The organism is Kitasatospora sp. NPDC059577 (genome assembly GCF_042735475.1).
GTDB lineage: Bacteria > Actinomycetota > Actinomycetes > Streptomycetales > Streptomycetaceae > Kitasatospora.
Map to the genome: position 1 here is coordinate 1 of NZ_JBHWBZ010000047.1, position 56,867 is coordinate 56,867.

At 74.2% G+C, this 56,867-nt stretch carries 44 protein-coding genes, 1 rRNA gene and 1 pseudogene; 36 read left to right on the plus strand and 10 right to left on the minus strand.

The annotated features are described in order from the left end of the window. The 10 genes and pseudogenes from rrf to ACFV0O_RS29015 all read left to right on the plus strand — a co-directional run. A 5S ribosomal RNA gene (gene rrf, locus ACFV0O_RS28970) occupies window positions 1-87 on the plus strand; the annotation flags it as partial. Between the two features lie 239 nt (window positions 88-326). Further along, on the plus strand, window positions 327-1,733 hold the full coding sequence (locus ACFV0O_RS28975) for a sensor histidine kinase (protein ID WP_380346613.1): 1,407 nt from the start codon (window positions 327-329) through the stop codon (window positions 1,731-1,733). After that, complete coding sequence (locus tag ACFV0O_RS28980; protein WP_380346614.1) at window positions 1,685-2,350, plus strand: LuxR C-terminal-related transcriptional regulator; 666 nt, start codon at window positions 1,685-1,687, stop codon at window positions 2,348-2,350. The genes ACFV0O_RS28975 and ACFV0O_RS28980 overlap by 49 nt, the downstream gene beginning before the upstream one ends. Before the next feature lie 219 nt (window positions 2,351-2,569). Continuing rightward, on the plus strand, window positions 2,570-4,189 hold the full coding sequence (locus tag ACFV0O_RS28985) for a DUF2637 domain-containing protein (protein ID WP_380346615.1): 1,620 nt from the start codon (window positions 2,570-2,572) through the stop codon (window positions 4,187-4,189). A 111-nt stretch (window positions 4,190-4,300) separates the two neighbouring features. Further along, entirely contained in the window at window positions 4,301-5,590 is a 1,290-nt protein-coding gene (locus ACFV0O_RS28990; RefSeq protein WP_380346616.1) for a DUF6986 family protein, read from the plus strand. A gap of 183 nt (window positions 5,591-5,773) precedes the next feature. Continuing rightward, window positions 5,774-6,430, plus strand: coding sequence for a YigZ family protein (locus ACFV0O_RS28995; protein WP_380346617.1), 657 nt, complete (start codon window positions 5,774-5,776; stop codon window positions 6,428-6,430). 272 nt (window positions 6,431-6,702) lie between these two features. Continuing rightward, complete coding sequence (locus ACFV0O_RS29000; RefSeq protein ID WP_380346618.1) at window positions 6,703-7,017, plus strand: cupin domain-containing protein; 315 nt, start codon at window positions 6,703-6,705, stop codon at window positions 7,015-7,017. 374 nt (window positions 7,018-7,391) lie between these two features. Further along, window positions 7,392-9,239 carry a hypothetical protein gene (locus ACFV0O_RS29005; RefSeq protein ID WP_380346619.1) on the plus strand — a complete coding sequence of 616 codons (1,848 nt, stop codon included), beginning with the start codon at window positions 7,392-7,394 and terminating at the stop codon, window positions 9,237-9,239. 468 nt (window positions 9,240-9,707) lie between these two features. Next, window positions 9,708-10,991: pseudogene (locus tag ACFV0O_RS29010) on the plus strand (restriction endonuclease); the annotation flags it as partial. A 420-nt stretch (window positions 10,992-11,411) separates the two neighbouring features. Beyond that, on the plus strand, window positions 11,412-12,173 hold the full coding sequence (locus ACFV0O_RS29015; RefSeq protein WP_380346650.1) for a ZIP family metal transporter: 762 nt from the start codon (window positions 11,412-11,414) through the stop codon (window positions 12,171-12,173). A 24-nt stretch (window positions 12,174-12,197) separates the two neighbouring features. Here the strand turns inward: ACFV0O_RS29015 and ACFV0O_RS29020 are convergent, their stop codons facing one another. After that, a complete protein-coding gene (locus ACFV0O_RS29020; RefSeq protein WP_380346620.1) occupies window positions 12,198-13,187 on the minus strand; it encodes a LysR family transcriptional regulator in 990 nt (329 codons plus the stop codon). Between the two features lie 208 nt (window positions 13,188-13,395). Here ACFV0O_RS29020 and ACFV0O_RS29025 point away from each other — a divergent pair, with 208 nt between their 5' ends. Continuing rightward, a complete protein-coding gene (locus ACFV0O_RS29025; protein ID WP_380346651.1) occupies window positions 13,396-14,337 on the plus strand; it encodes an EamA family transporter in 942 nt (313 codons plus the stop codon). On the opposite strand, the gene ACFV0O_RS29030 is transcribed toward ACFV0O_RS29025, so the two are convergent. Further along, complete coding sequence (locus ACFV0O_RS29030; RefSeq protein ID WP_380346621.1) at window positions 14,228-14,872, minus strand: MarR family winged helix-turn-helix transcriptional regulator; 645 nt, start codon at window positions 14,870-14,872, stop codon at window positions 14,228-14,230. The genes ACFV0O_RS29025 and ACFV0O_RS29030 overlap by 110 nt on opposite strands. Before the next feature lie 166 nt (window positions 14,873-15,038). Between ACFV0O_RS29030 and ACFV0O_RS29035 the strand changes: the two genes are divergently transcribed. After that, entirely contained in the window at window positions 15,039-15,371 is a 333-nt protein-coding gene (locus ACFV0O_RS29035) for a DUF2218 domain-containing protein (RefSeq protein ID WP_380346622.1), read from the plus strand. Here the strand turns inward: ACFV0O_RS29035 and ACFV0O_RS29040 are convergent. Continuing rightward, window positions 15,344-16,018 carry a phosphatase PAP2 family protein gene (locus tag ACFV0O_RS29040; RefSeq protein WP_380346623.1) on the minus strand — a complete coding sequence of 225 codons (675 nt, stop codon included), beginning with the start codon at window positions 16,016-16,018 and terminating at the stop codon, window positions 15,344-15,346. The genes ACFV0O_RS29035 and ACFV0O_RS29040 overlap by 28 nt on opposite strands. Window positions 16,019-16,528: 510 nt before the next feature. Then, window positions 16,529-17,869 carry a 4-aminobutyrate--2-oxoglutarate transaminase gene (gene gabT, locus ACFV0O_RS29045; RefSeq protein WP_360263339.1) on the minus strand — a complete coding sequence of 447 codons (1,341 nt, stop codon included), beginning with the start codon at window positions 17,867-17,869 and terminating at the stop codon, window positions 16,529-16,531. Between the two features lie 245 nt (window positions 17,870-18,114). Here gabT and ACFV0O_RS29050 point away from each other — a divergent pair, with 245 nt between their 5' ends. The 3 genes from ACFV0O_RS29050 (at window position 18,115) to ACFV0O_RS29060 (ending at window position 23,582) form a co-directional block, all read left to right on the plus strand. Beyond that, complete coding sequence (locus ACFV0O_RS29050; RefSeq protein ID WP_380346624.1) at window positions 18,115-20,217, plus strand: ATP-binding protein; 2,103 nt, start codon at window positions 18,115-18,117, stop codon at window positions 20,215-20,217. A gap of 210 nt (window positions 20,218-20,427) precedes the next feature. After that, window positions 20,428-21,996, plus strand: a complete 1,569-nt coding sequence (locus tag ACFV0O_RS29055; protein ID WP_380346625.1) for a PucR family transcriptional regulator — start codon at window positions 20,428-20,430, stop codon at window positions 21,994-21,996. Between the two features lie 143 nt (window positions 21,997-22,139). Next, window positions 22,140-23,582: an aldehyde dehydrogenase family protein gene (locus ACFV0O_RS29060; RefSeq protein WP_380346626.1), complete on the plus strand. Its 1,443-nt coding sequence runs from the start codon at window positions 22,140-22,142 to the stop codon at window positions 23,580-23,582. Between the two features lie 56 nt (window positions 23,583-23,638). Here the strand turns inward: ACFV0O_RS29060 and ACFV0O_RS29065 are convergent, their stop codons facing one another. Beyond that, window positions 23,639-24,307 carry an NAD(P)-binding oxidoreductase gene (locus ACFV0O_RS29065; RefSeq protein WP_380346627.1) on the minus strand — a complete coding sequence of 223 codons (669 nt, stop codon included), beginning with the start codon at window positions 24,305-24,307 and terminating at the stop codon, window positions 23,639-23,641. An 84-nt stretch (window positions 24,308-24,391) separates the two neighbouring features. On the opposite strand from ACFV0O_RS29065, the gene dxr reads away from it, so the two are divergent. The 5 genes from dxr to ACFV0O_RS29090 all read left to right on the plus strand — a co-directional run bounded on the left by dxr (window position 24,392) and on the right by ACFV0O_RS29090 (window position 29,968). Continuing rightward, a complete protein-coding gene (gene dxr / locus ACFV0O_RS29070; RefSeq protein ID WP_380346628.1) occupies window positions 24,392-25,621 on the plus strand; it encodes a 1-deoxy-D-xylulose-5-phosphate reductoisomerase in 1,230 nt (409 codons plus the stop codon). A 58-nt stretch (window positions 25,622-25,679) separates the two neighbouring features. Continuing rightward, window positions 25,680-26,984 carry a M50 family metallopeptidase gene (locus tag ACFV0O_RS29075; RefSeq protein ID WP_380346629.1) on the plus strand — a complete coding sequence of 435 codons (1,305 nt, stop codon included), beginning with the start codon at window positions 25,680-25,682 and terminating at the stop codon, window positions 26,982-26,984. A gap of 143 nt (window positions 26,985-27,127) precedes the next feature. Continuing rightward, window positions 27,128-28,288 (plus strand): flavodoxin-dependent (E)-4-hydroxy-3-methylbut-2-enyl-diphosphate synthase, encoded by a 1,161-nt coding sequence (gene ispG, locus ACFV0O_RS29080; protein WP_380346630.1) that lies wholly within the window; start codon window positions 27,128-27,130, stop codon window positions 28,286-28,288. 170 nt (window positions 28,289-28,458) lie between these two features. After that, window positions 28,459-29,334: a GNAT family N-acetyltransferase gene (locus tag ACFV0O_RS29085; protein WP_360263384.1), complete on the plus strand. Its 876-nt coding sequence runs from the start codon at window positions 28,459-28,461 to the stop codon at window positions 29,332-29,334. 76 nt (window positions 29,335-29,410) lie between these two features. Continuing rightward, window positions 29,411-29,968, plus strand: coding sequence for a GNAT family N-acetyltransferase (locus tag ACFV0O_RS29090; protein WP_360263319.1), 558 nt, complete (start codon window positions 29,411-29,413; stop codon window positions 29,966-29,968). A 113-nt stretch (window positions 29,969-30,081) separates the two neighbouring features. Here ACFV0O_RS29090 and ACFV0O_RS29095 read toward each other — a convergent pair whose 3' ends face one another. Together ACFV0O_RS29095 and ACFV0O_RS29100 are read right to left on the minus strand one after the other, a co-directional pair. Beyond that, window positions 30,082-31,005, minus strand: coding sequence for an aminoglycoside phosphotransferase family protein (locus ACFV0O_RS29095; RefSeq protein WP_380346631.1), 924 nt, complete (start codon window positions 31,003-31,005; stop codon window positions 30,082-30,084). Between the two features lie 67 nt (window positions 31,006-31,072). After that, window positions 31,073-32,119, minus strand: a complete 1,047-nt coding sequence (locus tag ACFV0O_RS29100; RefSeq protein WP_380346652.1) for a ferritin-like domain-containing protein — start codon at window positions 32,117-32,119, stop codon at window positions 31,073-31,075. A 294-nt stretch (window positions 32,120-32,413) separates the two neighbouring features. Between ACFV0O_RS29100 and rimP the strand changes: the two genes are divergently transcribed. From rimP to ACFV0O_RS29150, 10 genes are all read left to right on the plus strand, one after another. After that, window positions 32,414-32,953: a ribosome maturation factor RimP gene (gene rimP / locus ACFV0O_RS29105; protein WP_360263314.1), complete on the plus strand. Its 540-nt coding sequence runs from the start codon at window positions 32,414-32,416 to the stop codon at window positions 32,951-32,953. 53 nt (window positions 32,954-33,006) lie between these two features. Continuing rightward, on the plus strand, window positions 33,007-34,011 hold the full coding sequence (nusA, locus tag ACFV0O_RS29110; RefSeq protein WP_360263312.1) for a transcription termination factor NusA: 1,005 nt from the start codon (window positions 33,007-33,009) through the stop codon (window positions 34,009-34,011). Window positions 34,012-34,136: 125 nt separating this feature from the next. After that, window positions 34,137-34,430 carry a YlxR family protein gene (locus tag ACFV0O_RS29115; protein ID WP_360263309.1) on the plus strand — a complete coding sequence of 98 codons (294 nt, stop codon included), beginning with the start codon at window positions 34,137-34,139 and terminating at the stop codon, window positions 34,428-34,430. 230 nt (window positions 34,431-34,660) lie between these two features. After that, window positions 34,661-37,810 (plus strand): translation initiation factor IF-2, encoded by a 3,150-nt coding sequence (gene infB / locus ACFV0O_RS29120; RefSeq protein WP_380346632.1) that lies wholly within the window; start codon window positions 34,661-34,663, stop codon window positions 37,808-37,810. Between the two features lie 151 nt (window positions 37,811-37,961). Beyond that, window positions 37,962-38,258, plus strand: a complete 297-nt coding sequence (locus tag ACFV0O_RS29125) for a DUF503 domain-containing protein (protein ID WP_360263303.1) — start codon at window positions 37,962-37,964, stop codon at window positions 38,256-38,258. A gap of 153 nt (window positions 38,259-38,411) precedes the next feature. Next, window positions 38,412-38,852 carry a 30S ribosome-binding factor RbfA gene (gene rbfA / locus ACFV0O_RS29130; protein ID WP_360263300.1) on the plus strand — a complete coding sequence of 147 codons (441 nt, stop codon included), beginning with the start codon at window positions 38,412-38,414 and terminating at the stop codon, window positions 38,850-38,852. A gap of 2 nt (window positions 38,853-38,854) precedes the next feature. Further along, entirely contained in the window at window positions 38,855-39,958 is a 1,104-nt protein-coding gene (locus tag ACFV0O_RS29135) for a bifunctional oligoribonuclease/PAP phosphatase NrnA (protein WP_380346633.1), read from the plus strand. Window positions 39,959-40,011: 53 nt separating this feature from the next. Further along, window positions 40,012-40,941 carry a tRNA pseudouridine(55) synthase TruB gene (truB, locus tag ACFV0O_RS29140; protein WP_380346634.1) on the plus strand — a complete coding sequence of 310 codons (930 nt, stop codon included), beginning with the start codon at window positions 40,012-40,014 and terminating at the stop codon, window positions 40,939-40,941. 223 nt (window positions 40,942-41,164) lie between these two features. After that, entirely contained in the window at window positions 41,165-44,806 is a 3,642-nt protein-coding gene (locus tag ACFV0O_RS29145) for a serine protease (RefSeq protein WP_380346635.1), read from the plus strand. A 65-nt stretch (window positions 44,807-44,871) separates the two neighbouring features. Further along, a complete protein-coding gene (locus ACFV0O_RS29150) occupies window positions 44,872-45,816 on the plus strand; it encodes a bifunctional riboflavin kinase/FAD synthetase (protein WP_380346636.1) in 945 nt (314 codons plus the stop codon). 52 nt (window positions 45,817-45,868) lie between these two features. Here the strand turns inward: ACFV0O_RS29150 and ACFV0O_RS29155 are convergent, their stop codons facing one another. The 3 genes from ACFV0O_RS29155 to eccE form a co-directional block, all read right to left on the minus strand. Beyond that, on the minus strand, window positions 45,869-48,115 hold the full coding sequence (locus ACFV0O_RS29155; RefSeq protein ID WP_380346637.1) for a MinD/ParA family protein: 2,247 nt from the start codon (window positions 48,113-48,115) through the stop codon (window positions 45,869-45,871). Window positions 48,116-48,246: 131 nt separating this feature from the next. After that, window positions 48,247-49,014, minus strand: a complete 768-nt coding sequence (locus ACFV0O_RS29160) for a hypothetical protein (RefSeq protein ID WP_360263285.1) — start codon at window positions 49,012-49,014, stop codon at window positions 48,247-48,249. After that, on the minus strand, window positions 49,014-50,234 hold the full coding sequence (gene eccE / locus ACFV0O_RS29165; protein ID WP_380346638.1) for a type VII secretion protein EccE: 1,221 nt from the start codon (window positions 50,232-50,234) through the stop codon (window positions 49,014-49,016). The genes ACFV0O_RS29160 and eccE overlap by 1 nt, the downstream gene beginning before the upstream one ends. A gap of 372 nt (window positions 50,235-50,606) precedes the next feature. On the opposite strand from eccE, the gene eccB reads away from it, so the two are divergent. The 6 genes from eccB to ACFV0O_RS29195 all read left to right on the plus strand — a co-directional run bounded on the left by eccB (window position 50,607) and on the right by ACFV0O_RS29195 (window position 56,753). Next, a complete protein-coding gene (gene eccB / locus ACFV0O_RS29170) occupies window positions 50,607-52,307 on the plus strand; it encodes a type VII secretion protein EccB (RefSeq protein WP_380346639.1) in 1,701 nt (566 codons plus the stop codon). Between the two features lie 183 nt (window positions 52,308-52,490). After that, complete coding sequence (locus tag ACFV0O_RS29175) at window positions 52,491-52,796, plus strand: WXG100 family type VII secretion target (RefSeq protein ID WP_380346640.1); 306 nt, start codon at window positions 52,491-52,493, stop codon at window positions 52,794-52,796. 102 nt (window positions 52,797-52,898) lie between these two features. Continuing rightward, window positions 52,899-53,192: a WXG100 family type VII secretion target gene (locus tag ACFV0O_RS29180; protein WP_360263274.1), complete on the plus strand. Its 294-nt coding sequence runs from the start codon at window positions 52,899-52,901 to the stop codon at window positions 53,190-53,192. A 100-nt stretch (window positions 53,193-53,292) separates the two neighbouring features. Then, on the plus strand, window positions 53,293-54,579 hold the full coding sequence (locus ACFV0O_RS29185) for a S8 family serine peptidase (protein ID WP_380346641.1): 1,287 nt from the start codon (window positions 53,293-53,295) through the stop codon (window positions 54,577-54,579). 221 nt (window positions 54,580-54,800) lie between these two features. After that, complete coding sequence (locus ACFV0O_RS29190) at window positions 54,801-55,343, plus strand: SigE family RNA polymerase sigma factor (RefSeq protein WP_380346642.1); 543 nt, start codon at window positions 54,801-54,803, stop codon at window positions 55,341-55,343. Between the two features lie 180 nt (window positions 55,344-55,523). Continuing rightward, complete coding sequence (locus ACFV0O_RS29195; protein ID WP_380346643.1) at window positions 55,524-56,753, plus strand: hypothetical protein; 1,230 nt, start codon at window positions 55,524-55,526, stop codon at window positions 56,751-56,753. The last annotated feature ends 114 nt before the right edge of the window (window positions 56,754-56,867 follow it).

The following is a 56,867-nucleotide window of genomic DNA, read 5'->3' on the forward strand; positions in this document are numbered from 1 at the left end:
GGTTACATTCCGAACCCGGAAGCTAAGCCTCACAGCGCCGATGGTACTGCAGGGGGGACCCTGTGGGAGAGTAGGACGCCGCCGAACAATCATTCAGAAAAGACCCCCTCCCTTTCGGGACGGGGTCTTTTCGCGTTTCCGGTCCGATCGGACCCGATCGGACCGGACCGGACAGGATCGGACCGGTTCCGTGCGCCGGAGTCACCCCACCTGCCCGCAGGTAGACCTAGGTCCACCCCGGGATTGGGGTGTCATGGCCAGTGTGGGTGGCGGACGCTTCGTGAAGACTGCTGGAGGACGATCGGTACCGGCATCAGGAGCTTCCCGTGACAACAGCGAGTCGTACGAGCGGCACGTCCGTACGTGCTCAGGCCCAGGCGGCTTTCGTGGCCGGCGGTGAGGGGCTGGCGCGGCTCGTCGTGGTGGTGCTGGCCGCGGTGCCGGGGTCCGTGCTGCCGTTGGGCGCCGCGATCCTGTCGGGGGCGGCGGCGGCCCAGTTCCTGGAGGCCTTCGACCTGCAGGTGTTCTTCGCCCTGCTGGTGGCGGCGGCGGTCGGCGCCGTGGTCGCCGCCGCGAGCATCCGCGGTACGGCGAACCGTACGCGCGGGCAGGTGGAGCGCTGGTTCGGCGTGCGTCTGCCGGCGGTGTACGAGCCGCTGCCGGCGCTGGAGCTGGACGCCCGCGGGCACTGGTGGACGGGGTACTCGTACCACCGCTCGCGGACGGTGGCGAAGTACGCGCAGCTGGTCCACTGGGGGCTGCGGGACCGGACCACCCGCTCCGAGCTGGCCTGGCTCGCCGTGAACCCGTTCCTGACGCTGGCCCTGGCCGGGCCGATAGTCGGCCTGTTCGTGCTCGGCGTCGCGTACGCGATGACGGGGCCGGTGCCCGCCTCCGGGGCCGGCCCGCTGAGCGGAGGGACGGAGTCGCTCCTGCTGGGCCTGGCGTTCGGGGGCGCCGCGATCGTGGTCGGGATACTCGTGGCGCCGTTCGCGGTGCGCGCGTACGCGGAGGTGGCCCGGCGGGTGCTGGACCACGGCCGTACCTCGCACGCCCAGCTGACCAGGCGGGTCGCGGAGTTGACCGAGACGCGGGCGGACGCGGTGGGCAACCAGGCGGCCGAGCTGCGGCGGATCGAGCGGGACCTGCACGACGGTGCGCAGGCACGGCTGGTGGCGATCGGGATGACCCTGGGCACCATCGAGCACCTGATGGACACCGACCAGGCGGCCGCGCGGGAGCTCCTCTCCGAGGCCCGGCAGTCCTCGGCCCGGGCCCTGCAGGAGCTGCGGGACCTGGTCCGCGGCATCCACCCGCCGGTGCTCGCCGAGCGTGGCCTGGGCGACGCGGTCCGGGCCCTGGCGCTGGACAGTGCGCTGCCGACCGAGGTGTTCGTCAGCCTGCCGGACCGGCCGGCGGCCCCGGTGGAGGCCGCGGTGTACTTCAGCATCTGCGAGCTGCTGGCCAACGCGGCCAAGCACTCGGGGGCGGAACAGGTCTGGGTGGACATCCTGTACCGGGCCGGCTTCCTGCGGGTCACGGTGACGGACGACGGCGTGGGCGTGGCCGATCCTTCGCGGGGGACCGGACTGCGCGGGATCGAGAGGCGATTGGGTACCTTCGACGGTGTCCTCGCCATCGACAGCACGTCGGGCGGTCCGACCACCATCACCTTGGAGTTGCCGTGCGAGTTGTCCTCGCCGAGGACCTCTACCTCCTTCGCGAAGGTCTGATCAGGCTGCTGGAAGCGCACGGGTTCACCGTCGTCGCGGCGGTGGAGACCGGGCCCGAGCTGCTGGAGGCGTTGCTGACCCACCGCCCGGACGTGGCGGTGGTCGACGTCCGGCTGCCCCCGACGCTCACCGACGAGGGTCTTCAGGCCGCACTCAAGGCCCGCCGGGAGATCCAGGGCCTGCCCGTCCTGGTGCTGTCGCAGCACGTCCAGCAGCTGTACGCACGGGAGTTGCTGGCGGACGGTACCGGTGGGATCGGTTACCTGCTGAAGGACCGGGTGTTCAACGCGGGGCAGTTCATCGACGCGGTCCGCCGGGTGGCGGCGGGCGGGACGGCGATGGACCCGGACGTGATCGCCAAGCTGATGCAGACGACCTCGCGCCGGCCGGGCCCGCTGCTGCGGCTGTCGCCGCGTGAGCGGGAGGTGCTGGAGCTGATGGCCGAGGGCTGTTCCAACTCGGCGATCGCCGCCCGTCTTTCGGTGAGCGACGGCGCGGTGGCCAAACACATTGCCAACATCTTCACCAAACTCGAACTCGCCCCTGCGGAGGACGCCAACCGCCGGGTGCTGGCCGTGCTGACCTATCTCAACGGCACGGCTGGGCAGGGCCTCTGACGGTCCGGGCGGTCCCGGGGGAAGGTCGCGCCGTACCTCGACCGCCGTCGTGCCCCGGGCTGTGACACTCCGGCCTGCGGGAACGCTTAAACAGGTGTACGAGTAAACTCCGGTGGGCCGAGCCCGGAGGTTGCTCAGCCGTCCGGCGGCCCGACCAGCGGGACCCGGCAGTCGAGGCAGCGTACGGCCGCAGCCGACATCCAGGGGTTGATAGACGTAATGGCACGCCCAACGCTCACCAAGGCCCACCGGGGCCTGCTCGGCCTGGTCGCGGCCGGCGCCTGCATCATCTCGGGCATCGGTTTCGCGGGTTCGTACAACGCGGTGCGTGAGCTGGCCATGGAGAAAGGTTTCGGCGCTTTCTCCTACGCCTTCCCGATCGGCGTCGACGCGGGCATCGTCGTGCTCCTCGCGCTGGACCTGGTGCTGACCTGGCTGCGGATCCCCTTCCCGATGCTGCGGCAGACCGCCTGGCTGCTGACCGTCGCCACCATCGCCTTCAACGCGGCCGCCTCCTGGGGCGACCCGCTTGGCATGGGCATGCACGCCGTCATCCCGGTGCTCTTCGTCGTCGTGGTCGAGGCCTCCCGCCACGCGGTCGGACGGATCGCGGCGATCACGGCGGACCGTCACATGGAATCGGTCCGGGTGATGCGCTGGCTCCTGTCCCCGGTGCCGACCTTCCGGCTCTGGCGGCGGATGAAGCTCTGGGAGCTCCGCTCGTACGACGAGGTCATCCGCCTGGAGCAGAACCGGCTCGTCTACCGGGCGCAGCTGCGCTTCCGCTACGGCCGCGGCTGGCGGCGCTCGGCGCCGATCCAGGCGCTGCTGCCGCTCAAGCTCGCCAAGTTCGGCGTGCCGCTCGACCCGGCACTGCTCGACCGGCTGGACGACGAGGCCCGCGATCGCGGGGGCGAGGAGGCCCCGGCGGGGCCGGAACATCGGGCGCTCGCACCCCAGGACGGCCGTGCCACCGCCATCGCCCCGACGGTGGCGACCGCGGCGGCGGCCGCCCCGGCCGGTCCCGCGCAGCAACTCCCGCAGCAGGCGCCGCAGGTCCAGCAGGCTCCCCAGCCTCAGCCTCAGCCTCAGCCTCAGCCTCAGCCGGAGCCGGCCCAGGCCGCGGCCCCGGAGCAGGCCGCCGCCCCCGCAGCCGTCGCGCCGATGCCCGCCGAGGTGGCCGCGCCCATGCTGGCGAAGCTGGCGGCCGTCCGGCTGCGCGCCGCGCAGGAGCCCGAGGAGGTACAGGACGCCGCCCCGCAGCCGCGTCGCGAGGAGCTGAACGTCTGGACCGAGCGTCCGGTGCGCACCACCGGCCATCCGGCCGACGCCGCCCCGGGCGGGCGGGTGCCCGGCCAGGCCTCGCCCTGGTTCAAGCCTCCGCGTCCGGTCGAGGAGTCCGCTCCGGCCGGCGCGGTCACCGCTCCCGCTTCAGGTCCCGCGGCCGCCGCCCCGGCGCCCCGGCCGCAGGGCCGGCGTCCGGCCGACGCGCAGCAGCCCGAGCCGTCGGCCGAGCCGCAGCAGCAGGCCCAGCAGGCCCAGCAGGCCGGGCAGCCCGCGCAGGCCGAGCAGCCGGTCCCGGCCGAGGAGCCCGTCCAAGCCGAGCAGTCCGACACCCGGCCGGCCCCCTCGCGCCTCGACCCGGACGTGGCCTACGAGGCCCTCGTCACGTACCTGGACAACCACGGCCACCAGCCCGACCCGCAGCGCCTCGCCGACTGGCTGACCAGGGAGTACGGCGTCTCCGGCAAGGGACCCGACGGTTCGGTCCACCCCAAGGAGGTCGCCGAGCTCTACCCGGAGCTGCGCGACCGTTACGCCGCCGCCGGGAGGGACTGACCGGGACGGCCCGTCGTCCGGGGGCCGGGCGGCCATTGACGCCCGACCCCGCCGGAGCTACCTTCGCCTCAACAAATTGTTGAAGCGCTGGTTCGGCATGGAGGAGTGCGGATGTCGCAGGTCGAGGTCGACGGTAACGGTCCGACGGGCGGGGCCTCCTTCTCCGACGCCGCCCGGGCCGCCGTGGAGACGCTGCTCGCCCCGGTCGACGCCGATCTGGCGCGCCGCTACCCGGGTGACTCCGGGACCAGGCAGCCGGTACACACCGTCTACGTCCCGGCCGACGCCTTCGCCGCCGACACCGTCCGGGATTGGGGCCGCCGGGCCCTGGAGGCCTTCGACACCCACGCCGCCACCCCCGCCGAGCTGGGCCGCGCCCTCGGCGTCGCCGACGACGGGCTGCTCGCCGACGTGCACGCCCGGGTCCGCGCCAAGCTGGAGCGCGAGCCGGTCGAGGACCTGCGGATCGACTTCGAGGACGGCTACGGCCCCCGCCCCGACGCGGAGGAGGACGCGGCGGCCGTCCGCGCCGCCGAACTGGTCTCCGCCGCCGTCGCCGAGGGCGAGGCCCCGCCGTACATCGGCATCCGGATCAAGTGCATGGAGGCGCCGGTCCGCGCCCGCGGCATCCGCACCCTGGAGCTGTTCCTGGCCACCCTGCTGGCCGGCGGCGGCCTGCCGGAGGGCCTGGTCCTGACCCTGCCCAAGGTCACCTACGCCGAGCAGGTCACCGCGCTGGTCCGGCTGCTGGAGGACTTCGAGCGCCGGGCCGGGCTGCCCGCCGGCCGGATCGGCTTCGAGATCCAGATCGAGACCACCCAGGCCATCCTCGGCCCGGACGGCCGGGCCACCGTGGTCCTGATGATCGAGGCCGCCGAGGGCCGGGCCACCGGCCTGCACTACGGCACCTTCGACTACAGCGCCTCCTGCGGCGTCGGCGCGGCGTACCAGAGCATGGACCACCCGGTCGCCGACCACGCGAAGGCGGTCATGCAGGTGGCCGCCGCCGGCACCGGGGTCCGGCTCTCCGACGGCTCGACCAACGTCGTCCCGACCGGCTCCACCGAGCAGGTGCACGCGGCCTGGAAGCTGCACCACGACCTGGTCCGCCGCTCGCTGGCCCGCGCCTACTACCAGGGCTGGGACATGCACCCGGCGCACCTGCCGACCCGCTACGTCGCGGTGTACTCGTTCTACCGCGAGGGACTGGCGGCCGCCGCCGCTCGGCTGGCCGCGTACGTCGCCAAGGCGGGCGGCGACGTGATGGACGAGCCGGCCACCGCCCGGGCGCTCAGCGGCTACCTGCTGCGCGGCCTGGACTGCGGCGCCGTCGACCTCGCCGAGGTCACCGCGCTGACCGGCCTCGACCGCGAGCGGCTGGACGCCCTGGCCGGTCGCTGAACCCCGGACCGAACGGCTTCCCGAGCGGCTCCCGGCCGGTCCGGCCGCCCCGGCCGCCGGCCGGACCGGCCCCGGCCACCGGTCCTCCGTCCGCGCGCCAACTAGGCTGGCGGTGCCGCCCCGGCGCGAACACCCGGGGCGCGCGCCGCCAGCCGTCGCCGTTCCCGGGAGAACCACCGCGCCATGCCCGCCACGCCGGAGCCCACCGCCAGGCCGTACCTCACCATCCGGCGGGCCGGCAGCCACGAGACCGAGATCAAGAAGTCCCGGTTCATCTGCCACCTCGCCCGGGTCGACGACGAGGACGCGGCGCAGGCCTTCATCGCGGGCATCCGCAAGCAGTACTGGGACGCCCGGCACAACTGCACCGCCTTCGTGGTCGGCGACGAGCAGCGCCGCGAGCGCTCCAGCGACGACGGCGAGCCCGGAGGCACGGCCGGGGTGCCGATGCTGGAGGTGCTGCGCCGCCGCGGCCTGACCGACACGGTCGCCGTGGTCACCAGGTACTTCGGCGGGATCAAGCTCGGCGCGGGCGGCCTGGTGCGGGCGTACGGGAACGCGGTGTCGGAGGCGCTGGACGGGATCGGTCTGCTGGAGCGGCGGCCGGTCGCGCTGCTCGCGGTGACGGTGGACCACGTCCGGGCCGGCCGGGTGGAGAACGACCTGCGGGCGGCCGGGTACACGGTGAGCGACCTGGCCTACGAGGCGGCCGGGGTGCGGATCGAGGTCGGCGTGCCGGAGCCCGGGACGGCGGCCTTCCACACCTGGCTGGCCGAGGCGACCGGGGGCACCGCGGTGGCGGTCCCGGCCGGTCGCACCTACGTCGAGGTGCCGGTCTGAGCGGGGGCGGCGGTCCGCGCTCCGGCAGGGACCCCGCGGCGGCCCCGGGACGGCCCCGGGACGCATTCCGGCGCCCGCTCCGGCGCACACTCCGGGGCGGGCGACAGAGTGGGCCGCGCTGCCCGGCCCGGCCGACGCGCCGGGTTTCGGCCACAGATTCGGCCACATCGCCACCTGCCCGTTTCGGTGGCCGGAGGGGCCTGCCTAGCCTGAACCGGCCGTCGGCCAGGCGCCGACCGGCAGCCTCAGGACGCCTCCAGGAAGCGGTCGCGATGCCCGTCGTCCAGACCATAACGCTGCCCCCGGGTGCCGAAACCGGCTGGCACTACCACCCGGGCCGGGTCGACGTGGTGGTGCTCTCCGGGACGCTGACCCGGACCCTGTACGACGGCCGGGTCGAGGTCAGCCGCGCCGGTGACTCCCTGGTCGAGCAGGCGGGACCGGTCCACGTCCACGTCGGCCGCAACCTCGGCGCCGAACCCGTGGTGCTGATCGCCAGCTACGCCGCCCCGCCGGGCCGTCCGCTGGCGGTGCCGGTCGCCGAGCCCGCCTGGAGCCGCAGCTCGACCGGGCCCGCAGGGTCCTGACCGGGGCCGGAGCGGCCGGGCGGGACGGCCCGCAGGAGGCGACCGCACCGATCCCGACGGGCCGTCCCTCGTAGCCCAGGCCCCGCGCCGCGCGGAAGACGGCTTGAACAGATTCACCCGAACGTAGGGTCGTGGCCCGGAGTTGGAACTTCCGCTCCGGGCCGTGGCGTTTCCTGGGCAAGGATCCGGCGGAACCGGACGAAACCCATCGATGGAGGACACAGGACCCCACCCCGTACCACGGAGGTATGCGCATGGCCTCAGACCGTTGGACTTCAGACCGTTCGACCTCGAATCGCCCGACCTCGAACCGCTCCCGCGCTCACACCGGTGTCGACGTCCCCGGCCCCCGCGGTCCCGCGACGCCCTACCGGATGACCGTCACCACGGCCCTTCCGCACGCCGAGGCGCTCGCCCTGGCCGACGAACAACTCGCCTCCTGGCTGAAGCAGGAGGGCTACGAGGAGCCCCCGCCCGCCGTCCGCACCCCCGCGGACCGGCCGGTCTCCGGGCGGCGCCCCACCGGCCCCGCCGCCGAGATCCCGCCCCCCGGCACGTCGGTGTTCGACGCACTGCCCCCGGGCACACTGCCCCCCGACACGCCGACGCCCGACACGCCGCCCCTCGACCCGCCGACGCCCGAAGCGCCGGGACTCGCCGAGCGCCTCCGCCTGGGCGAGCGCGTCCTGCTCGACCGCGACCACGGCCCGCTGCGCGGCGGCCCGGCCGCCGGCCGCTACGACCGCCGCCGCCTGCGCATCCCGGCCCCGCACGGCACCCGGCAACTCACCCTCACGGTGGCCACCGGCGCCGACGGCGTCACCTGGGTCCGGCTGGAGGCCGAGACGCACAGCACCGGCAGCGGTGTGCGCACCCCCTGCCGGGTGCCGGTGCCCGAACTCGCCCGCTCCCTCCTGCCGCTGCTCGACGCCGCCGACGGCCCGGCCGCCGTCCACTCCGCGCCCCGGGTGATCACGGCCGACGCGGTGGACGCCCTGATCGACGAACTGTGCGACCCGGAACGCCGACTGACCGTCGTGGTCGCCAGCGTCCCGGTGAACCTCCCGGTCGACCGCTGGGTCCAGGACGTGGTCGGCCCGCTCTGCCAGCAGCTCCCCGGCCTGGCCACCACCTACGTGCTGGATCCCGGCGCCCGCACCGCGTTCAACGTCGCGCTGGAGTACCACACCGTCTACGGCGGCGCGGTGCGCACCTACCTGCCCGAGGTCGATCCGGCCTCCCGGCAGGACGGCGCACGGCATCCGGTGCTCGCCCGGGGCCGAATAGAACAGGATCTGCGCCGCGCCGCCGGGCTGCTCGCCCGCGAGCCGCGCCGGCTCGCCGCCGAGCAGCCGCTCCCGGCGCCGCTGGCGGCCGTCCCCGTGCTGCGCGTCCCGCCGTCGCAGCTCCGCCGCGGCACCGGGCCGGGCGCCGACCGGGGCACGGCGGACCCGGACACCAGGGGGACCGTCGCCGTCGCCGAACTGGCCGCGCTCGCCCACGAGGAGCAGCAGGACAGGGCGGAGCAGCAGGCCAGGGCCGACGAGCTGGAGCACGTCCGGCACACCCTGCGCCTGGAGCGCCGCGACCACCGCGAGCGCGGCCAGGGCAGGGAGGGCCACGACGGCCGGGACGGTCGGGAGGGCCGCCTGCGCGCCGGTGCCCGCGCCCTGGCCGGTCGCCACTGCAGCACGTCCGGCACCGGTCCTGCCCTCGGTCGGCACCCCGTCGGCCGGCCCGAGAGCTTCACCGAACTCCTGGCCAGACTGGGCGAGTTCCCGCTGCTGTCCTTCACCGGGGACCAGAAGGCCGCACTCGCCCTCGACGAGCTCCAGCGCACCGGCGCCGGTTGGGCCCGGATCGCCTGGGACGGCCTGACCGCCCTTCAGGAGTACGCCGAGGCGGCGGTGCGCGGAACGGCCGGCGGGGACTTCAAACAGTGGTGCGAGCACACTCCGGAGGGCTGCCACCGCTTCCCGCCCCGCAAGGCCGTGCGTGGGGAGTCCAGGACGGTGTTCAGCCACACCAAGTGGAAGCGCGAACGGATGCTGCCGGTACCGGAATGCGTGGACGCCTCCCGGCGCGCGTTCATGGGTGCACACCTGCGGATCGGCGGCGGCCGCACCGCGCCCCGGCTGCACTACCTGGACGACTGCTCCGGCAGTGGCCGGATCTACGTCGGCTACATCGGTCTCCACCTCACCAACACCCGGACCAACTGACCGGCTTGGCTGACCGCCGGGCCCGTTCGGTGGACAATGTCCGGCAGGGGTGGGTCCGCGGGTTCGCCGACCGCCCCGGGCAGGCGCCGGACGAGCATGGGGGAACGACGACCGATGCAGCACTCAGCAGACGGCCGGTCCGACGGAACCACCACCGTCCGGGTCCCCCAACCGGGCTTCCTGGCCTCGGTCTTCCGCGACCTCGGGGTCGACGGGGCCCCGGAGCCGGACGGCACCGGCCGCCCGCCCGCGGGCGCGGCCGATGACGGCCCGTCCGTCCCGGGCCCCGCCGGCGCCGTCGACCCGGGCGGCGCCGACCGGGCCGACGGCGACCCCGGCGATCCGGAGGAGGCCGTCGCGGCGCACGCCCGGGCCGCCGCCCTGACCCACCACCGCACGCTCACCGTCCGGGCCGAGCACGACCGGCTGGCCGACCTGCTGCGGCGGGCGGCCCTGCCGGTCTCGGCCATGGACTTCGAGAGCCAGCTGCGCCACTACGAACCCCGTCCCTACCCGGCCGACGGCCCCGGCACCGCCGACGGGCCGGAACCCCGCTGGGCGGACTTCGAGCCCGCCGACCCGACCGCGGCCGACCCGGAGAGCGGCCCGTCCCGCCGACTGCTCGACTCCGGCTACCAGCGCGAACTCGCCCAGGCCAGGCTCACCCACCAGCGCGCCCTGCGGGAGTGGCGCACCCGCCGCGCCGAGGCCGGGAGCCCGGCCGCCGACGAGTCCCGGCGCACCCACGAGGCCGCCGAGGAGGCCCGCGCCCGCGCCGTGCGCGAGTACAACGAGAGCCTGGAGGAGTGCCGACGGGCCTACCGGCTGTCCGAGCCGGCCGCCGTCGAGTCGCTGCTGGAGCGGGCGCTGGCCGCCGCCGAGACCGCGACCCAGGACCTGCCCGCCCCCTGCCGGGCGGTGTTCCGCCCGCTCACCCGCACCGCCGTGCTGGACCTCGACCTGCCGCCGCTCGACCTGGTGCCCTCGCTCACCGGCTACCGCCTCGCCCCGGACGGCGACATCGTGCCGGTGCCGCGCCCGCCGGCCGACCGGGCCACCGACTACCTGCGCCTGGTCGCCCGGCTCGCCCTGCGCGCCCTGCAGGCCGCCGACGCCGTCGACACCGACGAGATACTCGCCGGCGTCGTCCTCAACGGCTGGCTGCGCGAGCCCGGTCCGGCCGAGCCGCTCTGCCTGGTCAGCGTGGACGCCGACCGCGACGCGCTGGCCCGCACCCGGCTGCTGCCTCCGGGGACCCCGTACGAGGAGCGCGACGACGAAGGCGTCTACGCCGACGCCGAGCAGGACGAGGCCCTCGTCCGGCTGCGCGGGCTCGGCGCCGCCGTCACCCCGGACCCGTACGACCGGGTCGGCGTCCGTCCGGCCGCCCAGGCCGGGGCCACCGTGCCGGCCGCGCCCGACCTGTCCGCCAACGAGTTCGCCCAGCTGGTGCGCGACCTTCTCACCCGGGGCGGGATCGCCGAGTGGAGCGTACGGCTGCGCGGCCCGGCCGGGCTGGTCGCCACCGGTGAGGGCGCCCCCGCCAGCGCACTGCCCGGCCGCTGGGTGGTCTGGGCCTCCCGGGACCCGGAGCCGGTCACCGCGGAGCAGATCACCACGCTCGCCGAGGCGGTCCGCGAGGAGTCCGCCGAGCGCGGCCTGCGGCTGACCACCGGCCGCTTCACCGACGAGGCCCTGGACCTCACCGCCGAGGAGAGTCACCGCCACATCCACCTGGTCGACGGCGACGGCGTGCGCGAACTCGCCCGTACCCACCTCGGCCTGCCGCTCGCCGCCGGCGCTGACGGCTCCACCCGGGGCCGACGGCATCCGCCCGGCCGCGCGCCGCCTCCCTCCCGCGGCCGGACGCGCCGCACCGCCGCCCGCCCGCGGCCGGCCGGCCGCGCCGCACCGCTGACCACCCGCCGCCCCACCTGCGGGATCACCCCGACAGCCCATCCGGCGGGCATCCCGCCGGGTCCGGCCCGACGCTGGGGAGCGGGCCCCGGCCACGCCCGGCACCCCGGTCGACAGAGGTCGAACGGCCGTCCGGTACGGTCAGCGGTCGGCCCGGCCACGGGCGGACCCCAGGGGGAGAGGAATGGGCAGAGCGCTCGGCACACCACACGGCGACACCGGCCGGCCGGCCGCACCCGCGGCGGAGGTGGCCCGATGACCGCCGTCCTGGTCGCCGCCGGGGCGTTCCTGATGACGCTGATCGGTGGTTTCGTCGCCCAGCGCACCGGCGACCGCCGCCACCTGGTGCTCGGCTTCGCGGCCGGACTGATGCTCGGCGTGGTGGCGTTCGACCTGCTGCCCGAGGCGATCCACCAGGCGCCGGGCGAGGTGCACGGCGTGCCGCAGGCGCTGCTGATGTTCGCGGCCGGCTTCCTCACCATCCACGTGGTCGAGCGCGCGGTCGCCATCCACCGCGGCCACGAGGGCGAGTACGCCGAGCACACCCACGGCGGCCACCACCACGGCCACTCCCACGGACACCAGGGCGTCGGGCTGACCGCCGCGCTGGCCCTGGTCGGCCACAGCGTGATGGACGGCTTCGCGATCGGCGCCGCCTTCCAGGCCGGCTCCACGGTCGGCACCGTGGTGGCCATCGCGGTGGTCGCGCACGACTTCGCCGACGGCTTCAACACGTACACGATCACCCGGCTGTACGGGAACAACCGGCGGCGGGCCCTGACCCTGCTCGCGGCGGACGCGCTGGCGCCGGTGTCCGGTGCCGCGATCACCCTGGCGTTCACCATCCCGGAGCACCTGCTCGGCCTCTACCTGGGCTTCTTCTCCGGGTTCCTGCTCTACCTGGCGACCTCCGACATCCTCCCCGAGGCCCACAGCCCGCACCCCTCGCGCACCACCCTGCTCTGCACTCTCGCCGGGGTCGGCTTCATGTGGCTGATGATCGGCTTCGCCGCGTAGGCCGCCGGGCCCGTGCGGCCCCGGTCACATCGACGGGCGGTGCCCCGCCTCCGCCTGTTCCCGGGCCCGAGCCTGAGCCTGCGCCTGGGCCGGGGTCTGGGCCTGCGCTTGCGCCTGGAGACGTCCCCAGCCCTCGCGCATCGAGGCCAGCGCCTCGGTGATGGCCGGCCGTCGGGATGCCTGGGTGCGCCAGAGCGCGAACACCCGGCGCCCCGGCTCCGGCGTCACCCGGCGGGCCGCGACCCCGGGCGGCAGCGGCCCCCGCCCGAGCCTCGGCACCAGGCCCATCCCGAGACCGGCCGCGACCAGCGCGATCTGGGTCTCGAACTCGCCGACCTGGTAGCGCACGTCCGGCTCCTCACCGGCCTCGCGCAGCGTGCGGACCAGCCAGTCGTGGCAGATGTTGCCCGGCGGCACGCTGATCCAGCGCTGCCCGCACAGCTGCTCCACCGGCACCGGGTCGAGCGCGGCCAGCTCGTCGTCGGCGGGCAGCAGCAGGTCCACCGGGTCCGTCCCGAGGTCCATCCGGGAGACGCCCTCCTGCACCGGCAGCGGCACCGTCGGCCAGTCTTGCACCAGCGCCAGGTCCACCTCGCCCCGGGCCACCAGATCGGTCGCCGGGTAGGGATCGCGCTCCAGCAGCCGTACGTCCAGCTCCGGGCAGCGCCGCCGCAGGTCGGCCAGCACCCCGGGCATCAGCCCGCGGGCCCCGGACGCGAACGCGGCCACCAGCAGCCGCCCGACCGCCTGGCCGCGCTGCTCCTCCAGCCGGACCTCGGCCCGCTCTACCAGCCCCAGCACGGTCTGCGCGGTGGCGGCCAGTTCGCGCGCCGCGTCGGTCAGCACGACGCCCCGGCCCTGTCGCTCCAGCAGTACCGTCCGGGTCTCCCGCTCCAACTTGGCGATCTGCTGCGAGACCGCCGAGGGCGTGAACCCGAGCGCCGCCGCGGCCCCGCCGACCGAGCCGTGCACCGCCACCGCGTGCAGCGCCCGCAGGCGCCCCAGATCCATCATGCAGTGATTCTAAAGTGTCACCTTCAGAATTCATCGCTGGTGCTACACGGTCCCGCGCCACCATGCTCGGTCCATGACCGCAACACCCGCCGCGAGCGGCACCGGCCTCCCCGGCAGCACCAGCAGGGTCGGCGGTGCCGGCAGGGCCGGCACCGTTACGAGCACCCCGAGCACCCCGAGCAGCACGAGCACCCCGAACACCTCGGGCATGAGCGCGCCCCACATCGCGCTGGCCGTCCTGGTGGCCGCCGTCTGGGGTTTTAACTTCGTCCTCATCCACGTCGGCCTCGACAACTTCCCGCCGCTGCTCTTCTGCGCCCTGCGGTTCGCGGTCGTCGCCGTGCCCGCGGTCTTCTTCGTCGGCCCGCCCAAGGTGGCCTGGCGCTGGGTGGTGGCGGTCGGCGTGGTCCTCGGGGTGGTCAAGTTCGGGCTGCTCTTCCTCGGCATGCACGCCGGGATGCCGGCCGGCCTCTCCTCCCTGGTGCTCCAGGGGCAGGCCGGCTTCACCGCGCTGTTCGCCGCCGTCGTGCTGCGCGAACGCCCCGGCGGGCAGCGACTGCTGGGCCTGGCGATCGCCTTCGCGGGCATCGCGCTGAGCGCGTACGACCAGGGCGCGGGCGGCCCGCTCGGCGCGTTCGTCCTGGTGGTGCTGGCCGCCGTCGCCTGGGGCCTGGCCAACGTGCTGACCCGCAAGGCGGCGCCGCCGGACGCGCTGCGTTGGATGGTCTGGGTCAGCGCCGTTCCGCCGCTGCCGCTGTTGGGCCTGTCCCTGCTGGTCGAGGGCCCGGAGGCGGACCTGCGCGCGCTGCGCGACATCACCCCCGCCGGACTCGGCGCGATCGCCTACGTCGGGCTGGTCTCCACCCTGCTGGGCTTCGTCGCCTGGAGCTTCCTGCTGCGTACGTACGACGCCACCGCCGTCGCGCCCTACTCGCTGCTGGTGCCGGTGTTCGGGATGTCCTCGGCCTGGCTGCTGCTCGGTGAGCGGGTCGCCCCGACGGCCGGTGCGGCCGCGCTGCTGGTGATCGCCGGGATCGGGATCACCGCGGTGCGTCCGGGGACGCCGCGCGCCGTGGTGGCCCGGCTGCGAGGAACCGGGCCTCGGCGGAGCGCAGCACCCGCAGCAGTACCTCCTCGTCCGCGGGGCTGACCTCGCCGAAGTACTCCCGCGCCACCTCGTCCCGGACCTGCCCGATCCGCTCCACCGCGGCGCGGCCGGCCTCGGTCAGCAGGATGCGCACGGCCCGCCGGTCGGCCGGGTCGGGGGTGCGCTCGACCAGCCCGGCCTCCTCCAGCGCGTCGACCACGGTGGTGGCCGAGCGCGGGGCGATGTGCAACTTGTCGGCGAGGTCGCTCAGCCGCATCGCGCGGTCCGGCGTCTCGCAGCCCGGCACGTGGGCGAGTGTGCGCAGCGCCCGGGCCTGGCCGGGGGTGATGCCGTACGGCTCCAGCCGCCAACCGGTCTGGCGGCGGATCCGCTTGATCGCCCTGGTCATCGCGTCCGCCAGTTCGGCCGTGGTCCCGGTGTCCTCGGGGGAGCCGGTGTCCTCGGGTGACCGGGTGCTCCCGGGGGAGCCGGTGGGAGCGGGGGAGCCGGCGGGGCCGGGGGAGCCGGGGGAGCCGGTGGCGGCGGTGCGGGGGTCGGAGGAGGGGTCCGCCGGGTCGTCGGTCGGCGTGGTGGTCATCGGCGGTCTCCTCGGCTGGTGTCCGGCCAAGCGTAGCGACCGGTCGGGTGCGTTCGGTGGTCGGCCGACGACGGTCACGGAAATATGTTGAGCTTAGCTCAGCATCTGGGTTAGCGTAGGTCCGAGTGAGGGGACCCTAAGTTCCCTCCCGGACCCTGGAGCACCCATGCCCGTTTCCACCGCCCGCGTCACCACCGACCGCCCCGGCCGCTACGCCAAGCAGCTCGCCGCCCACATGGGACGCAAGATCGAGACCTCCTACTCCGAGGAGACCGGCCGCGGCACGCTCGTCTTCGGCGCCGGCACCGCCACCCTGGAAGCGCAGCCCGACGCGCTGCTGCTCACCGTCGAGGGCGAGCGCGACAAGCTGCCCGGCCTGGAGGACGTCGTCGGCCGCCACCTCGTCCGCTTCGGCAGCCGCGACGAACTCGTCGTCGAGTGGCACCGCGACAACGGCGAGGCCGGCCTGGTTCACCGCAACGAGGACCCCGAGGCCTGACCCGTTCCCGCACCCGGCCGGGGCAGCCACCGGTCGAGCGGCCACAGCACCAGGACGGCCACGCACCAACTCGCCACCACGTCCAACAGCCAGTGGAAGTCGCTCCACACCAGCCCCGCGCCCACCCCCAGCGCCAGCAGCGCCGCGCCCGCCGTCAGCAGCCGGACGGCGCGCGGCCCCGACACCCGGGCCAGCAGCAGCGCCGCCACCCCGTACGAGATCGCCGCGGTCGCGGTGTGCCCGGACGGGTACCAGCCCCACTGCTCCGGCGTCAGCGGATCCCCGAGCGGACCCGGCCGGGCAAAGGCCGCCTTCGCCGGGACCACCAGCAGCGGGATCAGGCCCGCCGTCAGCGCCGCCACCGGCAGCGGCAGCCACCAGCGCCCCGCCCCCGCGCGGTGCCACCGCCGGGCCGCCCACGCGCCGGCCAGCACCAGCACCGGAACCGCCGGGACACCGCCACCCAGGTCCGACAGGACGTGGCCGAGGTGGTCCGGCAGCGCGCCCGGAACGCCGTGGCGCGCCGCGTGCACCGCCCGGCGGACCCAACGGTCCAGCCCCAGCAGCGGTCCGTCCACCGCCACCTGCCAGGACACCGCCAGCAGCACCGCCGTCGCCGCCACCGGCACGGCCACCGACCGAGCCACCCGGCTCGCCCCGCCCACCCGGGCCGGGACGGCGGACAGCCGCCCCGGAGCAGGGGGGAGAGCTCCGGGGCGGCTCTGATGATCGCCGTTCCGTGCGCCCCGGGGGGTGTGGGTCGGACGGTCGGTCGATCGGCCTTCGGTATGCGCCACCCCTCCCGGGGCGGCCTGGTTGTCCTCGCGGCGCACCTGCGGACCCGCCCCCGAGGGAGGCTCCGCGGACGGCTCCGCCAATGGCTGAGGCTCGCTGTCCATCTGCGATGACACTACGTCAACAGCCCTTCCGCGCCGAGCGCCTTCAGCGATTCCGCACATCATCTTCACCCCGCGCAGGGCAACCTCCGGGGCCGCCCGTCGATCATGCACCGGCCCCCGCCACGGCCCCTGCCACGGCCCCCGCACCGGGCCGCTGCACAACCGAACGGCCCGTGCGGACCAGAGGTCCCCACGGGCCGTTCAGCGCTGTCCGGACATCCCTCCGGCGGGGGTTCACGACCTGACGGGCGGCACCGCTCAGAGAGCGGCGAACGCGCCCTCCAGGATGTCCAGACCCTCGTTCAGCAGGTGCTCCGGCATCACCAGCGGCGGCAGGAAACGCAGCACGTTGCCGTACGTGCCGGCGGTCAGCACCACCAGGCCCTCGGCGTGGCAGGCCTTCGCGATGGCCGCGGTGACCTCCGCGTTCGGCTCCTTGCCACCCGGCTTCACCAGCTCGACGGCGATCATCGCGCCGCGGCCGCGGACCTCGCCGATGATGTCGTACTTCTCCTGCATCGCCCGCAGGCGGCCCAGCATGACCTCGCCGATCCGCTGCGCCTTGCCGTTGAGGTCCTGCTCCTTCATGGTCTCGATGGCACCCAGCGCGGCCGCGCAAGCCACCGGGTTGCCGCCGTAGGTGCCGCCCAGGCCACCCGCGTGCGCGGCGTCCATGATCTCGGCGCGGCCGGTCACCGCGGCCAGCGGCAGACCGCCGGCGATGCCCTTGGCAGTGGTGATCAGGTCCGGGACGACACCCTCGTCGTCACACGCGAACCACTCGCCGGTGCGGCAGAAACCGGTCTGGATCTCGTCCGCCACGAAGACGATGCCGTTCGCCTTCGCGTACTCCACGATCGCCGGCAGGAAACCCTTGGCCGGCTCGATGAAGCCGCCCTCGCCCTGGATCGGCTCGATGATGATCGCGGCGACGTTCTCGGCGCCGATCTGCTTGTTGATGATGTCGATCGCCTGCGCGGCGGCCTCGGCGGCACAGTTCTCCGCACCGGTCAGCCAGCGGTACGGGTAGGCCACCGGCACCCGGTAGATCTCCGGGGCGAACGGACCGAAGCCCTGCTTGTACGGCATGTTCTTCGCCGTCAGGCCCATGGTGAGGTTCGTGCGGCCGTGGTAACCGTGGTCGAACACCACGACGGCGGTGCGCTTGGTGTAGGCACGGGCGATCTTCACCGCGTTCTCGACCGCCTCGGCGCCCGAGTTGAACAGCGCGGTGCGCTTGTCGTGGTCACCCGGGGTCAGCTCGTTCAGCTGCTCGGCGACGGCCACGTAACCCTCGTACGGGGTCACCATGAAACACGTGTGGGTGAAGGCGGCCAGCTGCTCGCTCGCCTTGGCCACCACGGCCTCGGCACTGTTGCCGACATTGGTCACGGCGATGCCGGAGCCGAAGTCGATCAGCGAGTTGCCGTCCACGTCCTCCAGCACACCGCCGTTGGCACGGGACACGTACACCGGCAGGGTGGTGCCGACGCCGGCCGCCACCGCACCCAGCTTGCGGGCCTGCAGCTCCTGCGACTTCGGACCGGGGATCGCGGTGACCAGGCGGCGCTCCTGCGGGAGCGGCGTTGCGGCGCTCATGGGGTATCTCCAGACTTCTCGACTCGGTGCTTCGCAGGCTACGGCCGCCCTCTCCACCCGGGCATGCGCCACTCGGTAGCAGTGCGCCGTCCGACTTGTCCTGCACGGCCAGCACGGGCGCCACGACTACCCGCAGGCCCCGAACCACTACCCTGAGCGCGGGCGTGTCGCCGGTACGGCGGCATGGGTATGGCGGCACCGACGGCGGTCGGGCCGGGCGGGCGGGCGAGGGAGCGGGGCCGTACATGGCACAGGACGGGTCACACCACCACGGCGAGCGCACCACCACCAGACCCCCCACCCCCCTTCCCCACCAGCGGCCCGGCACGGCCGCGGACGGCTCCTTCGACCTCCCGGTGTGGGTCGCGGCGCCACGGCCGGAGGCGGCGCCGGGGATCTTTCGGCAGGGATACAAGTGGATCGATCCCACCGAAGCGGAAGAAATGAAGGTCCCCACCGGTCAGCTGTTGTGGCGTGCCGCGTTGAACCTCGTCGCGACCGTCGCGACGTACTACATCGGGACGCTCGTGCTGGTGTGGGCGACGGGGCTCCTCGGCTGGTACGACGGTACGTCGCCGGAACAGTTCAACACCCTGCAGATCCTCATCAACCTGGTCACCATCAGTTGTGCCGCTGCAGTTTTCTGGCGCACCGGCCGGTGGCGCGAGGTCGGCCGGCGTTTCCTCACCAGAGCCGGGTGGCGGAAGAACGTCGCTCCGGTCCTCGCACGCGCCATCACCCATGAGGGGCCGACCCCGAGCAGGCCCCCTGCGGATTCCGAGTCGGCGCCCGTGAGCGATCCGTGGCTCGCCCAACGCGTCGGAGGGGCTTCGGCAGCGGCGGAGAAACTGGATCGGTTGAAGGCGGGCGACGTCGACTACGTGCGGATCCAGCGGGCATGGGAGTCCGCCCAAGCGGATGCTGCGTTCCTCCCCGCATTCGTCGACCAGGTGCTCGCACGGGGAGCTTCGGCCTTCTCGCACCCGTCGGAGGCCCGAGACCTGGCCACCCGGAAGGCGTGGCACGACCTGCTGCTGCAACAGGTGCGCCTCGGTACGACACAGGACGTGGTGAAGAACCCGCACGGGCACAGGGCGACCGGATTCGCTCTGGACCCCTCGGTCCTGGGGACGTCGCTGCTCGCCGTCGGTCCGGCGGGAACCGGTAAGACGGCGCGGCTCGCTCGCCCGGTCACGGAGGCTCTGTGCCTGCAAACGTTGGCCGGAACGGCCTGCGTGGTTGTGGTCGGGGCCACGGACGCGGATCTCGGCCCGGACACCTGGTACGACGTGGTGATCGCACCGGGCGAACCGGGCTCGGCCTACGGATTGGACCTCTACGGAGCGACTCAGGATCCGGATGAGGCGGCCGCCAGACTCGCCGACGCACTGCTGCCGGACGAGCTGATCGCGCGTGCGGAGAGCGCCCGGACGACGCTTCAGCAGGTAGTCGGGCCATTCCACACCGCATACGGGCGCTATCCGGGAGTCCGTGAACTGAGGGCGCTGCTCTCCGGGGAGCCCGAGGTGATGGAGCCACTCGTCAAAGCCCTCCGAACAGCGGGCCAGCTGTCGGTCTACGAGCGGGACCTCGATCTCCGGCAGCGGCAGCAGGAACGGGCCGATGACCCGGGGGTCCTGCTTGCGGACCGCTTGGCACTGCTTGATCGGCCGGCCTTTGCGGGGGCGTTCGCCACGGACGGTACCGGTCGTCTGCCCTTCGCCATGCGTGTACTCGACCACCCGCTCCGAGTCCGCGTGAAGCTGCCCGAGCGGAGCCACCCGGAGGCCGCCCGGATCCTCTCTCGCCTGGTGGTGGGCCAGTTCGTGGTCGCGGCGGCTGCCCGCCAGGACCGCTCGCTGTTCGCCGGGTTGGTAGTGGACGACGCGTCTGCTGCCGTGGACGCGAACACCATCCGGGGTCTCCAGCGGATGCGTGGCGCCAACGCGGGCGCAGTGCTCCTGCTCCGCACCCTGATGGATCTGCCGGAAGCGCTGAGGACACCTCTCTTCGGCGCCGTGGGTTGTCGCATGGTCTTCCCCGGGATCGCTCCGTGGGACGGAAAATTCTTCTCTGAGGCATGGGGCACGCACGTCGTCCACGAAACCGAGGTCACCCACACCCCCGACACGTCGGGTGGGGTGATACGGCGGGCCGGGCGGGTGGGGCGGAAGGCGTTGTCGGGGACGACGGCGCAGACGGAGTCGGTGACGACGCGGGACGTGGAGCGGTTGCGGTGGTCGCCGTCGGACCTGGCGCACGCGTTGCCGGCGGGGCACGCGGTGGTGTCGTTGACGGCGGTGTCGGGGGAGCAGGTTCCGCCGCTGCTGGTGGATCTGCGGGGGTGAGGCGGGGCCGTCCGGGGGTGTGGAACGAGGTGTGGAACGGGGCGGGGCAGGGGGCGCGGCCGGGGCGGGGTGGAAGTCGCCTTCGAGGTGGATTCGGCAGTGCCGGTTGTCCGGGGCGTCCATAATGAAGGGGAGAGACCCTCACCAGTCCCACGTCCCTCTCCTCGCCCGGCCGCAATGGCGCGGTCAGGTCGATCCCCCGAAGGTGCCATGCCCCCCACACTCGCCTCCGTCGTCCGCAACAGTTCGCTCCACCTGACGGTTCTTGCCGGCGCGGATCACCTGGAGCGGCCGGTCCGCTGGGTGCACACCAGTGAGCTGGACGACCCGACGCCGTTCCTGGAGGGTGGCGAGCTGCTGCTCACCACCGGTATCAAGCTGGGCCGTACGGCGGCGCAGTTGCAGGCGTACGTGCACCGGCTGGCCGATGCCGGGGTGGTGGGGCTGGGGCTCGGGGTGGGGTTGTCGCACACCGAGGTGCCGCAGCCGCTGGTGGACGCGGCGGCGCAGCGCGGGTTGCCGTTGTTGCGGGTGCCGGAGCCGACGCCGTTCATCGCGATCAGCAAGGTGGTGTCGGCGGCGCTGGCCGCGGAGCAGTACGAGGCGGTGACGACGAGTTTCGAGGCGCAGGAGGAGCTGACCCGGGCGGCGCTGGGCAAGGACGGCACGACGGCGGTGGTGCGTCGGCTGGCGGCGCGGCTGGGGGGCTGGGCGGCGCTGTACGACGGGTCGGGTGCGCTGTCGGTGGTGGCGCCGGACTGGGCGGCTCGCCGGGCGGGGCGGCTGGCGGCCGAGGTGGATCGGCTTCGTCGGCGGCCGGCGCCGTCGAGTGCCGCGTTGCAGGGGCGGGCGCCGGGGATAGACACGGCGGACGAGGACTACGTGGTGGTCCAGTCGTTGGGGGCGGACCGGCGGGCCCGGGGTTTCCTGGCGGTCGGGACCGAGGACCGGATCACGCCGACCGAGCGGTACGTGCTGAACGCGGCGGTGGCGCTGCTGACCCTCACCCTGGAGCGCTCGCGGGAGCTGCGGCAGGCGGAGGAGCGGATGGGCGCGGCGCTGCTGCGGATGGTGCTGGCCGGTGAGGTGGCGACGGCCCGGCAGGTGGCGGTGGGGCTGTTCGGCGGTCTGCCGGAGGGGACGATACGGGTTCTGGTGGCCGGCGCCGGGGCGGCGAGCGCGGATGCCGCGGAGGCGTTGGGGGAGTTGGGGGACCGGGCCGAGCAGGCGGGTTCCCGGGTGGGCGAGAAGCTGTTGGTGGCGCGGGAGGACGGCGCGCACGGGCCGCGGTTGATGGTGCTGGCGTTGGACAACGGCGCGGTGCACCGGGCGTGCCTGGGTGCGGTGGAGGAGCACGAGGGCTTGTCGCTGGGCGTTTCGGCGCCGGCCGCGTTGGAGGAGGCGGGGACGGCGAACGCGCAGGCCGAGCGGGCGCTGGCGGTGGCGTTGCGGGGTGGTCGCCGGTCGGTGGACCACGAGGAGGTCGGTGCGGGTTCGCTGTTGCCGCTGCTCGGGGAGGACGCGGTGACGGCGTTCGCGGAGGGGTTGTTGCGGCCGTTGCGCGAGCACGACCGGACGGCGCGCGGTGACCTGGTGGCGTCGTTGCGGGCGTGGCTGTCCAGGCACGGTCAGTGGGACGCGGCGGCGGCGGACCTGGGTGTGCACCGGCACACGTTGCGCTACCGGATGCGGCGGGTCGAGGAGTTGCTGGGCCGTTCGCTGGACGACACGGACGTGCGCATGGAGTTGTGGCTGGCGCTGCGTTCCGGGGAGGAGTAGGACCCGGCTGGACGTGGTGGAGTGGCCTCGGTGTCGAACGCTCCTAGTCGGCCAATCCGGTCGGCGCGCCGACGCCCCTACCCTCGGATTCCGGTCCCACGTCCGTGCGGGCCGTACGAGACGAGGAGAGGGCCGGTACCACGGTGACCACCACGTACGATTTCTGGCTCGCCGGCCGCCGGGCGAGCGGTGACGCCGACTTCGAGGTGCACAACAGCTGGGACGGCCGTCTGGTCGGCAGGGTGAGCATCCCGACCGAGGCCCAGGTCGAGGAGGCGCTGGACGCGGCCGTCGCCGCGCTGCCGGTGTTCGCCGCGACTCCGGCGCACCAGCGTGCCGCTGCCCTGGACCACGTGGCCAAGCGGCTGGCCGAGCGCACCGAGGAGCTCGCCCAGCTGATCACGGCCGAGAACGGCAAGCCGATCAAGTGGGCCCGCGGTGAGGTCGGCCGCGCGGTGTCGGTCTTCCGCTGGGCCGCCGAGGAGGCGCGCCGCACCAACGGCGAGACGATGCGGCTGGACACCGACCCGGGCGGTGTGGGCCGGTTCGCGGTGGTGCGCCGTTTCCCGCGCGGTGTGGTGCTGGGCATCGCCCCGTTCAACTTCCCGCTGAACCTGGTCGCCCACAAGGTCGCCCCGGCGATCGCGGTCGGTGCCCCGATCATCCTGAAGCCGGCTCCGGCGACCCCGCTGTCGGCGATGGTGCTGGGCGAGATCCTGGCCGAGACGGACCTGCCGGCCGGTTCCTGGTCGATCCTGACCGTGCCGAACGAGCGGATGCCGGCGCTGGTGCAGGACGACCGCCTGCCGGTGATCTCGTTCACCGGTTCGGACAAGGTCGGCTACCAGATCATGGACTCGGTGCCGCGCAAGCACTGCACCCTGGAGCTGGGCGGCAACGCCGCGGCCGTGGTCCTCGCCGACTGGTCCTCGGAGGCCGACCTGGACTGGGCGGCGACCCGGATCGCGATGTTCGCGAACTACCAGGGCGGCCAGTCCTGCATCTCGGTGCAGCGGGTGATCGCCGACGCGTCGGTGTACGACGCGCTGGTGGAGAAGGTCGTGGCCAAGGTCAAGGCGCAGGTCACCGGTGACCCGAACGACTCGGCGACGGACGTCGGCCCGCTGGTCGACGAGAACGCCGCGAAGCGGGTGGAGTCCTGGGTGGAGGACGCGGTCGCCAAGGGTGCCAAGGTGCTGACCGGCGGTACCCGGGAGGGTGCGACCTACGCCCCGACCGTGCTGGCGGAGCTGCCCGGGGACGCGATCCTGGCCAAGGCCGAGGTGTTCGGCCCGGTCCTGTCGCTGCACAGGGTGGACGGCGTGGACGAGGCCTTCGCGGCCGTCAACGACTCGCTGTTCGGCCTGCAGGCGGGTGTGTTCACGCACGACCTGCAGACCGCCTTCCGCGCGCACCGGGAGCTGGAGGTCGGCGGTGTGATCATCGGCGACGCGCCGTCCTACCGTGCCGACCAGATGCCGTACGGCGGTGTGAAGGACTCCGGCGTCGGCCGCGAGGGCGTCAAGTACGCGATGGACGACTACACGGTCGAGAAGGTCCTGGTCCTGACCGGCCTCGACCTCTGACCGACGCGTCGACGTGTCGCCGCGGGGCCCGGTTCGTCGAACCGGCCCCCGCGCGTTCAGCGGTCGTGCCCGGCCGCGGCGGCGACCGACTCCTCGACGGTGGCGTTCCCGGCGACCAGTTCCAGGGTCAGTCCGGCGGTGCCGGGTTCGCGCAGCAGGGCGGCCAGGACGGCGGCCACGTCGGCCCGGTCCACCGCGCCGCGCGCGACCGTGGGGGCCAGCCGGACCAGTCCGGTGCCGGGGCCGTCGGTGAGCCGTCCGGGGCGCAGCACGGTCCAGTCCAGGGTGGTCCGGGCCCGGACCGCGTCGTCGGCGGCGCCCTTGGCGCGCAGGTAGGTCTCGAAGACCTCGTCGGCGGGGTGGCGGGCGTCGGCGTCGGCGCCCATCGAGGAGACGATCAGGTACCGGCGGACGCCGGCGAGTTCGGCGGCGTCGGCGAGCAGGACGGCGGCGTCGCGGTCGACGGTGTTCTTGCGGGCGGCGCCGCTGCCCGGTCCGGCTCCGGCGGCGAAGACCACCGCGTCGGCGCCGGCGAGCAGGTCGGCGAGCTGCGGGGCGGTGGTGGCCTCCAGGTCGAGCAGGAGCGGCTCGGCTCCGGCGTCGATCAGGTCCTGGGCTTGTTCGGGGCGGCGGATGATCCCGGCGGGGCGCTCGCCGCGTGCGGCGAGCAGCCGTTCCAGTTCCATCGCGATCTGTCCGTGGCCCCCGGCGATGACGGTGCGCATGGCTCCGACGGTAGCCCGGGGGTGCCGGGTCGTCCTGGGGAAGCCTCGGGAGTGGCGTGGTCGCGGACAGGACACAATGGGCGCATGACTTCGCTCGCCCACCCGCAGCTGCGCTTCACGCCCACCGTGGCGGACCCCTCCGGCCCCCGGGAGCTGGTGATCCTCGGTTCCACCGGTTCGATCGGCACCCAGGCCATCGACGTGGTGCTCCGCAACCCGGACCGCTTCCGCGTGGTCGCCCTGTCGGCCGCCGGCGGCCGGGTGGAGCTGCTGGCCGACCAGGCGCTGCGGCTGGGTGTGCACACCGTGGCGGTGGCCGATCCGGCGGCCGAGCCGGCGCTGCGCGAGGCCTTGGCCGCGAAGGCGGCGGGCCGTCCGCTGCCGGCGGTGCTGGTGGGTCCGGACGCGGCGACCGAGCTGGCCGCCGTGGAGTGCCACTCGGTGCTGAACGGCATCACCGGGTCGATCGGGCTGCGGCCGACGCTGGCCGCGCTGGCGGCGGGCCGGGTGCTGGTGCTGGCCAACAAGGAGTCGCTGATCGTCGGCGGCCCGCTGGTGAAGGCGGTGGCGAAGCCGGGCCAGATCGTGCCGGTGGACTCGGAGCACGCCGCGCTGTTCCAGGCGCTGGCGGGCGGGACCCGTGCCGAGGTGCGCAAGCTGGTGGTCACCGCCAGTGGCGGCCCGTTCCGCAACCGCACCCGCGAGCAGTTGGCGGGGGTGACCCCGCAGGACGCGCTGGCGCACCCGACCTGGGCGATGGGCCCGGTTGTGACGATCAACTCGGCGACCCTGGTGAACAAGGGCCTGGAGGTGATCGAGGCGCACCTGCTGTACGACGTGCCGTTCGACCGGATCGAGGTCGTGGTCCACCCGCAGTCGGTGGTGCACTCGATGGTGGAGTTCACGGACGGTTCGACGCTGGCGCAGGCCAGCCCGCCGGACATGCGGATGCCGATCGCGCTGGGCATGGGCTGGCCGGACCGGGTGCCGGATGCGGCCCCGGCCTGCGACTGGACGAAGGCCGCCACCTGGGAGTTCTTCCCGCTGGACGACGAGGCGTTCCCGGCGGTCGAGCTGGCCCGCGAGGTGGGCACCCTGGGCGGTACCGCCCCGGCGGTGTTCAACGCGGCCAACGAGGAATGTGTGGAGGCATTCCTGAAGGGGCGCCTCGCCTTCACCGGAATCGTGGACACTGTTGCCAAGGTCGTCGCCGAGCACGGCACGCCGGTGGCGGGAACTTCCCTGACGGTGGAGGACGTCCTGCACGCGGAGGACTGGGCGCGTGCCCGGGCTCGCGAGCTGGCGGCGGGCTGACGACCGGGATTGCGGTAGGACGAGACGATGAGCGGAGCGGCATGACGGAGGACCAGCGGTGGCAACGGTTTTGACGGTGGTCGGCATCCTGGTCTTCGTCATCGGGTTGCTCATCTCGATCGCCTGGCACGAACTCGGCCACCTCTCCACGGCCAAGCTGTTCGGCATCCGGGTGCCGCAGTACATGGTCGGCTTCGGCCCGACCCTGTGGTCGCGCCGCAAGGGCGAGACCGAGTACGGCATCAAGGCGATCCCGTTCGGTGGGTACATCCGGATGATCGGGATGTTCCCGCCGGGCGAGGACGGGCGGATCACCAAGCGCAGCAGCTCGCCCTGGCGGACCATGATCGAGGACGCCCGCGAGGCCTCCTACGAGGAGCTCCAGGAGGGTGACGAGCAGCGGCTGTTCTACACCCGCAAGCCGTGGAAGCGCGTCATCGTCATGTTCGCCGGGCCGTTCATGAACCTGGTGCTGGCGTTCGGGCTCTTCCTGACGGTGATGATGGGCTTCGGCGTCTCCATGAACGTGCCGACGGTCAGCACCGTCGCCCAGTGCGTGGTCAAGGCGGGTCAGCCGACCGACAACTGCCCGGCGGGCGCCCCGCAGACCCCGGCCGCCCAGGCCGGGCTGAAGGCCGGGGACAGGATCGTCTCCTTCGACGGTGACCGGATCCGGACCTACGACCAGCTCCAGGCGGACATCCGCAGGTCGTCCGGGAGGACCGTGCCGGTCGTGGTCGAGCGGGACGGGCAGCAGCTCACGCTCACGCCGACCATCGCCGTCAACGACGTCCAGAAGTACGACGGGAACAACGTCCCGATCAAGGGCCAGACCGTCCAGGCCGGGTTCCTCGGCTTCACTCCCGCGAGTGGTGTCGTCCGGCTGGGCTTCGGGCAGTCGCTCGACCGGATGTACGACATGACCGAGAACGGGGTGAAGTCGCTGGTCGCCCTGCCCGGCAAGATCCCCGGGCTGTGGAACGCCGTCGTCGGTGACGCCCCGCGCGACCCGGACTCGCCGATCGGCATGGTCGGCGCCGCCCGGGTGAGCGGCGAGGTCTTCTCGCTCGACATCCCCGGCACCCAGCGGATCGCGTTCTTCGTGAACCTGCTGGCGGGCATCAACCTGTCGCTCTTCCTCTTCAACATGCTGCCGCTGCTCCCGCTGGACGGCGGCCACATCGCGGGCGCGGTCTGGGAGGCGGTCCGGCGCCGCCTCGCACAGGTGTTCCGCCGGCCCGACCCGGGACCGTTCGACGTCGCCAAGCTGATGCCGGTGGCGTACGTCGTGGCCAGCATCTTCATCGGCTTCACGCTGCTCGTGATGGTCGCCGACCTGGTGAACCCGGTGAAGATCAGCTAGGGCGTTCGGGTACGGCGGGTGTGCTGGGGCCCGTCGCCGTGCCGTACCGTGGAGGCCGGGTGCGCGACGTCAGCGCGCCCGGCCCCGGTCGTTCCAACGGCCGGGCGGTCGATCACACCTCAACCCCGGGGAACCCTGCGCACATGACCGCGATCTCGCTCGGTATTCCGTCCCTGCCGCTCAAGCCGCTGGCCAAGCGCCGGTACTCCCGGCAGATCATGGTCGGCAACGTGCCGGTCGGCGGCGACGCCCCGGTCTCGGTGCAGTCGATGACCACCACCGTGACCGCGGACATCAACGCCACGCTGCAGCAGATCGCGGAGCTGACCGCGTCCGGCTGCCAGATCGTCCGGGTCGCCTGCCCGTCGCAGGACGACGCCGACGCGCTGCCGATCATCGCGAAGAAGTCGAAGATCCCGGTCATCGCGGACATCCACTTCCAGCCGAAGTACGTCTTCGCCGCGATCGACGCCGGCTGTGCGGCGGTGCGCGTGAACCCGGGCAACATCAAGGCCTTCGACGACAAGGTCGGCGAGATCGCCAAGGCGGCCAAGGGCGCGGGCGTGCCGATCCGGATCGGCGTCAACGCCGGCTCGCTCGACAAGCGCCTGCTGGAGAAGTACGGCCGGGCCACCCCGGAGGCGCTGGTCGAGTCCGCGCTGTGGGAGTGCTCGCTGTTCGAGGAGCACGACTTCCGCGACATCAAGATCTCGGTCAAGCACAACGACCCGGTCGTGATGATCAACGCCTACCGCCAGCTCGCCGCCGCCTGCGACTACCCGCTGCACCTCGGTGTGACCGAGGCCGGTCCGGCCTTCCAGGGCACCATCAAGTCGGCGGTCGCCTTCGGCGCGCTGCTGGCCGAGGGCATCGGCGACACCATCCGGGTCTCGCTCTCCGCCCCGCCGGCCGAGGAGATCAAGGTCGGCAACCAGATCCTGGAGTCGCTCGGGCTGCGCGAGCGCGGCCTGGAGATCGTCTCCTGCCCGTCCTGTGGCCGCGCCCAGGTGGACGTCTACAAGCTCGCCGAGGAGGTCACCGCCGGCCTGGAGGGCATGGAGGTGCCGCTGCGGGTGGCCGTCATGGGCTGCGTCGTGAACGGGCCGGGCGAGGCGCGCGAGGCCGACCTGGGCGTCGCCTCCGGCAACGGCAAGGGCCAGATCTTCGTCAAGGGCGAGGTCATCAAGACCGTTCCCGAGTCGAAGATCGTCGAGACCCTGATCGAGGAGGCGCTCAAGCTCGCCGAGCAGATGCAGGCGGCCGGCGTCGAGTCGGGGTCGCCGACCGTCGTCGCGGGGGAGTGAGCACCCCGTAGCTCGTCCTGATGGTGCGGGGATGCCCGCGTGAAGTATTTCCGGAAGCGGGGCCGTCCGTTCGTGGACGGCCCCGCAGCCGTAGCCGGGTGGGGCCACGGAGTAGGGTGCGGCCAGAGTCGTCTCAGTGAGGTGCTGTCTCGATGCTCGATCGAGGTGTGATGCTCCCGAGCTCCTTCCAGGCCGCCCGGGCCCTGGCCACCACCCGCGTGCTGGAGCCGCCCGACCTCGCGGACGCCCTGGAGATCCTCCACCGCGACCCGGTCGCCAACGCCTTCGTCGCGACCCGGGTCGAAGCGGTCGGGCTCGACCCGTGGCGGCTCGGCGGGGAGTTGTGGGGCTGGCACGACGGGGACGGTGTCCTGGACGCGCTCTGCTACGCCGGCGCGAACCTGGTCCTGGTGAACGCCGGGCCGGACGCGGTCGCGGCCTTCGCCGAGCGGGCCCGTCGGCAGGGGAGGCGCTGCTCCTCGATCGTCGGGCCGGCCGAGGCCACCGCGATGTTCTGGGCGCTGTTGGAGCGGAGCTGGGGGCCGGCCCGCGAAGTCCGGGGCCACCAGCCGCTGTTGGCCACCTCGGAGCCCTCGGCGGAGATCGCGCCGGACCCGCTGGTGCGGCGGGTGCGGCGCGGCGAGGTCGAGGCGCTGATGCCCGCGTGCGTGGCGATGTTCACCGAGGAGGTCGGGGTGTCGCCGCTGGCGGGCGACGGGGGACTCCTCTACCAGGCCCGGGTGGCCGAACTCGTCTCCACCGGGAGGTCGTTCGCGCGGTTCGGCGCCGACGGCGAGGTCGTCTTCAAGGCCGAGGTCGGGGCCGTGACCGAGGGCGCCTGCCAGATCCAGGGGGTCTGGGTCGCGCCGGAGCACCGCGGGCGCGGGCTGTCCGAGACGGGGATGGCGGCGGTCCTGGAGATCGCGCTGCGCGAGGTGGCGCCGGTGGTGTCGCTCTACGTCAACGACTTCAACCTGCGGGCCCGGGCGGCCTATCGACGGGTGGGGTTCCGGGAGGTCGGGGCCTTCATGAGCGTGCTGTTCTGACGGTGCCGTCCCCGTGGGAAGCCCGGGTTCGGATCTTCGGCCGCGTCGGGGGTCCGCTGGTAGTAACGTCCGGAGCATGGATCAGCTGACCGGGGTGACGATCGGGGCCATCGACCTTGCGGCCTGGGCGCCGCAGGCGCTGGAGGTCCAGGCGGTGGCGTTCGGGCTGACGCCCGAGGAGGTCGCGGTACGGCTGCACATCGTCGGGCGGCACGCCCAGCAGCCGGGGGTGATCGCGTACGGCGCGATGAGCGGGGGGCGGCTGGTCGGGTTCGGGTACGGGATGCCCAACCAGCGGGAGCACTGGTGGAGCTCGGTGATCGAGCCCTACCTGACCACCCGGGGGTACGGGGACTGGCTGGACGGGGTGTTCGCCGTCACCGAACTGCACGTACTGCCGGAGTTCCAGGGGCAGGGCGTCGGCTCGCAGCTGATCCGGACCCTGTGCGAGCGCTCGGGGCTGGACCGCAGCATCCTCTCGGCGATCGACGCGGAGACGCCGGCGCGGCGGCTGTACCGGGCGCTGGGGTACCAGGACCTGGCGCGGGCGGTGCGCTTCCCGGCGACGGACCGGTTGTACGCGGTGATGGGTGCCCGGTTGCCGCTGCGGCGGTCGGCGGTCCAGGGCCTCTAGACCGCTCGGAGGCGCCGGCGCCCGGAGCGGCCGGTGTTCCGAGCGGCCGGTGTTCCGACGGGCCGGTGTTCCGAGCGGCCGGTGTTCCGACGGGCCGGCTCAGAGCGGCTGGCTCAGAGGGAACCGGCGAGTTCGAAGTAGAGCTCGGCGTCCTCGTGGCGGTCCGCGGTGACGGCGCGGAGCGCCAGGTCGACGGAGCGGAAGAGGGCCCAGCCGCGCAGGCGGTCCCGGTCCACGTCGAGGGCGTCCGAGAGCTGGTGGAGGCGTCGGCGGACGGCGGCGGGTACACCGGGGGAGCCGAGCAGGGTGTCGGCCCGGTCCAGGACGAGGCGGGCCAGGTCGTAGGCACGCTCGCCGGCGACGGGGCGCGGGTCGATGGCCAGCCAGGGGGCGCGGTCGGCGGCGAGGACGTTGCCGTGGTGGAAGTCGCCGTGGAGCAGGAAGGACTCGTCGGCCGAGTCGGCCAGGCTCCGGGCGGTGTCCAGGGCCTCGGTGACCAGTGCCTGGGCCTCGGCGGCGGCGGGGTGGGAGCGGTGCTCCTCGACGCGGTCGGCGGTGGCGGCGACCCGCTCGGCGAGGGCGGGGAAGGGGTGGTCCCCGGGCAGTTCGGCCCAGAGGCGGTGCAGCAGGCTGGTGGCCTCCAGCATGGCCTTGGGCTCGGCGAGGGAGCGCAGCGGGATCTCGCCGTGGAGGCGTTCCAGGAGGAGGACGCCCTCGGCGGGGTCGGCGTCCAGGAGGAGGACGGCTCCCCGGCCCGCCCAGTGGGTGAGGGCGGCGTGCTCGTGGGCGGTCTCCGGGGTCAGCAGGCCGGTTTTGAGGACGGCGGGGGAGAGGTCGTCGCGGTGGACGTACGCGATCAGGCTGAGGCTGCCGCCGGGGTCGAGGACGCGTTCCAGGGTGAGGCGCCAGCCGGACAGGTGGGCGGCCGCCCTGGTGGGGAGGGCGGCGAGCCATTGCCGGCCGGCGTCGCCGTGGGCGGCGGTGACGCTGTGCGCCAGCCAGGTGGGGACGGTGATGGTGGGTGCGGCTCCCGACATGGGTCCATTGTCGGTGTTCGCGGGCGGTGCGGCCCGCTCGCCCGGCCGGGTTGCGGGGCGGGTGTTCTCAGCCGGTGGTGGCCGCGGGGGTGGCGGCCGGGTCGGGGACGCCCGGGAAGGGCTGGTCGGGGGCGCCCCAACGGCGGGCCCGCAGGGCGCAGTCGCGCAGGGCGAGGGCGGCGGTGAGGCGGTGCGGGGCGGGGACGGCGGCGACCAGGTCGGCGTAGACGCCGGTCAGCCGGGTTTCCAGGTGGGCGGCGAGCCGGGTGGCGTCCGCGGCCGAGGCGACCGGGAAGGGCAGCTGGTAGCCGGCGGCGGCCGGGGCGGGGGCGGCGCCGAGGGAGGTGATCAGGCGCTGCCAGGTGTCGCGCCGGGCCTGGTGGGCGGCGTAGGCGGTGCGGGCGTCGGTACGCGCGGGGTCGTCGGGGAGCCGGGCGCCGACGACGCCGTAGCCGTAGACGGCGGCGTGTTCGGCGCCGAGCGCGTTCTGGAGGGCGGTGACGGCGGCGGCGCCGACGCCGGGGGCCTCGCCGGGGGTGGCGGCGGGGTTCGCGGAGGCGGAGGCGGTCGGCGGAGCGGCGAGGGGCTGGGCGGGGGCGCCCAGCGCCGCGGCGTGGAGCGTGTGGGCGGCGGCGAGGGAGGCGAGCAGCCGGGCGAGCGAGGGCCCGGCGGCGTCGAGGTCGGCGAGGTGGGACTCGGCGGTCCGGAGTTCCAGCGCGGCCAGGCCGTCGGTGGCGGGGGTCGGTGCGGCGGCCGTGGCCGGTCCGGTGGTGGCGGTGGTGGGCGGGGCGCCGGTGGTCGGGCCGGTGGTCACGGGGGGTGACGGGACGGCCGTGGCGGGCAGGCCCTCGGCGAGGGCGGCGCGGTGCCGGGCGGTCTCGGCGCGGAGACCGGCGCCGTCGACGCCGGGGGGCGCGGGCAGGGTGTCGTACCCGGTGAGGAGGGCGTCGGTGGCGGTGACCGCGCGCAGGCGGACGGGGGCGTCCGGGTCGGGGCGGGGCCCGGTGGCGCCGGGGGCGGGGCCGGTGCGGTCGGTGGTGCAGGCGGCGACGGTGCAGGCGGTGAGGGTGAACAGTCCGAGGGACAGGAGGGTCCGTCGGCTGGGCGGCTGCATCGGGGTCACTCCGGGGCGTGTACGGGAGGACGGCCTCCAGGCCTGCCCTCGTTGGCGTGAATGATGACAGAATCCCCACGTTCCCGGGCCGGGTTCGGACGCACGGGTGCCCGGCCGGGCTGGTGTGAGCTTGCTCGCAGTGGGTGGCGTGCGAGCGGCCGGGGGTGGTCCGGAATCGGTGGTTGGGGGCTTCACCGGATAGGCTTTGGGCCGAGCTGCCGTGACCCGGTGTGGCACCGGGAGGCGCGGGGCGACCTTCTGACAACAGCAGACGCGGCCGAGGAGTCCACCCGGATGAGCACCACCCACACCGACCGGCTGCGCGAGTTGCTGGAGCCGCTGGCCGTGCAGGCCGGACTGGACCTGGAGGACGTCAGGGTCACCAAGGCGGGCAGCCGCCGGCAGGTGCAGATCGACGTCGACACCGACGGCGGCGTGGACATGGACACCATCGCCGAGTTCAGCCGGGTGGTCGGCGAGGCCCTGGACGAGTCGGACCTGATGGGCGACGAGGCCTACCTGCTGGAGGTCGGTTCGCCGGGTGCCGAGCGTCCGCTGGCGCTCCCGCGGCACTGGCAGCGGGCCGAGGGTCGGCTGGCCAAGATCCACCTGGTGGACGGCGGGGAGATCGTCGCCCGGGTGCTGGAGGCCGACGAGGACGGCGCGCTGGTCGAGGTGCAGCCGGTGAAGGGGCGCGGCCGTCCGAAGGAGCGCCGCCTGGAGTTCGCCGAGGTGGCCCGGGCACGGGTCCAGGTCGAGTTCAACCGCAAGGACGACGAGAAGCTCCTGGACGAGGCCGCCGACTTCGACGAGGGGGACGACGGCGCCGAGTGACCCGGGCGCCGTACGACCATGACGAACGTGACGAAAGACGAGGAGGCGTAGCCGTGGACATCGACATGAGTGCCCTGCGCACGCTGGTCAACGAGAAGAACATCCCCTTCGACCTGCTGGTCGAGTCCATCGAGTCAGCCCTCCTCACCGCGTACCACCGCACCGAGGGCTCGCGCCGCCGTGCCCGGGTGCACCTGGACCGCAAGAGCGGCCACGTCACCGTGTGGGCCACGGAGGACCCGACGGAGCTGGACGAGGGCGTCGAGCCGAAGGAGTTCGACGACACCCCGAACGGCTTCGGCCGGATCGCGTCCAGCATCGGCATCCAGGTGATGATGCAGCGCCTGCGCGACGCCGCCGACGACCAGACCTTCGGCGAGTACGCGGGCAAGGAGGGCGACATCGTCACCGGTGTCGTCCAGCAGGGCAACGACCCGAAGAGCGTGCTGGTCGACATCGGCAAGCTGGAGGCCATCCTGCCGCCGCAGGAGCAGGTCCCGGGCGAGGACTACCGGCACGGCACCCGTCTGAAGTGCTACGTGGTGGCGGTCCGCCGCGGGGTCCGCGGGGCCTCGGTGACGCTGTCGCGCACCCACCCGAACCTGGTCAGGAAGCTCTTCGCGCTGGAGGTCCCGGAGATCGCGGACGGCAGCGTGGAGATCGCCGCCATCGCCCGCGAGGCCGGCCACCGCACCAAGATCGCGGTCTGGTCGCGCCGGGCCGGGCTGAACGCCAAGGGCGCCTGCATCGGTCCGATGGGCTCCCGGGTGCGCGCCGTGATGGGCGAGCTGCACGGCGAGAAGATCGACATCGTCGACTGGTCGGAGGACCCCCGGGAGATGGTCGCCGCGGCGCTGTCCCCCGCGCGGGTGACCAGCGTGGAGATCGTGGACGCCGTCCAGCGCTCCGCCCGGGTGATCGTGCCGGACTACCAGCTGTCGCTGGCGATCGGCAAGGAGGGGCAGAACGCCCGCCTGGCCGCCCGTCTGACCGGCTGGCGGATCGACATCCGCCCGGACACCGAGGGTCAGCCGGAGGACGACGGCCGCCCCCAGTAGGAGGGAAACGGCCGCCCCGGGAGGAAAATGGGTGGCGGACGGCCACTGGTCGGTGTTGTCGTAGCCGTCCCCGCGGGTCCCCCGGGATCTGCGGGGCGGCGCCATGTCGCTTCGGAGGGGTAGACTTGCCTTCGTCTGGCCGGACGCACGTCCGAGCACGCCCGGAACGCACCTGCGTGGGCTGCCGCAAGCGCGCGGCCAAGCACCAGCTGTTGCGTGTCACGGCGGTCGAGGGCGAATGCGTCCCCGATCCCCGTGGCGCACTGCCGGGCCGGGGCGCTCACCTGCACCCCGATCCGGCCTGCCTCGACCTCGCGGTCCGCCGTCGAGCGTTCCCCCGGGCCTTCCGGCTCCAGGGCATGCTCGACACGGAGCGGCTCCGCGGGTTCATCGGGGAGCGGACGGGCGGAGCCTGCTAGACGGGCCGCCTCCCGCGACGGCCGCCGCTCCACGCGGCGGAGAACCACCGCAACAAGCACGGCGGGCGGGCAGCCGCGCGCCGTGCCACCAGTCAGGTACCTCGCGATGTGGAAGTAGGTCGAGATTGCGATGAGCACTCGATGAGTACGCGATGAGTACGCGATGGGTACGCCCATGAAGTAGCGACAGTCCGGCGGACGAGACCCCCGGACTCATAGACAGGAGTGAAGTGGCTAAGGTCCGGGTTTACGAACTCGCCAAGGAGCTCGGCTTGGAGAGCAAGGCCGTCATGGCCAAGCTCACCGAGCTCGGGGAGTTCGTCCGTTCGGCGTCCTCGACGATCGAGGCGCCGGTCGTGCGCAAGTTGACTGACGCGCTTGGTGTGGCCCCCACCGGTGGTGGTTCCGCTGCCAAGCCGGGACCGCGGAAGACCGCGGCGCCGTCCCCCTCCGGCTCGGGTGCCCCGAAGCCGGGTGCCCCGACCCCGGGTCCGCGCCCTGGCGCGACCCCTGGTCCCCGTCCCACCCCGGCCGCGAGCCAGGCCGCCGGATCGGCTCCGGCCGCCCCGGCCGCCGCTGCGCCGGCCGCCCCCGCCGCTCCGCGTCCGGGTGCGCCGACTCCGGGCCCGCGCCCGGCAGCGCGTCCCGCCGCTCCGGCGGCCCCGGCCGCGCCCGCGGCCGAGTTCTCCTCGCCGGCTCCGGCCGGTGCCGACGCCCCGCGTCCGGCCGCCCAGGCCCCGCGGCCGAGCGGCCAGGCCTCCGGCGGCGCCCGTCCGGGCCCGCGTCCGGCCGGCCCGCGTCCGGGTAACAACCCCTTCACCTCGGGCAGCGCCACCGGCATGGGTCGCCCCGGCGACCGTCGCCAGGGCGCCCCGGGTGGCGACCGTCCGCGTCCGGGTGGTGCCCAGGGTGCGGGTGCGCCGCGTCCGGGTGGCGACCGTCCGCGTCCGGGTGGTGCGCCGGGTGCCGGTGCGCCGCGTCCCGGTGGCGACCGTCCGCGTCCGGGTGGTGCGCCGGGTGCCGGTGCGCCGCGTCCCGGTGGCGACCGTCCGCGTCCGGCCGGTGCGCCGGGTGCCGGTGCCCCCCGTCCGGGTGGCGCCCCGCGTCCCGACGGCATGCCGCGTCCGGCTGCGCCGCGTCCCGGCGGGCCGACCCCGTCCGGCATGCCGCGTCCGAACCCGGGCATGATGCCGCAGCGTCCGGCCGGCCCGCGTCCGGGTCCGGGTGGCCGTGGTCCCGGTGGCCCCGGTGGCCGTCCGGGTGGTCCGGGTGCCGGTGGCGCCCGTCCGGGCTTCCAGGGTCGTCCGGCCGGTCCGGGCTCGCGCCCGGCGGGTGGCGGCGGCTTCGGCGGTCCGCGTCCCGGTGGCGGTGCCCCGGGTGGCGGCGGCGGCTTCGGTCCCCGTCCCGGTGGCTTCGGCGGTCGTCCCGGTGGCCCGGGTGCCCGTGGTGGCACGCAGGGTGCCTTCGGTCGTGGCCCGGGCGGTCGCCCGGCGCGCGGTCGCAAGTCGAAGCGGGCGAAGCGCCAGGAGTACGAGGCCATGCAGGCCCCGTCCGTCGGCGGTGTGATGCTCCCTCGCGGCAACGGCCAGACCGTTCGCCTGTCGAGCGGCGCCTCGCTGATGGACTTCGCGGAGAAGATCAACGCCAACCCGGCCGCGCTCGTCTCCGTCATGTTCAACCTCGGTGAGATGGTCACCGCGACCCAGTCGGTCTCCGACGCCACGCTGCAGCTGCTGGCGGACGAGATGGGCTTCGTCCTGGAGATCGTGAGCCGGGACGACGAGGACCGCGAGCTGCTGGAGTCGTTCGACATCGACTTCGGTGCCAACGAGGGCGACGAGGACCAGCTGGCCCCGCGCCCGCCGGTCGTCACCGTCATGGGTCACGTCGACCACGGTAAGACCCGCCTGCTGGACGCCATCCGCAAGTCCAACGTGGTGGCCGGCGAGGCCGGTGGCATCACCCAGCACATCGGTGCCTACCAGGTGGCGACGATGGTGAACGGCGAAGAGCGCCCGATCACCTTCCTCGACACCCCGGGTCACGAGGCGTTCTCCGCCATGCGTGCCCGTGGTGCCAAGTCCACCGACATCGCGATCCTGGTGGTCGCGGCCAACGACGGTGTCATGCCGCAGACGGTCGAGGCGCTGAACCACGCCAAGGCCGCGGGTGTGCCGATCGTGGTCGCCGTCAACAAGATCGACGTCGAGGGCGCCGACCCGACCAAGGTCCGCGGTCAGCTGACCGAGTTCGGTCTGGTGGCCGAGGAGTACGGCGGCGACACCATGTTCGTCGACATCTCCGCGCGCCAGGGTCTCAACATCGACCAGCTGCTGGAGGCCGTGGTCCTGACCGCGGACGCCTCGCTCGACCTGCGGGCCAACCCCGAGCAGGACGCGCAGGGTATCGCCATCGAGGCGCACCTGGACAAGGGCCGCGGCGCCATGGCGACCGTGCTCGTGCAGCGCGGTACCCTCCGCGTCGGCGACTCGATCGTCGTGGGCGACGCCTACGGCCGTGTCCGCGCGATGCTGGACGAGAACGGCAACAGCCTCGCCGAGGCCGGCCCGTCCCGCCCGGTGCTGCTGCTCGGTCTGACCTCGGTGCCCCGCGCCGGCGACAGCTTCATCGTCGTCGACGAGGACCGCACCGCCCGTCAGATCGCCGAGAAGCGCTCGGCCCGCGACCGCAACGCCGCCTTCGCGCAGCGTCGGGTCCGGGTGTCCCTGGAGGACCTGGACAAGGCCATCGCCGCCGGCTCCATCGAGCAGCTCAACCTCATCATCAAGGGTGACGTCTCCGGTTCGGTCGAGGCCCTCGAGGACGCCCTCGTCAAGCTGGACGTGGGCGAGGAGGTCGAGCTCCGGGTCCTGCACCGCGGTGTGGGTGCCATCACCGAGTCCGACGTGGACCTGGCGATGGGCTCGGACGCCATCATCATCGGCTTCAACGTGCGCGCGGAGGGTCGTGCGCGCGCCGCGGCCGACAAGGAAGGCGTGGACGTCCGGTACTACTCGGTCATCTACCAGGCGATCGAGGAGATCGAGAACGCCCTCAAGGGCATGCTCAAGCCGGAGTACGAGGAGGTTCGCCTCGGCTCCGCGGAGATCCGCGAGGTGTTCCGCTCCTCCAAGTTCGGCAACATCGCCGGTGTGCTGGTCCGCGAGGGCCTGCTGCGCCGCAACGCCAAGGCCCGCCTCATCCGCGACGGCAAGGTCGTGGCGGAGAGCCTCACCATCGAGGGTCTGCGCCGCTTCAAGGACGACGCGACCGAGGTCCGCGAGGGCTTCGAGGCCGGTGTCACGCTCGGGTCGTTCAACGACATCAAGGTCGACGACGTCATCGAGACCTACGAGATGCGCGAGAAGCCGCGCGCGTAAGCGGGTGGTGTCCGGGGCCGGTCGACGGGTGGTATTTCCGTCGACCGGCCCCGGTCTCGCTGTGTAGGGTCCGGGGTAGTCAGATGCAGCGGCGTCAGTCCGGTTGCGGGCTGCCCCCCGAGGCCTTCCAGGTCGGCGAGACCTGTCATACATGTTCGTGGGAACACTCACCTTCGACCTGCTCCTGGGCGACGTCCACTCGCTCAAGGAGAAACGGTCGGTCGTGCGGCCCATCGTGGCCGAACTGCAGCGCAAGTACAGCGTGTGCGCTGCCGAGACCGGGAACCAGGACCTGCACCGCCGGGCCGAGATCGGTCTGGCGGTGGTGTCCGGCGAGGCCGGGTACATCACCGAGGTCCTGGACAGCTGTGAGCGGTTGGTCGCCGGCCGCCCCGAGGTACAGCTCCTCTCCGCGAGGCGGCGGTACCACAACGACGACGACGAATGAGAGCCGTGGAGCCGGTCGACGGAAGTCGCCGTTCTCACACGGATCAGGACCGAGAGCGCCCGCAAGGCCGGGCGCGGGCCGGTACTTTGGGGCGTGGGCCCCGACGGGTGCGCAGCTCACCCGGGTACCGGGCCCAATGCACGAGGAGGCAACGTGACCGACACCGCAAGGGCGCGCAAGCTCGCCGACCGCATCCAGGTGGTCGTCGCCCAGACCCTGGAACGGCGGATCAAGGACCCGCGACTGGGGTTCGTGACCATCACCGACACCCGGGTGACCGGCGACCTGCGCGAGGCCACCGTCTTCTACACCGTCTTCGGTGACGAGACCGAGCGCGAGGCCACGGCCGCCGCGCTGGAGAGCGCCAAGGGCGTGATCCGCTCCGAGGTCGGCAAGATCGGGGTGCGCTTCACCCCGACGCTGACCTTCGTCGCGGACGCGCTGCCGGACAACGCCCGGAACATCGACGACCTGCTCGACCGGGCCCGGCACTCCGACGCCGAGGTGCGCACGCAGGCCGCCGGGGCGACCTACGCCGGCGACGCGGACCCGTACCGGGTCCCGGCGTCCGAGCGTGACGACGAGGACGAGTAGTCATGGCGGGTGAGCCGGCGCAGGCCGCCTCGCGAGCCGGAACGACCACGGGGGCGTCCTCCACCAGCACGGTGGAGGGTGCCCTCGCGGCGCTCCCGGGGCCGCGCGCCGAGGAGAGCGGGTTCGAGCTGGTCTGGCAGCAGGCGGTGGCGGAGATCGGGCGGGCCCGTTCGATCGACCTGATCTGCCACATCTGCCCGGACGGCGACGCACTGGGTTCCTCGCTGGCGGCCGCGCTGGCGCTGCGCGCGCTCGGCAAGCAGGTGCGGGTCTCCTTCGGCGACGATCCGCAGATCGTGCCCGAGTCGCTGACGTTCCTGCCCGGGCAGGAGCTGATCGTGCCGGCCGACGAGGTGCCGGACGTGCCCGAGCTGGTGCTCTGCTTCGACGTGGCCGCGGAGAGCCGGCTCGGCCTGCTGCACGCCAAGGCCTTCGCCGCGCCCGTCCTGGTGGTCTTCGACCACCACGCCTCCAACCCGGGCTTCGGCACCCACCAGCTGATCGACCCGACCGCGCCGGCCACCGCCGTGCTGGTCGACGAACTGCTGCGTCGGCTCGGCGTCGAGCTCGACCGGGACCTGGCCACCTGCCTCTACACGGGCGTCGCGACCGACACCGGCTCGTTCAAGTACCGGGCCACCACGCCCGCCACCCACGAACTCGCCGGCCGACTGCTGGCCACCGGCATCCGGCACGACCTGATCTCCCGGCAGCTCTGGGACACCTCCTCCTTCGGCTACCTGAAGGTGCTCGCGGGCGCGCTCGACCGGGCCGTCTACGAGCCGGAGGCGGCCGGCGGCCTCGGCCTGGTGTGGACCTGGGTGCCGTACCAGGACCTGGCGCTGTTCAGCGTCACGGTCGAGGAGATCGAGGGGCTGATCGACGTCCTGCGCCGCCCGGCCGAGGCCGAGGTGGCGCTGGTGCTCAAGCAGGACCCGGACGGCACGCTGCGCGGCTCCTCGCGTTCGAAGGGCGCGGTGGACGTCGCCGCGGCCTGCGCCGAACTGGGCGGCGGGGGCCACGTGTTCGCGGCCGGATTCAGCGTCCGGGAGGACGTGGCCGCGGTGGTCGAACGGTTCCGGGAAGCGCTGCGGCCGGTACGTTGATCATCTCCTGACGTTGTTCCGACGTCATTCGACGTCTTCAGAGAAAGAACCCGATGAAGCGCAAAGGCACCGGCCCCGACGGCCTGGTGATCGTCGACAAGCCCGAGGGCATCACCTCCCACGGGGTCGTCGCCAAACTGCGGTGGCTGGCCGGGACCCGGAAGGTCGGGCACGCCGGCACGCTCGACCCGATGGCCACCGGCGTGCTGGTGATCGGGATCGAGCGGGCCACCCGGCTGCTCGGCCACCTGATGCTCACCGCCAAGACGTACGAGGCGACCGTCCGGCTCGGCCAGACCACCGTCACCGACGACCGGGAGGGCGAGGTCACCGCCTCGACCCCGGCCGACGCCGTCACCCGGGAGGCGATCGACGCCGGGATCGCGGCGCTCACCGGCGAGATCATGCAGGTGCCGTCCAAGGTCAGCGCGATCAAGATCGACGGCAAGCGCTCGTACGCGCGGGTGCGCGAGGGCGAGGACTTCGAGCTCGCGGCGCGGCCGACCACCATCCACTCCTTCACGGTGCACGCGCAGCGCGCGGCGGTCGCCGAGGACGGCACGCCGGTGATCGACCTGGACGTGACCGTCGAGTGCTCCTCCGGCACCTACATCCGGGCGCTGGCCCGCGACCTGGGCGCCGGGCTGGGCGTCGGCGGGCACCTGACCGCGCTGCGGCGCACCAAGGTCGGGCCGTACTCGGTGGAGTCGGCGCACACCCTGGAGCAGCTGGAGGCGGCGGTCACCGGCGAGCCCGCCGAAGGGCTGCAGGTGCTGCCGATCGCGGAGGCCGCGGCGGCCGCCTTCCCGCGCTGGGACCTGGACGAGGCCTCGGCGCAGAAGCTGTCGCACGGCTCCCGGCTCAAGGCGCCCGGGCTGGGCGTCGACGGGCCGATCGCGGTCTTCGGACCGGACGGGCGCTTCCTCGCCCTGGTCGAGGAGAAGGCCGGGCAGGCGAAGCCGGTCGCGGTCTTCGTCGGCTGACGGCTCCCACCGCCGGGCCTCCCACGGCTGCCCGGAACCCCCGTCGGGAATCCCGACGGGGGTTCCGCCGTTCCCGGGGCCGCTTCACCCGAGCAGCGGGGGATCACCCGCACGAGGGAGCGCACGAGGCGAACGCCCGTGGTGAGCGGCGTGGGCGCGGTCGGGGCGCCGCCCCGGCGGGCAGGCTCCCGACGGTGAGCGGGCGACGGTCGAGGGGGCAGTCATGTCGGGGTTTCCGGAGGGCGATCCGGAGCGGTACCTGCTGCGGATCCGCGATCTCAACGGGCGGCTGCACGGCTTAGGGTTCGTCGCCGACCCGCAGGGCGGGGTGGTGCTCACCGCCCACGAGAGCGTGGCCGGACTGGACCGGGTCGTCCTGCACACCCCCGGTGGGCAGACCCGGGTGCTCGGCCCGGACGCCGTCCTGGCACTGCCCGAGCACGGGCTGGCGCTGCTGCGCACCGACGCGGTCGGCGGACTGCCCGTGCCGCCGCTGCCGGTGACCGCCGTCGGGGGCGGACACGAGGTGCTGCTGCCCGCGCTGGCCGGGGAGGACGGCCGGGCCGTCGCGCTGCGCTGCGGACTGCTCGGGGTCACCGGCGCCGGGTACGGCGGACACCGGCTGGGCGGGGTGCTGCTGCTGGACGTGCCGGTGGTCGGCGGCGTCACGGTGCCGGCCGGCTCGCCGGTGCTGGACGCCCGCAGCGGTGCGGTGGTCGCGCTGGCCACCCCCGCCGTCCGGGGGCCACGGCACGGCGGGGCGCTGCCGGCCGTGGGGGTCGGCGGAGGCCGGGTGGAGGTCGCCGAGGCGCTGGCCGGGCTGCTGGCCCGCAACGCGGCGGCCGTGCCCGCGTACGGGCCGGCGCTCAACCTGGCCGGGGTGCTGCGACTGACCGCGGCCCAGCTGGCGGCCGCCGGGGCCGGACCGGGACGGGTGGCCGGGCTGGCCGCCGACCGGGTGGACCGGCCGGACGGGCTGACCGGGGACGACCCGGCCGCGACCGTCACCGCGCTGGTCGGTGCCCCCGGCAGCGGCCGCTCCACCGAACTGGCGGCACTGGCCGTGCGCCGCTCCGGCGGCGCCCACCCGCAGCCCACCCTCTGGCTGCGCGGCGCCGACCTGCGCGCCGGGGACCGCTCGCTCGCCGAACCGGTGGAGCGGGCGCTGGCCGCGGCGGCGGCCGAGCTGGGCACGCCGGCGCCCGCGCCGGAGCCGGTGGCGGCGCTGTGCGCGGCCGCGGGGCGGCCGCTGCTGGTCGTCCTGGACGGCCCGGAGGAGGCCCCGGCACGGCTGGACGCGCACTGGCTGCGCGGCGCCGGGCAGTGGCTGACCGGCTGCGGGGCGAGGCTGCTGACCGCCTGCGGCGAGGAACTCTGGGAGCGGCTGCCGACCGAGACCTGGGGGAACGGCACCGCGGGTGCGGGCCGCCCCGAGCAGCCGCACCCGGACGGCGACCTGAGCAGCGCCCCGACCGTCCGGATGGACGGCCGCGGCCCGGACGGGCCGAGCCTGGCCGGGCACCGGCTCGGCCCGCTGCCGGCCGAGGCCGCGGAACGGGCGCGCCGCCGGTACGGGCTGCCGCCCGGCCACCCGGCCGCCGCCGAGGACGCCCGGCACCCGCTGGCCGTACGGCTGGCCGGGGAGCTGTGGGCCGAGGGGCTGCGCGACGGGCCGGTGCGGCGCGGCGAGCTGTTCGGCGCCTTCCTGGACCTGCGCTGCCTGCGCGTGGCCCAGCGGCTGACCGAGGACGACCGGCCGCGTCGCCCGGGCGCGCACCGCCGGGGCACCGCCCGGCCCGGGGGACCGCGCCGGCGGCGGGTGCGCCGCCTGGCGGCGGCGGTGGCCGGCCGGGTCCACGAGGCGGCGCGGCGGATGCTCGGCAGCGAGCCGGGCGGGCTGGACCGGGCCGCCTTCGAGGAGCTGTTCCCGGTCGACGGAGGCTGGGCCGGGGCGGTGCTCGCCGAGGGCCTGTTCGTCCCCGCCGGGCCCGGGTACCGCTTCGCCCACGGGGAGTTCGCCGACTGGCTGCAGGGCCTGCACCTGGACCTGGACGCGGCGCTGCGGCTGCTGCTCGGGGAGGCCGCGGACACGCCCCCCGGGCCCGTGGACGCACCGGCCGGGCCCGGCCGTTCCGGCGGGGCGAAACCCGTCCCCCGGCACCGGATCGGCCCGGTCGCCGCCGCGCTGCGCCGGGTGGCCGAGACCTGGGGAGCGCCCGCCCTCGACCCGTGGCTGCACCGGATCTGGCGAGCGCTGGACCTGCGTCCGCCCGGCAGCGAACCCTCCTGGTGGGCGGGCCGGCTGCTCACCGTGGGGCTGGCCGCCAGCCCCGACCCGGTCGAACACCGGGCACTGCTGCACCAGTTGGCCGCTCGGATCGCCGAACGGGCCGCGGCGCAGGGCGGTGCGGCCGACGGGGAGGCGGTGCTCCCGGGCACCGGGCTCGAACGTTTCGGACCGGCGTTCTGGACCGGCCTCGGCCTGCCGATCGAGGACGAACTCGCCCTGCTGCGCCGCCTGGTGACCGCCGACGGCCCCGGCCGGCGCTTCCTCGCCGCGGTGGTCGAACGGCTGCGCAGCGATCCGGTTGCCGTGTTCCCGCTGCTCTGCGCCTGGTTCGACGACCCACGCGGCCTGCCGGGCCGCCCCGGCCCCGGCGGCTGCCGCACCGTCGCCGACCTCGCGCACGACCTGCTGCGCGCCCACCGGTGGCTCGCCCTCGACGAGTTGGCGGACGCGCTGGCCGACGCCGCACACCCGAGGGCCGACGCGCTGCTCACGGTGCTCGCCGTCGAGGAGCCGTCCGCGCTCTGCCGCGCGGTGGACCGCTGGAGCCACGACCGGCGGCCCGAGCGGCACGTCGCGGCCGCCGCGCACGCGCTGCGGACCGCCCCGTACGCGACCGGCGCCGGGGCCGACCTGCTGCGCTTCACCGCGCTGACCCTGCTCGCCCGCGAGGACGAGCCCGGCCTGCACGGCGCGGCGCTGGCCCTGCTGGTCGCCGACCCGCGGACCCGGGCCGAGCACCTTCCGGCCGCGCTCGCCCTGTACCGGGCCGGCGGTGACGCGTTCCTCGGCCCGAGCGCGCTCGCCCCGGCGCTGGAGAGTGACCCTGAGCCCGTCCTGGCCGCGCTCGCCGACCGGCTGGCGGCGCCCGGGGCGGCCACCGCCGAGACGCTGCGGGTGCTCGCCGACGCCACCGCCCCGGCGGCCGTCCGGCGGGGTGCCGAACTGGCCGCCCGGCTGCTGCGGGCGCACCCGGCGGCGGCCGGTCCGGTCGCGGTCGACTACCTCGGCCGCCGCCTGGCGCGGGCCGCGGCCGCCGGCCCGGCCGACCGGCTGGAGCTGCGGGGGCTGCTCGGGGTCGCGCTGGCCGTCCGTACGGCGGCGGTGCGGCGGCCGTTCGCCGAGGCGCTGTCCGTCCCGGTGCCCGACCCGGCGGCGGACGCGCTGCGCTGCGAGCTGCTGGACGTCCTGCTCGCCACCGAGACCGATCCGGCGGTGCTGACCGCCGTCGTGGAGCGGCTGGCCGAGCACTGCGCCGCCGAGAATCCCGCCCGGGCCCGCGCGGTGCTGGCCAGGACGACGCCCGGGCTGCCGGGCGCCGACGACCTGCTGGTGCGCTGCGCCGGACGCTCCGCGGCCTTCGCCCGGCTGCTCGTCCGGTGGCCGCGGGACGCCGCCCCGGCCGCGCCGGACGGTCCCCGGCTGGCCCGGATGCGGGCCCTGGCGGCGGCCGGGCGGGATCCGCAGTACGCCGCCGCCGAGGCCGAGCGGACCGCGTCCGAGCGGGCCGAGCGGCCGCCGGTGCGCTCAACCCGCATTCCGGTGCCTGAGCCGGGGCAGGCGCATGGCACGCTATAGGGGTTCGGGTTTTGAGCGTTTGAGCGTACAGAGGGTACGCGCCGTACGGAACAAGGAGCGGTCAGGTGCAGCGCTGGCGTGGCCTGGAGGAGATCCCCGGTGACTGGGGACGCAGCGTCGTCACCATCGGCTCGTTCGACGGGGTGCACCGCGGGCATCAGCTGATCATCGGGCAGGCGGTCGAGCGCGCCCGCGAACTCGGCCTCTCCGCGGTCGTGGTGACCTTCGACCCGCACCCGCGCGAGGTGATCCGCCCGGGCAGCCACCCGCCGCTGCTCGCGCCGCACCCGCGGCGGGCCGAGCTGATCGCGGAGCTCGGCGTGGACGCGGTACTGGTGCTGCCGTTCACCACCGAGTTCTCGAAAGAGTCCCCGGAGACCTTCGTCCGGCAGGTCCTGGTTGACGCGCTGCGCGCGCGGGTCGTCATCGAGGGCCCCAACTTCCGCTTCGGGCACCGGGCCGCCGGGGACGTCGCGCTGCTCACCGAGCTGGGCGGGGCGGACGACTTCGAGGTCGAGGTGGTCGACCTGCAGGTGTGCGGCGCGGCCGGGGACGGCGAGCCGTTCTCGTCCAGCCTGACCCGCCGGCTGGTCGAGTCCGGGGACATGGCCGGGGCGGGCGAGGTGCTGGGCCGCCCGCACCGGGTCGAGGGCGAGGTGGTGCGCGGCGCGCAGCGCGGCCGCGAGCTGGGCTTCCCGACCGCCAACGTCGAGACCGTGCCGCACAGCGCGATCCCGGCCGACGGCGTGTACGCGGGCTGGCTGACCGCCGACGGCGAGCGGATGCCGGCGGCGATCTCGGTCGGCACCAACCCGACCTTCGACGGCACCGCCCGCACCGTCGAGGCGTACGCCATCGACCGGGTCGGCCTGGACCTGTACGGGCTGCACGTCGCGGTGGACTTCCTGGCCTACCTGCGCGGGATGGAGAAGTTCGACTCCATCGAGGCGCTGCTCGACCGGATGGCCGACGACGTCAAGCGCGCCCGCGAGCTGACCGACGGGGCCTGATCCCCACGGACGCCGGAAGGGCCCGCCGTATCGGCGGGCCCTTCCCGTGTCGTCACTGCTGGGGTGCCTGCGGCGGGTAGCCGTAGCCCGGCGGCGGGGGCTGGTAGCCGTCCGGCTCGGCGGGCGGGGCGGGCACCGGCGGCTGGCCCGACGGGTAGCCGTAGCCGGGGCCCGGCTGCGGGGCGCCCTGCTGCGGCGGCCAGGGCTGCGGCTGCTGCGGGTAGCCGTACCCGGGCGGGGGCGGCGGTGCCTGGCCGGGCTGCGGTGCCCACGGCGCACCGGGGGCGGGCTGCGGGGCCGGTGCGGCCTGGCCCTGGTGGGGCTGCGGCTGCGGGGCCTGCGGCTGCTGCCAGGCGGACTGCTGGGCGGCGGCCTGCTGGGCGCGCACGATGTCCTCGCCGACCAGGGTGGCCAGCTCGAAGTAGGCCTCGCGGACCTTGGGCCGCATCATGTCGAGGTTGACCTCGGCGCCGGCCGCCAGGCTCTCGTCGAACGGCACCACGACCACGCCGCGGCAGCGGGTCTGGAAGTGCGCGACGATGTCCTCGACCTTGATCATCTTGCTGGTCTCGCGCACCCCGGAGACCACCGTGATGCTGCGCTGCACCAGGTCCGCGTAGCCGTGCGCGGAGAGCCAGTCCAGGGTGGTCGAGGCGCTGGAGGCGCCGTCCACGCTGGGGGTGGAGACGATGATCAGCTGGTCGGCGAGGTCCAGCACCCCGCGCATCGCGCTGTACAGCAGGCCGGTGCCGGAGTCGGTCAGGATGATCGGGTACTGGCGGCCCAGCACGTCGATGACCTGGCGGTAGTCCGAGTCGTTGAAGGTGGTGGAGACCGCCGGGTCGACGTCGTTCGCCAGGATCTCCAGGCCCGAGTTCAGGTCCTGCGAGGTGAACTGACGGATGTCCATGTAGCTGCGCAGGTGCGGGATGGCCGTCACCAGGTCGCGGATGGTCGCACCGGTCTGGCGCTTCACCCGGCGGCCCAGGGTGCCGGCGTCCGGGTTGGCATCGATCGCGATCACCTTGTCCTGGCGCTCGCTGGCCAGGGTCGCACCGAGGGCGGTGGTGGTCGTGGTCTTGCCGACCCCGCCCTTGAGGCTGATCACGGCGATCCGGTAGCAGCTCATCACCGGGGTGCGGATGATCTCCAGCTTGCGGGACTTCTCGGCCGCCGCGGCCTTTCCGCCGAACTGGAACCGGGGCTGCTGGCGCTGCTGCTTGGGCTGGCTGCGCAGCAGCCGGTCCGAGGACAGCTCGACGGCGGCGGTGTAGCCGAGCGGTGCGCCGTGCGCGGTCTGCTGCGGGGCGGCGGCCTGCTGGAACGCGGCGGGCTGCGGGGCCTGCGGCTGCTGCCAGGGCTGCGCGGAGGCCGGCTGCTGGGCCTGCTGCGGCGGGACGGGCTGACCGGGCTGGGACTGACCGGGCTGGGGCTGGGCCGCCTGCGACTGGGCCGGCGGCGGGTACGCGGCGGGCTGCGGCCAGCCGCCCTGGCGCGGGTCCACCGGACCGGGCTGCGGGGCGGGCAGCGGCTGCTGCTGGACGGCCGGGGCCTGCTGGGCCGGGGCCGCCGCCTGCTGGGTCGCCCACACGGCCTGCGGGTCCCAGGGGGCCTGCTGGTCCTGCGGGCCGAGCGGAGGCTGCGGGTGCTGCGCGTGCTGCGGCGGGGCCGGCTGCACAGGGGGCTGCGGGTAGGACTGCGGCGGGACGGGCTGCGCCGGCTGCGCGGTCGCGGCGGGCGCCGGGGCCACCGGTGCCGGGTACGGCTGGGGCGCGGGCTGCTGCGCCAGGGCCTCCGCCGTCGGCCAGGCCGGGGCGGCGGCCTGCGGCTGCTCGGGGGCGGGCGCCGGGGCCGGGACGGGGGTGGCCGCCGGGAACGGGACGTGCCGGGCCTCGGCCTGCACGGGCGGCGCCGGGGGCACCGGTGCGACGGGTGCGGGCGCCGGGGCGGCGGGCGGCACGGCGGCGGGCGGCACGGCCGACGGGGCCTCCACCACGGGAGCCGGAGCCGGGGCCGGGGCCGGAGCCGGCGCGGCCAGCGGTGCCTGGGCCTGGTGCGGGACCGGGACCGGGGCCCCGGCCGGAGCCTGTTCCGCCACCGAGGCGGTCGGGTGCGCCGCCGTCCCCGGGCCGGGCGCGGGCACGACGGCCGGGGCAGCGGCGGCCGGGGCCGTCGGAGCCGCCGGGGCCTCCGTCTGCACGTACCAGGACGGGGGAGTGTAATCAGGCGCGTCCGACCAGTCGTCGTCGTCCTCCGCCGCGTTGTCGCCGACGTAGACGCCGTCCCGATCGCTGCTCACTCTGGCTCCCTCGTGTTCGCCGCCGCTTGTTCAGCGGTGCCGTTGCCGCATCAAAGACTAGGCCGTACGGCAACCCCCGTAGAAGGCGGCTTCGGTTCCGCGGTGGCCCGCCGGGTGCGGCGAGCCGCCGCTCAGTCCATCCGGCGCGGACCCCCGAGCACCTGCTGCTCGGCCTGTCCGGCCACGGCCCGCACGTACTGACGCCGCATCCGCGTCGCCCACAGGGTGAGGTCGTCGCCGAGGGTGGGCAGCGTGGCCACGTCCTCCGGCGGGAGCGACAGCACCCGGCCGGTCAGTTCCGCCTCCTGCGGGGAGATCCGCTGCACACCGACCAGGTCGGCCGCGTTGAGTACCCGGGCGGCGTTCGGGCCCAGGTACGGCAGCAGCGTCAGGGTGGTCTGCCAGGGCGCGGCGGAGAGCCGGCTGCGCGGCGGACGGGCACCGAGGTCGCGCACCACCAGCACCGGCGAGGCCACCGAGGCGCCCTGCGGGCCGAGCCGGCCGACCTGGTGGACCGTCACGCACGGCTGGCCGCCGCCGGCGGCCTGCGCCATCGGCCCCCACAGCTGTCCGCGGGCGGTCTCCACCACGACCCGGGCGCCGATCGCGGCCGCGCGCAGCGCGATGACCTGAGCCGTCCACATGCCGCCGACCAGCACCAGGTCGTACGCGCTGGGGCGGAAGAGGCCGAGTACGGCGGGCAGCCCCTGCGGGTCGACGCCGATGACCACGCCGTCGTCGCCGACCGGGAAGGCCAGCGCGCCGAGGTCGGCCGGTTCGAGCACGTGCTTCTCCCGGCGCGGGCCGCGCAGCCCGAAGCCGGGCAGGATCCGCGGCCGGACCCGGCGCTGCTCGGCGCCGGGCTGCTGGCCGAGGGCCGGGTAGCTCTGGTACGCCATCAGGACGCTCCTCCCAGCGGCAGGGTGGCGAGCATGCCGGGGGCCTGCTCCAGGTCGAGCCGGACGAGGCCGAGGCCGGCGCTCTGCGCCCTGGTCTCCACCTGGCGGCCGACCTGGCCGACCTCGCTCTCGCTGCGTCCGGTCACCCGCAGGTGTCCGCTGACGGTCACCGAGCCGCCGGTGCCGTGCCCCGCGGTCAGGCTGAAGGTGCTGGCCAGGGCCGGGGAGCCGGTGATCAGGTTGACCAGGTCCGGCGCGGCGATCCGGCCGGGGGAGCCGCCGGGGCGGCTGAGCTGCGGCCAGCGGGAGATCCAGTAGGTGGTGTGCCAGCGGTCGTCGATCCGCCAGAACCGGTTGCCCTCCTGGGTGCGGCGGGTGGTGCCGCCGCCGCTTCCGGTGCCCTGCCGGCCGGCCACCGCGATCGGGTTGGCGCACGCGGAGATGGACAGGGCGGCGATCAGCTCCCGCTCGTCCAGCACGGTCGCGTTGAAGCCGGCGCTGTTGAGCCGGCCGGCCAGCTGGTCGGTGACCCGCTGCAGTGCCTTGCGGGCCCCCTCCTCGCCGCCGCCGCGGGCGCGCACGGCGGTCGCGGTGCGTTCCGGGTCGAGCTTGAGGGCGATCCAGGTCAGCCGCAGCCCGGGGGTGGAGGTGCCGTCCGGCAGCTCGCGGTAGGCACGGGCGGCCAGCGACTGCTCGGGCAGGTGCGGGGCCGGGGCGGGCTGGGTGTGCTGGACCAGTTGCACCGACTCCAGCGTGATGTCGTCCACCGTGAGCGCCGAGCAGACGACGTCCAGCGGCAGCGGCAGCGCGGTGCGCACCGGGCGCAGCGGCTGGTCCTTGGCCTGGACGAGCAGCACCGAGCTGAGGAAGGTGCCGTCACCGACCATGCCGGTCTCCCGGCGCACCGGGCGGCCGCCGAACTCGGCCTCGGTGGCGTGGGTGCAGGTGCGCAGTCCCGGTTCGAGTTCCAGTGCCGGCGCCAGCGCCGGGTCGGTGCCGGCCGGCGGCAGCACCGTACGGGCCTGCCTGCGGCGGGACTTGAGGGCGGATCGCACCCGCAGCAGCTCCGGGACGGTCCGGCCGCGCACCGGAACGGCGGCGAGGACGAGCAGCACCAGCGCGACCGCGCCGAAGCCGGCCGCGACCGGGCGGCTGATCGTCCAGCCGACCGCGACCAGCGCCGCCGCGACCTCGACCAGGACGAGCTGCTGGAGCTTCAACCGGCCGCCGAGCAGGCCCGGTCGGGGATTGACCCGGACCTGGACGGAACCACCGCCGCCCGGGCCCGGCTGCGACCGGGCGGGTCCCGCCTCGGCAGCCGGACCGCCCTGCTGCGCCCGGCCGGACCGGCGCGGTCTCCCGCCGCCCGCGGTGCGGCGGCGTCCTGGAGCGGTCTGGCTTGGCATCCCCCGGTGGCCCTCTCTGATCCGTTGTCACGGCCCGGCTGGCTGGTTCGCGGACCGTACCCGTACCGTACTCACCGTCTGCTGCCGCATCGTAGAGGGTTCGCACCGGTTCGCGCCCGGCGGGTGGACCACGGGGCAGGTCGGTCCGACAACGTCCGACAACGTCTGACCAGGGGGACGACGAGGATGGCATCGCGCCGGGACGAGCTGAACGCGTACACCTTCGCCCGCAAGCGAACGGTGGGCGCATTCCTGCTGCCCGCCGGCGGCGGGAGCGACGAGGACGCGCCGCGTCCGGTGAAGGCGGTGTTGCCGAGCATCCTGGTCGGCGCGGTGGCCGTGGCCGGGTTCGGGCTCTGGGGGGTGTTCAAGCCCAGTGCCCCGCTGAAGTGGGACGACGGCAAGAACATCATCCAGGGCAAGCAGTCGACGACCCGGTACGTGGTGCTGACCGATCCGGACGGCAGGACCAAGCGGCTGCACCAGGTGCTCAACATGTCCTCGGCGCGGCTGGTGCTGCCGGCCGAGGCCAAGGTCGTGGTGGTCGACGACGGGGTGCTCGACCGGTACCCCAACCACGGCCCGACCATCGGCATCCCGTACGCGCCGGACAAGTTGCCGACCAAGGACAACGCGAGCCAGTCGATGAAGTGGGCGGTCTGCGACCGGCCGGGCTCGGACGAGAAGCAGGAGACCGTCAACCAGGCGGTGTTCGTGGCGTCCGGCCAGGACGCGGCGGCGCTGACGGCCAAGGACCGGATGCTCGGCCCGGACCAGCTGATGCTGGTGCAGCAGGCGGACGAGCAGCAGGTGTCCGCGGCCCCGGCGCCGGGTCAGCAGGCGGCCTCGGGCGCGAAGGTCTACCTGGTCGACGCGCAGGGCCGCAAGCACGAGATCGGCTCGCCGCAGTCGGACGACAAGGAGCGCAAGGCGCTGATCACCGCGGTCTTCGGGCCCAACGCGGTGCCGCAGCGGGTGAAGCGCGACTGGCTGGACACCCTGGTGAACGGCACCCCGGTCACCTTCCCCGAGATCAAGGGTGCGGCCGACACCGCGAACCCCAACTCCAGTGTGGCGCTGGGGAACGCGGCCGACCGCCGGATCGGCCGGCTGGTGCACTACCAGGACCGCCACTACGTGGTCGGCAAGGACCAGCTCTACCTGGTCACCCCGTTCCAGGCGGAGTTGATCCGGCAGAACCCGGCCAACCAGATGCTCTACAAGTACGACCAGGACAAGAACCCGCGCAGTGACGAGATGACCCCGCTGGACCACTCCTCGCTGCGCAGCGAGACCCCGCTGCCCGGCACGGCGGCCGACTGGCCGGTGAAGTCCGGTGCGCCGGTGAACAACTGGCAGGACCGGCAGGACGCGCGCCTGGTCGTGTGCAGCACCTTCGACGGCGTCGCCGAGGACGGGCGGACGCCCAGGCGCAGCGTCTGGGCCGGGACTTCGTACCCCGCGCAGTACAACAACGGCGCCGGCGCGGCCTACGTGACCCCGGGTCACGGCCTGTTCTACCGGTCGCTGAACAACACCACCGGCGGCTCGGGTACCGATTTCCTGATCACCGAGACCGGTCTGCGCTACGCCGTTCCGGCGAATGCCGACGGCGGCCGCGGCGCCACTCCGACACCGGGCGCGCAGCCCGGCCGGAGCGGCGCCCCGAAGGTGCCGACCCCGCAGCCGGGCACCCCGACCCCGGGGGCGCCGGACCAGCAGTCCGGTCAGCAGCCGGGGCCGCAGCAGGACGAAACCGGCGGCAACCAGGCGCGGTTGGGTTACCAGGGGATCCAGCCGTTGCCGGTTCCGCACGAGTGGTCGGACCTGGTCCCGGCCGGCCCGCGGCTGACCGCGAAGAGCGCCGCGCAGCCGCAGAACGCCTGATCGGTCAAGCGCGGCAACGGAATTGGCCGCAGCGTCATGGTCTGGCTAACTACCCAGTGTTCGGTGTTGGGTGAGCTGCGTGTGCCGACTACAGTGCTGCTGGGCATCACACGGGTGATGTGGCGGGCGGGCCTTCCACGGCCCTCCGTGTACGTAATGTTGTCTCATGGGGGACGGTGGAGCATGGCTCAGGGTCAGTTCATGATGACGGCTCAGGAGATGCTGGCTTTCGCCGACAAGATCGAGCAGGCCATCGGCAGGATCGAGGCGGAGAAGGTCAAGCTGAACGGCACGGTCACGGGGATCGTCGGCGGCTGGCAGGGGCAGGCGGCGACCGCCTACACGAACCTGCAGAACCGGGTCAACGGGGACATCGCGTCGCTCAAGGAAGCGCTGGCCGCGATCAAGCACGCGATCGAGCAGACCACCAAGCACTACGCGAGCACCGAGGAAGAGCAGAAGGCGATGTTCGCCGACACCCAGGGCTGATCGCCGTACCCGCGCTGATCACCGGTCTGTTCCGAACCGCCGCTCGGCGGGGTGCCCGTCACTGATCGCGGGCCGCTCCGCACCCTCGTCAAGGGAGACAACGTGTCCGACCACATCCTCGTCAACTTCGAGACCGTCCACAACGCCGCCGAGGAGGTCAAGGCCTCGGCCGGCCGGATCGAGCAGCTGCTCAGCGATCTGAAGACGGACGTCACCCGTATCGCCCAGAGCTGGCAGGGCAAGGCCCAGGAGGGCTACAACATCCAGCAGGCCAAGTGGGACTCGTCCGCCAACGACCTGCACACGGCCTGCATGCAGATCGCCGCCTCGCTGGAGAACGCCGCGCAGAGCTACCGGACCACCGAGGACAGCAACGCCAAGCTCTGGCAGCACTGACCGGGCGTTCCCGAACGGGAACGACAGGGGGCGGGTACCCGGACTCCGGGCACCCGCCCTTCGGCGCGCGGCAGGGGTGGACGACATGAGGGGTGGCAGGGTGTCCGGACGCGGGTACCGGAAGACGGCCGCGGCACTGGCCGCGCTCGCGGTGCTGGGCGGCCCGCTCGCCGCCCCGGCGTACGCCGACGGGGGGCCCGGACTGGCCGCCGCGGGCGACTGCCCCAAGAACGCGCCCGACGTGCAGACCGTGCCGTGGTCGCTGCAGCGCCTGCTGCTGGACGAGCTGTGGCAGGGCGGACGGACCACGGGCAAGGGCGTGAAGGTCGCGGTCATCGACACCGGGGTCGACCGGACCAACCAGCAGCTGGCCGGCCAGGTCCCGGCCACCGACCCCGCGTTCGACAAGAACCCCCCGACGGCGGTCGACAAGGTCCAGGAGGGTCCCAACCTGCTGGTCAACCGGGACACCAAGGAACCGATCCCGGGCAAGTCCATCGAGGACCCGGTCGGCCACGGCACCAAGGTGGCCGGCATCATCGCGGCCCGCAGGAGCGACCGGACCGGCTTCGTCGGCCTGGCCCCCGACGCCCAGATCCTCTCGATCCGGCAGAACGACAGCGACGGCAACGGCGACGTGTCCACGCTGGTGAGGGCCATCCGCGAGGCGGTCGCCGCCAAGGCCAGGGTCATCAACATCTCCCAGGACGTGCGCGGCGCCGGGGACGCCCGGTTCGGCGGCTACCTGGAACTCAAGACCGCGATCGGGGACGCCGAGCAGGCCGGCGCCGTGGTGGTCGCCTCCACCGGGAACGACGGCAAGGAGGGCGACACCTACCCGGGCGCCTTCCCGACCGTGCTCGCCGTCGGCGCCTCCGACCGCAACAACGAGCGCGCCCCGTTCTCCCAGTACGGCTCCTTCGTGAAGGTCGCCGCGCCCGGTGTCGACATGCTGTCCACCGTGCCCGGGGGCGGCCAGTGCGTGGACAACGGCACCAGCTTCGCCGCCCCGTACGTCTCCGGGCTCGCCGCGCTGCTGGTCGGCGCCCACCCGAACTGGAAGCCGGCCCAGGTGCGGGCCTGGATCGAGCAGACCGCCCAGCGCACCCGGCGCGACCCGGACGTCTTCGTCGGCTGGGGCGTGGTGGACCCGGTCAAGGCCGTCACCAAGGCCCCCGACGTCGCGCCGACGGTCGCCACCCCGGACGCCCCGGTGCAGCTCGCCTCCGCGCCGATCGTGCCGCAGCCGGTCGGCCTCGGCGAGACCCAGGCCGACCGCGACGGCCGCACCGCGACGTACGTCCTCGGTGTCGGCGCGCTGCTGGTCGCCCTGCTGATCGGCGGCGGCGTGGTGCTGCGCGACCACCGGCGCAAGTCCGCCGAGTGACCGGCCGGCCGGTGCGCCGGCGGGTCCGCCGACACGTCCGCTGACGGCTCCGGCCGGTCCGTCGACCGATCCGCCGAGCCCCGGCCGTCGACCGATCCGCCGAGCCCGGCCGCCGACCGATCCGGGCGTCGCGAAAATCGCTCCGCAACGGCTGTAACACCGCCGCCCGCCCACCGCATCGATGAAGTGTCGGGGAGGACGGACCGCGGGGGGCAGCGCACATGGGGTGGATCGGGGCGGGCCGAGAGGCCAAGGACGCCGAGTTCCTGGAACTCGTCGCCGGGCGTACCGGCCACCTGTACCGCTCGGCCTGCCTGCTCACCAGCGGCGACACCCACTACGCCGAGGACCTCGTGCAGGAGGCCCTCGGCCGGATGTACGTGCTCTGGCGGCGCAGCGCCTTCACCGGCGGACGGGAGCGGATCGCCAACCCGGCGGCCTACACCCACACCGTCATGGTGCGCACCTTCCTCGCCCAGAAGCGCCGCCGTTCCAGCGGTGAGCGCCCGACCGACGACCTCCCGGAGACGGCGGGGCAGGACACCGACAGCAGCCTGCGGCTGACCCTGCTCGACGCGCTCGGCCGGATGCCGCCCAAGGACCGCGCCGTGCTGGTGCTGCGCTTCTGGGAGGACCGCAGCGTCGAGGAGACGGCCGAGGTGATGCGGGTGTCCTCCGGCGCCGTCCGGACCCGTACCACCCGGGCGCTGGCCCGGCTGCGCACCCTGCTCGGTGACTCGCTGGGCGAGCTCGCCTCCCGTTGAGGCCTCCCGGTGACATCGCCCGTCAAGCCCGTCAAGCCCGTTCCGCCCGTCCCGCCCGTCCCGCCCGTCCCGCCCGTCTCGCACGCCGAGCCGAGCCGGGGCGGCGGCCGAGGTCGGCGGCGGCTCCCGAACCGACCTGCACGTCCCACACCCCGTGACGCAAGGAGACGGTGAACACCCATGTCCGAACCGGACAAGTTCGAGGACGATCTTCTCTACGCCCTCACCCGCACGGGTGAAGGCTTTCGCACCGAGCAGGCCGACCTGGTAGCGGGTGGCTACCGGCGCGGCCGCAGCCGCTGGCGCCGCCGTTCGACCGCCGCCGTGGTGGGCGGCGCGGCCGCGCTGGCCCTGGTGGGCACCGGTGCGGTGTACCTGGCCGGATCCCCGGCGGCGAAGGACACGGGCACGGTGAGCGCGGCCTCCGGCAGCGGCGGCCCCGCGGCCACCCCGACCACGGTGCGCTCCTCGGCCCCGACCGTGGTCACCGGCGACGAGGTGCTGGCGACCTTCCAGGCCCTGCTGCCCAAGGGCGAGACCACCGAGGCCAAGGGGCGCGGCACCGACGACGAGCAGTCGAAGGGCACCTTCGTCGGCGCGGACCTGGTCTTCGACGACGGCCAGGGCAAGTCGCTGGTCCAGATCGGCATCCAGAAGCACCGGCCCAAGCAGGAGCAGCCGCGCACCTGCCCGACGGACCTCAAGCTCGCCCGGATCGACTCCTGCTCCGTCACCACCCTGCCGGACGGCTCCCGGCTCCAGCTCCAGCAGGGGTACGAGTACTCGGACAACCGGGCCGACACCAAGGAATGGGACGCCACGCTGTCCGGTCCGGACGGCCGGGAGATCACGGTGAGCGAGTGGAACGCGGCCCGGGAGAAGGGCGCGCCCGACAGCCGGCCCAACCCGCCGCTCACCCTGGACCAGCTGAAGGCGGTCGTCACCGACAAGTCCTGGGACCGGGTCGTCGCGGCGGTCAAGTTCGACGGCGTCGACACCGACGCGGTCGACCCGGGCCTGTCGCTGGAGGACCGGGAGGCCGCCCTGGCCGGGCTGCTGCCCCCGGGGGTGACCGTGACCGGCCGCACCGGCAGCGCGCTGCTGGCCACCTTCCAGCTGGCCCGGGGGCAGGAGACCGGCTCGGTGGTGCTGCGGGTGGAGAACTGGTCGAAGTCCGACGACAACTCGTGGGCGGGGGCGTTCAAGGACGCGGTCGCCGGGCCCGACGGGACCAAGGTGCTCACCAAGGGCGGTGCGGACGCCAAGGAGAAGATGCCGCTGATGGTGAACGTCCTGCACCCGGACGGCATGGAGGTGGCGGTCTCGCAGGGCCCGGCCGGCAAGGAGCTGCTCACTCCGGAGCAGCTGAAGGCGATCGGCGTCAGCCCGGTGTGGAAGGCCAGGAAGTAGCCGGAGGCCGGCGGCGACGGTCCGGACGGCGGCCGGGCGGACGCGGCCGGGCGAGGAAGGCCGTGTGAACGCGGCGGTGGGCCGGCCGCCGCGGGGGCCCCGGCGCCCGCCGGC

What these genes read in the sequence shown, in the direction of transcription:
- ACFV0O_RS29090 (WP_360263319.1), top strand. Translation starts at nt 29,411, where the DNA reads ATGGATCAGCTGACCGGGGTGACGATCGGGGCCATCGACCTTGCGGCC.
- gabT (WP_360263339.1), bottom strand. Translation starts at nt 17,869, where the DNA reads ATGAGCGCCGCAACGCCGCTCCCGCAGGAGCGCCGCCTGGTCACCGCG.
- truB (WP_380346634.1), top strand. Translation starts at nt 40,012, where the DNA reads ATGAAGCGCAAAGGCACCGGCCCCGACGGCCTGGTGATCGTCGACAAG.
- ACFV0O_RS29035 (WP_380346622.1), top strand. Translation starts at nt 15,039, where the DNA reads ATGCCCGTTTCCACCGCCCGCGTCACCACCGACCGCCCCGGCCGCTAC.
- ACFV0O_RS29175 (WP_380346640.1), top strand. Translation starts at nt 52,491, where the DNA reads ATGGCTCAGGGTCAGTTCATGATGACGGCTCAGGAGATGCTGGCTTTC.
- ACFV0O_RS29145 (WP_380346635.1), top strand. Translation starts at nt 41,165, where the DNA reads ATGTCGGGGTTTCCGGAGGGCGATCCGGAGCGGTACCTGCTGCGGATC.
- ACFV0O_RS29065 (WP_380346627.1), bottom strand. Translation starts at nt 24,307, where the DNA reads ATGCGCACCGTCATCGCCGGGGGCCACGGACAGATCGCGATGGAACTG.
- eccB (WP_380346639.1), top strand. Translation starts at nt 50,607, where the DNA reads ATGGCATCGCGCCGGGACGAGCTGAACGCGTACACCTTCGCCCGCAAG.
- ACFV0O_RS29055 (WP_380346625.1), top strand. Translation starts at nt 20,428, where the DNA reads ATGCCCCCCACACTCGCCTCCGTCGTCCGCAACAGTTCGCTCCACCTG.
- ACFV0O_RS29050 (WP_380346624.1), top strand. Translation starts at nt 18,115, where the DNA reads ATGGCACAGGACGGGTCACACCACCACGGCGAGCGCACCACCACCAGA.
- ACFV0O_RS29160 (WP_360263285.1), bottom strand. Translation starts at nt 49,014, where the DNA reads ATGGCGTACCAGAGCTACCCGGCCCTCGGCCAGCAGCCCGGCGCCGAG.
- ACFV0O_RS29100 (WP_380346652.1), bottom strand. Translation starts at nt 32,119, where the DNA reads ATGCAGCCGCCCAGCCGACGGACCCTCCTGTCCCTCGGACTGTTCACC.
- ACFV0O_RS28995 (WP_380346617.1), top strand. Translation starts at nt 5,774, where the DNA reads ATGCCCGCCACGCCGGAGCCCACCGCCAGGCCGTACCTCACCATCCGG.
- ispG (WP_380346630.1), top strand. Translation starts at nt 27,128, where the DNA reads ATGACCGCGATCTCGCTCGGTATTCCGTCCCTGCCGCTCAAGCCGCTG.
- ACFV0O_RS29135 (WP_380346633.1), top strand. Translation starts at nt 38,855, where the DNA reads ATGGCGGGTGAGCCGGCGCAGGCCGCCTCGCGAGCCGGAACGACCACG.
- ACFV0O_RS29195 (WP_380346643.1), top strand. Translation starts at nt 55,524, where the DNA reads ATGTCCGAACCGGACAAGTTCGAGGACGATCTTCTCTACGCCCTCACC.
- ACFV0O_RS29085 (WP_360263384.1), top strand. Translation starts at nt 28,459, where the DNA reads ATGCTCCCGAGCTCCTTCCAGGCCGCCCGGGCCCTGGCCACCACCCGC.
- ACFV0O_RS28985 (WP_380346615.1), top strand. Translation starts at nt 2,570, where the DNA reads ATGGCACGCCCAACGCTCACCAAGGCCCACCGGGGCCTGCTCGGCCTG.
- ACFV0O_RS29030 (WP_380346621.1), bottom strand. Translation starts at nt 14,872, where the DNA reads ATGACCACCACGCCGACCGACGACCCGGCGGACCCCTCCTCCGACCCC.
- ACFV0O_RS29005 (WP_380346619.1), top strand. Translation starts at nt 7,392, where the DNA reads ATGACCGTCACCACGGCCCTTCCGCACGCCGAGGCGCTCGCCCTGGCC.
- ACFV0O_RS29125 (WP_360263303.1), top strand. Translation starts at nt 37,962, where the DNA reads ATGTTCGTGGGAACACTCACCTTCGACCTGCTCCTGGGCGACGTCCAC.
- ACFV0O_RS29095 (WP_380346631.1), bottom strand. Translation starts at nt 31,005, where the DNA reads ATGTCGGGAGCCGCACCCACCATCACCGTCCCCACCTGGCTGGCGCAC.
- ACFV0O_RS29000 (WP_380346618.1), top strand. Translation starts at nt 6,703, where the DNA reads ATGCCCGTCGTCCAGACCATAACGCTGCCCCCGGGTGCCGAAACCGGC.
- ACFV0O_RS28990 (WP_380346616.1), top strand. Translation starts at nt 4,301, where the DNA reads ATGTCGCAGGTCGAGGTCGACGGTAACGGTCCGACGGGCGGGGCCTCC.
- ACFV0O_RS29190 (WP_380346642.1), top strand. Translation starts at nt 54,801, where the DNA reads ATGGGGTGGATCGGGGCGGGCCGAGAGGCCAAGGACGCCGAGTTCCTG.
- dxr (WP_380346628.1), top strand. Translation starts at nt 24,392, where the DNA reads ATGACTTCGCTCGCCCACCCGCAGCTGCGCTTCACGCCCACCGTGGCG.
- rimP (WP_360263314.1), top strand. Translation starts at nt 32,414, where the DNA reads ATGAGCACCACCCACACCGACCGGCTGCGCGAGTTGCTGGAGCCGCTG.
- ACFV0O_RS29020 (WP_380346620.1), bottom strand. Translation starts at nt 13,187, where the DNA reads ATGATGGATCTGGGGCGCCTGCGGGCGCTGCACGCGGTGGCGGTGCAC.
- ACFV0O_RS29025 (WP_380346651.1), top strand. Translation starts at nt 13,396, where the DNA reads ATGAGCGCGCCCCACATCGCGCTGGCCGTCCTGGTGGCCGCCGTCTGG.
- ACFV0O_RS29015 (WP_380346650.1), top strand. Translation starts at nt 11,412, where the DNA reads ATGACCGCCGTCCTGGTCGCCGCCGGGGCGTTCCTGATGACGCTGATC.